52 protein-coding genes and 1 tRNA gene (1 of these 53 running past the window's edge) are annotated in these 57,671 nt (G+C 38.3%); 35 read left to right on the top strand and 18 right to left on the bottom strand.

Annotation, left to right across the window (positions count from 1 at the left end):
* Both R2S57_RS16975 and R2S57_RS16970 read left to right on the top strand, forming a co-directional pair.
* On the top strand, positions 1 to 163 hold the final stretch of the coding sequence (locus tag R2S57_RS16975; RefSeq protein WP_307525669.1) for a cupin-like domain-containing protein. Its footprint begins 716 nt before the window's first position; 163 of the gene's 879 nt are visible here — the last part of the coding sequence; its start codon lies off the left edge, out of view; it ends in the stop codon at positions 161 to 163.
* Between the two features lie 109 nt (positions 164 to 272).
* Complete coding sequence (locus tag R2S57_RS16970; protein ID WP_316846139.1) at positions 273 to 887, top strand: sugar O-acetyltransferase; 615 nt, start codon at positions 273 to 275, stop codon at positions 885 to 887.
* A gap of 184 nt (positions 888 to 1,071) precedes the next feature.
* Here the strand turns inward: R2S57_RS16970 and R2S57_RS16965 are convergent, their stop codons facing one another.
* Positions 1,072 to 1,497 (bottom strand): nuclear transport factor 2 family protein, encoded by a 426-nt coding sequence (locus R2S57_RS16965; protein ID WP_316846138.1) that lies wholly within the window; start codon positions 1,495 to 1,497, stop codon positions 1,072 to 1,074.
* A gap of 93 nt (positions 1,498 to 1,590) precedes the next feature.
* On the opposite strand from R2S57_RS16965, the gene R2S57_RS16960 reads away from it, so the two are divergent.
* The 5 genes from R2S57_RS16960 (at position 1,591) to R2S57_RS16940 (ending at position 6,917) form a co-directional block, all read left to right on the top strand.
* A complete protein-coding gene (locus R2S57_RS16960; RefSeq protein WP_316846137.1) occupies positions 1,591 to 2,472 on the top strand; it encodes a carbohydrate kinase in 882 nt (293 codons plus the stop codon).
* A 122-nt stretch (positions 2,473 to 2,594) separates the two neighbouring features.
* Positions 2,595 to 3,692 carry a vWA domain-containing protein gene (locus tag R2S57_RS16955; RefSeq protein ID WP_316846136.1) on the top strand — a complete coding sequence of 366 codons (1,098 nt, stop codon included), beginning with the start codon at positions 2,595 to 2,597 and terminating at the stop codon, positions 3,690 to 3,692.
* A gap of 67 nt (positions 3,693 to 3,759) precedes the next feature.
* Positions 3,760 to 4,053: a DUF3861 domain-containing protein gene (locus R2S57_RS16950; protein WP_316846135.1), complete on the top strand. Its 294-nt coding sequence runs from the start codon at positions 3,760 to 3,762 to the stop codon at positions 4,051 to 4,053.
* 21 nt (positions 4,054 to 4,074) lie between these two features.
* Positions 4,075 to 5,562 (top strand): sigma 54-interacting transcriptional regulator, encoded by a 1,488-nt coding sequence (locus R2S57_RS16945; RefSeq protein ID WP_316846134.1) that lies wholly within the window; start codon positions 4,075 to 4,077, stop codon positions 5,560 to 5,562.
* A gap of 92 nt (positions 5,563 to 5,654) precedes the next feature.
* Positions 5,655 to 6,917 (top strand): metallophosphoesterase, encoded by a 1,263-nt coding sequence (locus R2S57_RS16940; RefSeq protein WP_316846133.1) that lies wholly within the window; start codon positions 5,655 to 5,657, stop codon positions 6,915 to 6,917.
* Between the two features lie 206 nt (positions 6,918 to 7,123).
* On the opposite strand, the gene R2S57_RS16935 is transcribed toward R2S57_RS16940, so the two are convergent.
* The 3 genes from R2S57_RS16935 to R2S57_RS16925 all read right to left on the bottom strand — a co-directional run bounded on the left by R2S57_RS16935 (position 7,124) and on the right by R2S57_RS16925 (position 11,460).
* Positions 7,124 to 7,813 carry a response regulator transcription factor gene (locus tag R2S57_RS16935; RefSeq protein WP_316846132.1) on the bottom strand — a complete coding sequence of 230 codons (690 nt, stop codon included), beginning with the start codon at positions 7,811 to 7,813 and terminating at the stop codon, positions 7,124 to 7,126.
* Between the two features lie 87 nt (positions 7,814 to 7,900).
* Complete coding sequence (locus R2S57_RS16930; protein ID WP_316846131.1) at positions 7,901 to 9,574, bottom strand: HAMP domain-containing sensor histidine kinase; 1,674 nt, start codon at positions 9,572 to 9,574, stop codon at positions 7,901 to 7,903.
* Positions 9,575 to 9,576: 2 nt separating this feature from the next.
* Complete coding sequence (locus R2S57_RS16925; protein WP_316846130.1) at positions 9,577 to 11,460, bottom strand: S9 family peptidase; 1,884 nt, start codon at positions 11,458 to 11,460, stop codon at positions 9,577 to 9,579.
* A 228-nt stretch (positions 11,461 to 11,688) separates the two neighbouring features.
* On the opposite strand from R2S57_RS16925, the gene R2S57_RS16920 reads away from it, so the two are divergent.
* The gene (locus R2S57_RS16920; protein ID WP_316846129.1) at positions 11,689 to 13,512 is read left to right on the top strand and encodes a tetratricopeptide repeat protein; all 1,824 of its coding nucleotides are present in this window, start codon (positions 11,689 to 11,691) and stop codon (positions 13,510 to 13,512) included.
* Positions 13,513 to 13,588: 76 nt separating this feature from the next.
* Here R2S57_RS16920 and R2S57_RS16915 read toward each other — a convergent pair whose 3' ends face one another.
* Positions 13,589 to 14,146 (bottom strand): GNAT family N-acetyltransferase, encoded by a 558-nt coding sequence (locus tag R2S57_RS16915; protein WP_316846128.1) that lies wholly within the window; start codon positions 14,144 to 14,146, stop codon positions 13,589 to 13,591.
* Positions 14,147 to 14,163: 17 nt separating this feature from the next.
* Complete coding sequence (locus tag R2S57_RS16910) at positions 14,164 to 14,427, bottom strand: hypothetical protein (RefSeq protein WP_316846127.1); 264 nt, start codon at positions 14,425 to 14,427, stop codon at positions 14,164 to 14,166.
* A 106-nt stretch (positions 14,428 to 14,533) separates the two neighbouring features.
* Here R2S57_RS16910 and R2S57_RS16905 point away from each other — a divergent pair, with 106 nt between their 5' ends.
* Complete coding sequence (locus R2S57_RS16905; RefSeq protein ID WP_316846126.1) at positions 14,534 to 14,836, top strand: DUF4286 family protein; 303 nt, start codon at positions 14,534 to 14,536, stop codon at positions 14,834 to 14,836.
* 78 nt (positions 14,837 to 14,914) lie between these two features.
* On the opposite strand, the gene R2S57_RS16900 is transcribed toward R2S57_RS16905, so the two are convergent.
* Positions 14,915 to 15,241 (bottom strand): nucleotide pyrophosphohydrolase, encoded by a 327-nt coding sequence (locus tag R2S57_RS16900; protein ID WP_316846125.1) that lies wholly within the window; start codon positions 15,239 to 15,241, stop codon positions 14,915 to 14,917.
* A 105-nt stretch (positions 15,242 to 15,346) separates the two neighbouring features.
* Between R2S57_RS16900 and R2S57_RS16895 the strand changes: the two genes are divergently transcribed.
* Positions 15,347 to 16,756: a hypothetical protein gene (locus R2S57_RS16895; protein WP_316846124.1), complete on the top strand. Its 1,410-nt coding sequence runs from the start codon at positions 15,347 to 15,349 to the stop codon at positions 16,754 to 16,756.
* A 49-nt stretch (positions 16,757 to 16,805) separates the two neighbouring features.
* On the opposite strand, the gene R2S57_RS16890 is transcribed toward R2S57_RS16895, so the two are convergent.
* From R2S57_RS16890 to dtd, 4 genes are all read right to left on the bottom strand, one after another.
* Positions 16,806 to 17,291, bottom strand: a complete 486-nt coding sequence (locus R2S57_RS16890; RefSeq protein WP_316846123.1) for a hypothetical protein — start codon at positions 17,289 to 17,291, stop codon at positions 16,806 to 16,808.
* 21 nt (positions 17,292 to 17,312) lie between these two features.
* On the bottom strand, positions 17,313 to 18,527 hold the full coding sequence (locus R2S57_RS16885) for a hypothetical protein (protein WP_316846122.1): 1,215 nt from the start codon (positions 18,525 to 18,527) through the stop codon (positions 17,313 to 17,315).
* A gap of 102 nt (positions 18,528 to 18,629) precedes the next feature.
* Positions 18,630 to 20,171 (bottom strand): glycosyltransferase family 39 protein, encoded by a 1,542-nt coding sequence (locus R2S57_RS16880; RefSeq protein ID WP_316846121.1) that lies wholly within the window; start codon positions 20,169 to 20,171, stop codon positions 18,630 to 18,632.
* 92 nt (positions 20,172 to 20,263) lie between these two features.
* Positions 20,264 to 20,716: a D-aminoacyl-tRNA deacylase gene (dtd, locus tag R2S57_RS16875; protein ID WP_316846120.1), complete on the bottom strand. Its 453-nt coding sequence runs from the start codon at positions 20,714 to 20,716 to the stop codon at positions 20,264 to 20,266.
* A 31-nt stretch (positions 20,717 to 20,747) separates the two neighbouring features.
* Here dtd and R2S57_RS16870 point away from each other — a divergent pair, with 31 nt between their 5' ends.
* Positions 20,748 to 21,773: a hypothetical protein gene (locus tag R2S57_RS16870; protein WP_316846119.1), complete on the top strand. Its 1,026-nt coding sequence runs from the start codon at positions 20,748 to 20,750 to the stop codon at positions 21,771 to 21,773.
* A complete protein-coding gene (locus R2S57_RS16865; protein ID WP_316846118.1) occupies positions 21,739 to 24,192 on the top strand; it encodes a hypothetical protein in 2,454 nt (817 codons plus the stop codon). The genes R2S57_RS16870 and R2S57_RS16865 overlap by 35 nt, the downstream gene beginning before the upstream one ends.
* Positions 24,193 to 24,334: 142 nt before the next feature.
* On the opposite strand, the gene R2S57_RS16860 is transcribed toward R2S57_RS16865, so the two are convergent.
* Entirely contained in the window at positions 24,335 to 25,381 is a 1,047-nt protein-coding gene (locus R2S57_RS16860) for a beta-ketoacyl-ACP synthase III (protein ID WP_316846117.1), read from the bottom strand.
* Between the two features lie 215 nt (positions 25,382 to 25,596).
* On the opposite strand from R2S57_RS16860, the gene R2S57_RS16855 reads away from it, so the two are divergent.
* Positions 25,597 to 25,878: an ATP-dependent Clp protease adaptor ClpS gene (locus tag R2S57_RS16855; protein WP_029274160.1), complete on the top strand. Its 282-nt coding sequence runs from the start codon at positions 25,597 to 25,599 to the stop codon at positions 25,876 to 25,878.
* 168 nt (positions 25,879 to 26,046) lie between these two features.
* Here R2S57_RS16855 and R2S57_RS16850 read toward each other — a convergent pair whose 3' ends face one another.
* Positions 26,047 to 26,646 carry a thioredoxin family protein gene (locus tag R2S57_RS16850; protein WP_316846116.1) on the bottom strand — a complete coding sequence of 200 codons (600 nt, stop codon included), beginning with the start codon at positions 26,644 to 26,646 and terminating at the stop codon, positions 26,047 to 26,049.
* Positions 26,647 to 26,989: 343 nt separating this feature from the next.
* The gene (gene rsmA, locus R2S57_RS16845; protein WP_316846115.1) at positions 26,990 to 27,775 is read right to left on the bottom strand and encodes a 16S rRNA (adenine(1518)-N(6)/adenine(1519)-N(6))-dimethyltransferase RsmA; all 786 of its coding nucleotides are present in this window, start codon (positions 27,773 to 27,775) and stop codon (positions 26,990 to 26,992) included.
* A gap of 155 nt (positions 27,776 to 27,930) precedes the next feature.
* Here rsmA and pdxA point away from each other — a divergent pair, with 155 nt between their 5' ends.
* The 16 genes from pdxA (at position 27,931) to ade (ending at position 45,323) form a co-directional block, all read left to right on the top strand.
* A complete protein-coding gene (pdxA, locus tag R2S57_RS16840; RefSeq protein WP_316846114.1) occupies positions 27,931 to 29,010 on the top strand; it encodes a 4-hydroxythreonine-4-phosphate dehydrogenase PdxA in 1,080 nt (359 codons plus the stop codon).
* A 329-nt stretch (positions 29,011 to 29,339) separates the two neighbouring features.
* Positions 29,340 to 30,515, top strand: a complete 1,176-nt coding sequence (locus R2S57_RS16835; protein WP_316846113.1) for an MFS transporter — start codon at positions 29,340 to 29,342, stop codon at positions 30,513 to 30,515.
* 12 nt (positions 30,516 to 30,527) lie between these two features.
* Entirely contained in the window at positions 30,528 to 31,046 is a 519-nt protein-coding gene (locus R2S57_RS16830) for a hypothetical protein (RefSeq protein WP_316846112.1), read from the top strand.
* Positions 31,043 to 31,882, top strand: coding sequence for a sulfurtransferase (locus R2S57_RS16825; protein WP_316846111.1), 840 nt, complete (start codon positions 31,043 to 31,045; stop codon positions 31,880 to 31,882). The genes R2S57_RS16830 and R2S57_RS16825 overlap by 4 nt, the downstream gene beginning before the upstream one ends.
* 134 nt (positions 31,883 to 32,016) lie before the next feature.
* A complete protein-coding gene (locus R2S57_RS16820; RefSeq protein ID WP_316846110.1) occupies positions 32,017 to 32,547 on the top strand; it encodes a DUF177 domain-containing protein in 531 nt (176 codons plus the stop codon).
* A gap of 15 nt (positions 32,548 to 32,562) precedes the next feature.
* Positions 32,563 to 32,754, top strand: a complete 192-nt coding sequence (gene rpmF, locus R2S57_RS16815; RefSeq protein ID WP_025143959.1) for a 50S ribosomal protein L32 — start codon at positions 32,563 to 32,565, stop codon at positions 32,752 to 32,754.
* 101 nt (positions 32,755 to 32,855) lie between these two features.
* Complete coding sequence (plsX, locus tag R2S57_RS16810) at positions 32,856 to 33,794, top strand: phosphate acyltransferase PlsX (protein ID WP_316846109.1); 939 nt, start codon at positions 32,856 to 32,858, stop codon at positions 33,792 to 33,794.
* Between the two features lie 18 nt (positions 33,795 to 33,812).
* The gene (locus tag R2S57_RS16805) at positions 33,813 to 34,811 is read left to right on the top strand and encodes a beta-ketoacyl-ACP synthase III (protein WP_316846108.1); all 999 of its coding nucleotides are present in this window, start codon (positions 33,813 to 33,815) and stop codon (positions 34,809 to 34,811) included.
* 97 nt (positions 34,812 to 34,908) lie between these two features.
* On the top strand, positions 34,909 to 35,385 hold the full coding sequence (gene accB, locus R2S57_RS16800) for an acetyl-CoA carboxylase biotin carboxyl carrier protein (RefSeq protein WP_316846107.1): 477 nt from the start codon (positions 34,909 to 34,911) through the stop codon (positions 35,383 to 35,385).
* 218 nt (positions 35,386 to 35,603) lie between these two features.
* Positions 35,604 to 36,944, top strand: coding sequence for an acetyl-CoA carboxylase biotin carboxylase subunit (gene accC, locus R2S57_RS16795; RefSeq protein ID WP_316846106.1), 1,341 nt, complete (start codon positions 35,604 to 35,606; stop codon positions 36,942 to 36,944).
* 70 nt (positions 36,945 to 37,014) lie between these two features.
* Positions 37,015 to 37,899 carry a twin-arginine translocase subunit TatC gene (gene tatC, locus R2S57_RS16790; protein ID WP_316846105.1) on the top strand — a complete coding sequence of 295 codons (885 nt, stop codon included), beginning with the start codon at positions 37,015 to 37,017 and terminating at the stop codon, positions 37,897 to 37,899.
* A gap of 45 nt (positions 37,900 to 37,944) precedes the next feature.
* Positions 37,945 to 38,382: a ribose 5-phosphate isomerase B gene (gene rpiB / locus R2S57_RS16785; protein ID WP_316846104.1), complete on the top strand. Its 438-nt coding sequence runs from the start codon at positions 37,945 to 37,947 to the stop codon at positions 38,380 to 38,382.
* Between the two features lie 27 nt (positions 38,383 to 38,409).
* Positions 38,410 to 40,044 (top strand): M28 family peptidase, encoded by a 1,635-nt coding sequence (locus R2S57_RS16780; RefSeq protein WP_316846103.1) that lies wholly within the window; start codon positions 38,410 to 38,412, stop codon positions 40,042 to 40,044.
* Between the two features lie 150 nt (positions 40,045 to 40,194).
* Entirely contained in the window at positions 40,195 to 41,583 is a 1,389-nt protein-coding gene (locus R2S57_RS16775; protein ID WP_316846102.1) for a LutB/LldF family L-lactate oxidation iron-sulfur protein, read from the top strand.
* A 31-nt stretch (positions 41,584 to 41,614) separates the two neighbouring features.
* Entirely contained in the window at positions 41,615 to 43,591 is a 1,977-nt protein-coding gene (locus R2S57_RS16770) for a thiamine pyrophosphate-dependent enzyme (protein ID WP_316846101.1), read from the top strand.
* A 94-nt stretch (positions 43,592 to 43,685) separates the two neighbouring features.
* Positions 43,686 to 45,323: an adenine deaminase gene (ade, locus tag R2S57_RS16765; RefSeq protein WP_316846100.1), complete on the top strand. Its 1,638-nt coding sequence runs from the start codon at positions 43,686 to 43,688 to the stop codon at positions 45,321 to 45,323.
* A 141-nt stretch (positions 45,324 to 45,464) separates the two neighbouring features.
* Here ade and R2S57_RS16760 read toward each other — a convergent pair whose 3' ends face one another.
* The 3 genes from R2S57_RS16760 to R2S57_RS16750 form a co-directional block, all read right to left on the bottom strand.
* Entirely contained in the window at positions 45,465 to 46,073 is a 609-nt protein-coding gene (locus R2S57_RS16760; RefSeq protein ID WP_316846099.1) for a SprT-like domain-containing protein, read from the bottom strand.
* A 321-nt stretch (positions 46,074 to 46,394) separates the two neighbouring features.
* Positions 46,395 to 46,772 carry a GxxExxY protein gene (locus tag R2S57_RS16755; protein WP_316846098.1) on the bottom strand — a complete coding sequence of 126 codons (378 nt, stop codon included), beginning with the start codon at positions 46,770 to 46,772 and terminating at the stop codon, positions 46,395 to 46,397.
* An 80-nt stretch (positions 46,773 to 46,852) separates the two neighbouring features.
* Positions 46,853 to 49,120, bottom strand: coding sequence for a helix-turn-helix domain-containing protein (locus R2S57_RS16750; RefSeq protein WP_316846097.1), 2,268 nt, complete (start codon positions 49,118 to 49,120; stop codon positions 46,853 to 46,855).
* A 381-nt stretch (positions 49,121 to 49,501) separates the two neighbouring features.
* On the opposite strand from R2S57_RS16750, the gene R2S57_RS16745 reads away from it, so the two are divergent.
* Positions 49,502 to 51,085 carry a peptide chain release factor 3 gene (locus R2S57_RS16745; RefSeq protein ID WP_316846096.1) on the top strand — a complete coding sequence of 528 codons (1,584 nt, stop codon included), beginning with the start codon at positions 49,502 to 49,504 and terminating at the stop codon, positions 51,083 to 51,085.
* A 79-nt stretch (positions 51,086 to 51,164) separates the two neighbouring features.
* Here the strand turns inward: R2S57_RS16745 and R2S57_RS16740 are convergent, their stop codons facing one another.
* Entirely contained in the window at positions 51,165 to 52,196 is a 1,032-nt protein-coding gene (locus R2S57_RS16740) for a WYL domain-containing protein (protein WP_316846095.1), read from the bottom strand.
* Between the two features lie 584 nt (positions 52,197 to 52,780).
* On the opposite strand from R2S57_RS16740, the gene R2S57_RS16735 reads away from it, so the two are divergent.
* From R2S57_RS16735 to R2S57_RS16715, 5 genes are all read left to right on the top strand, one after another.
* A tRNA-OTHER gene (locus tag R2S57_RS16735) sits at positions 52,781 to 52,841 on the top strand.
* Positions 52,842 to 53,205: 364 nt separating this feature from the next.
* Entirely contained in the window at positions 53,206 to 54,303 is a 1,098-nt protein-coding gene (locus R2S57_RS16730; protein ID WP_316846094.1) for a slipin family protein, read from the top strand.
* A gap of 60 nt (positions 54,304 to 54,363) precedes the next feature.
* Positions 54,364 to 55,125: a nucleotidyltransferase domain-containing protein gene (locus tag R2S57_RS16725; protein ID WP_316846093.1), complete on the top strand. Its 762-nt coding sequence runs from the start codon at positions 54,364 to 54,366 to the stop codon at positions 55,123 to 55,125.
* A complete protein-coding gene (locus tag R2S57_RS16720; protein ID WP_316846092.1) occupies positions 55,115 to 56,176 on the top strand; it encodes a DNA polymerase beta superfamily protein in 1,062 nt (353 codons plus the stop codon). Before R2S57_RS16725 ends, R2S57_RS16720 begins: the two co-directional genes overlap by 11 nt.
* A gap of 11 nt (positions 56,177 to 56,187) precedes the next feature.
* Positions 56,188 to 57,612: an RtcB family protein gene (locus R2S57_RS16715; protein ID WP_316846091.1), complete on the top strand. Its 1,425-nt coding sequence runs from the start codon at positions 56,188 to 56,190 to the stop codon at positions 57,610 to 57,612.
* The last annotated feature ends 59 nt before the right edge of the window (positions 57,613 to 57,671 follow it).

The raw sequence follows: 57,671 nt of genomic DNA, 5'->3' as shown, positions 1-57,671 counted from the left end.
GGACCAATCGATTACCCGCAAAGTAGCCAGCGTATGGAGTTTATTTACGCACGGTGCAATTGACAGTTTGATTAAAATGACCTTTAAAGAAAAATATGCGCATTGGAGAGAGAAAAAAGCAGTCAAAATTGCTGAAAGAGCTTTAGCCAAAGGCAGGCCATAAAAATGATAGAAATTTAAAATACAACGGGGCATCGGTAACGATAGCCCCGTTTTTTGTTATTATTGTGCAAACTTTTAGTTTTAGCATCAGTTTAAAAAATCAGATACCAATGGAAAATAACATACTTAGCGAAAAAGAAAAAATGCTGGCAGGCAAGGCCTATCAAGCCGGAGGCGAAGAACTTTCTAAGGAAAGGTTAAAAGCACGCGAACTCGTTTTCGAGTTTAATAACCTCGCACCAAAATTTATCAAACAGCGTAAAGAATTACTAAAAAAGCTATTCGGAAAAACAGAAAGGATGTTTTATGTTGAACCTCCATTTAGATGTGATTATGGCTATAATATCGAAATCGGCGATAATTTTTATGCAAATTTTAACCTTGTTATTTTAGACTGTGCTAAAGTACGGATTGGCAGTAGTGTTTTTATTGCCCCTAACGTTGCCATTTATACCGCAGGACATCCTATTCATGCGCATTTGAGAGATCAGGAATATGAATGGGCACAGGAAGTTATCATTGGCAACAGTGTTTGGATCGGTGGCAATGTAGTAATTAATCCAGGTGTTACCATCGGGTCAAATGTAGTGATCGGATCGGGCAGTATCGTTACCAGGAATATCCCGGATAATGTTTTTGCCGCAGGAAACCCGTGCAGGGTAATCCGACAGTTGACAGATGCAGACAAGGATTATTATTATAAGGATTTTAAGTTGGGGGAATAAACTGAATCATGCATCCCCGTTTGCAACGGGGATGCATGAGAGAGGCGGTTTTATCGCCATTATACTTATACACACAGCATTAAAAATGCTGTTCCCGCGAATCCTCGTTACAAACGAGGAGTATATAGTTGTGTTTCATCATGACGATTCACCTCATCCATTTTCCATCTCACATTTTCCATCCTTAACTGCTATGATCGGCAACTACTTTCCACTCTCCATTAATTTTTCTGATCAAGAGTGTAAAATATCCTTTAAGTTCGTCTTTTTCGCGTTTAACATTCCAACTGCCCAATACAAAAGCAAGATCAGGGTTTAAAAAATCGACCTTTTTTATCCCGAATACCAAAAACCCCATTGCCGATTTATCGGGATAGCCCTTCTTATAATTATCCAGTGTTTTTTGCCAACCGTAGGTTGGTCCGCTTTTACCTACAAAAAGTAAACTGTCTGATTTTACATAACCTTGCATAAAAGCTTCAACATCGCCTTTGTTCCAGTCGTTACGTTGCTTTTCGAGCAGATTGAGTATGGCTTGTTTATCTTTTGCATTCTGGGCGTAGGTGCCAAATGAGACTAATAGCAAGGCGATAAGAAGTGTTTTTTTCATAGTTATTGAAATTGAGGTAAAAATTAAAGATATGAAACAAATTATTTTGTTCCATGGGTAAAAATTCTTTATTTACATATCTATAAATCTGCTATGCAAAATAAAGTAATTACAATTGGCGAAATACTTTGGGATGTTTTCCCGGAGGGGAAAAAGGCTGGCGGCTCGAGCATGAACGTTGCGCTTAATTTACACAAACAAAGTATAGAAAGCAGTTTCATCAGCGCTGTTGGTGATGATGATAATGGCAAAGAGTTATTGAACTTTTTAGCATACAACCATTTTGCAAGTGATCTGATTCAGGTAAACAGCAAATTGCCTACCAGCACTGTTGTGGTACAGCTTGATGAAAACCATCAGGCTACCTATACCATAAAACAGCCCGTGGCATGGGACGACATTAAAATAACTGATGAAAACATAGCCGCCGTAAAAGCGGCCGATGCTTTGGTATATTGTAGTTTAACCTGCAGGGAGGAGCAATCTAAAAAAACTATTCTTGCGCTTTTGGAAAATGCTAAAACCAAAATCTTCGACATCAACTTACGCGCTCCATTCTTCGAGAAAGAATTAATCGCTGAACTATTGGCAAAAGCTGATATCCTTAAAATAAACGAGGATGAAATTGTATGGGTTAAACAATCGTTTAGTTTAACTGGCAATACAGACGAACAACTTTTAAAACAACTTTCCAGTCAGTTTAATATCGAAATCATCTGCTTAACACTTGGCGATAAAGGCGCATGTGTACTAAAAGATGGCAAATTGTTTAAACACGCGGGTTACAAAGTACAGGTAGCCGATACCGTTGGTGCCGGCGATGCTTTTTTAGCTACGTTTATTGCCTGCTACCTGCAAGGTTATCCTATGGAAACCACTTTGGATAATGCCTGCAAAGTTGGTGCTTTTGTGGCTTCACAAACTGGCGCTAATCCTGATTATAATAAAAAGATTTACCATATGGCATTGGGGTAAGCTTTTAAAGACCTCGCAGGTTTTTGAAACCTGCGGGTCTGCACTCCGCTCCAAATATGACACCCCGCTTAAATTAATGCAAATCGAAACTTTTATCTTCGATAAATCGTTAATACAAGCACATGAGAGGTTTTCGTTTTTCTGATTACAAGCCTGGCGATACGCCAAAGGGTGGGTTCGATGAGTTGCTGAAATTATTTAGCGAATTGCTAAACTATACAGCAGGAGATGCAGCAGAGGCTTTAAGCTGGCTGAACGAGCTCGATAAACAATATAAATTAACCAACAACGATTATGGTATCGGTAATTTTATCGACGACCTGAAAGACAAAGGTTATCTGACCGAAGACAATCAATCGGGAGAGTTTAAAATTACAGCCAAAACGGAACAGACAATCCGCAAATCTGCCTTAGACGAAATTTTTGGGAAACTGAAAAAATCTGGCCGGGGAAACCACAATAGTGACCAATCGGGTATTGGCGAAGAGAAAAATGCCGATAGGCGTGAATACAGTTTTGGCGACAGTTTAGACCAGATCGACATGACCGCCTCCATCCAAAATGCACAGATTAACCACGGCATTGGCGATTTCACTTTAACCGACCGGGATTTGGAAGTGGAGGAAAAGGATTTTAAAACCTTAACATCAACGGTATTGATGATCGATATTTCGCACTCGATGATTTTATATGGTGAAGATCGGATTACGCCTGCCAAAAAGGTTGCAATGGCCTTAGCAGAACTCATCAAGACGAAATATCCTAAAGATACTTTAGATATTGTTGTTTTTGGAAATGATGCCTGGCCAATCAGCGTGAAGGACCTGCCTTACTTACAGGTTGGCCCTTACCACACCAATACCTATGCAGGTTTAGAGTTGGCTGCAGATTTACTCCGCCGAAGGAAAACGCACAACAAGCAGATTTTCATGATCACGGATGGAAAACCAACCTGCCTGAAAGAAAATGGCAAATACTATAAAAACAGTATGGGCTTGGATAGAAAGGTGATTAATAAAACCTTAAATATGGCGGCTCAATGCAAGCGGTTAAAAATCCCGATCACCACCTTCATGATTGCCAAAGACCCGTATTTACAACAATTTGTCCGCCAGTTTACCGAGATTAATGGCGGAAGGGCCTTTTATAGCTCATTAACAGGCTTAGGCGAGTACATTTTTGAAGATTATATTAAAAACAGAAGAAAAACAGTTAAATAAGTCATGAGTCGGAAGATATGTTGCTTAACGGCAATTTACAATCATGGTGAACCTCATATCAATTAATATGGCTAAACGCACAAACAGATATAAGTTAACATTAGAAGAAATATCTTTAGCAAGAGAAGAAGACATCAGAAATGCACCTTTAACACTTGAGTTTGATAACCACGACAATATATTTAGCATTATAAATGCCATTAAAAGCAAAAACATTTTTGATGACGAAAATCAAAGTACTGAGTTTGCTATTGGTTTGAAAATGTTTACAGAAGTAGTTTTAAAAAACAGAGACCTTGAACTTTTCAAAGAACTTCAGCCGGCAATTGGTGAGTTTATGAAAAAATTGAAGCGTAAATAACGAATAGTATAGATCCCATATATGCAAAATACAACATTAGGCCAGTTAAAGGCTACAAATTATACATCAAGAAGCGTTAAAGAAGAACTCAGAGAAAATCTGATTAAAGTGCTCCGCGATAAAAAAACCGAGTTTGAAGGCATTATCGGTTACGATGAAACGGTTATTCCTGAATTGCAGACTGCCATTTTATCACGTCATAATATTTTACTTTTAGGTTTACGTGGACAGGCGAAAACACGGATTGCCCGTTTAATGGTAAACTTACTGGATGAGTATGTACCTTACGTTGCCGGAAGCGAGATTTTCGATGATCCCTTGAATCCGATCTCGTGGTATGCCAAAAACGAAATTGCCATAAAAGGTGATGATACCGAAATTGCCTGGCTGCACCGCAGCGAAAGATATACCGAAAAACTGGCTACACCAGATGTTACCGTTGCCGATTTAATTGGAGATGTTGACCCTATAAAAGCCGCAACATTGAAATTAACCTACAATGATGAACGTGTAATTCACTTTGGTTTAATTCCACGCGCACACCGCGGTATATTCGTGATTAATGAGCTTCCAGATTTACAGGCGCGTATCCAGGTAGCATTATTTAATATGCTGCAGGAAAAAGACATTCAGATCCGTGGTTTCAAATTGCGTTTACCACTGGATATCCAGTTTGTATTTACAGCAAATCCTGAAGATTATACCAACCGTGGAAGCATTGTAACCCCTTTGAAAGATAGAATTGAAAGTCAGATTTTAACCCACTATCCTAAGAGTATTGAGATTTCGCGCAAAATTACTTTTCAGGAAGCTAAATTAACGGCCGATCAAAAAGCCAATATTGAAGCCGACGGTTTGGTGAAAGATTTAATAGAGCAGATTGCTTTTGAGGCGCGTAAAAGCGAATATATTGATCAAAAATCAGGTGTTTCGGCAAGGTTAACCATTTCAGCTTACGAAAACTTAATCAGCACTGCCGAAAGAAGAATGTTGATTGCAGGTGAGAAAAATACTTTTGTGCGTTTATCCGACTTAGCTGGAATTATTCCTGCTATAACAGGTAAAATAGAGCTGGTTTATGAAGGTGAGCTGGAAGGGCCTGCGCACGTGGCTACCACCTTAATCGGTAAAGCCGTTAAAACCTTATTTGCACGTTACTTCCCTGACCCGGAAAAAGCGAAAAAGAGCAAAACAGCCAACCCTTATACCGAAGTAACCGAATGGTTTACTGAAGGCAACAACGTTGATGTTACCGATGCTTTAACCAATGCACAGTATAAAAAAGCATTAATGCTGGTACCAAACCTATACGATCTGGTTAAAAAATTCCATCCAAAATTAAGCGAAAATCAAACTTTATTGTTAATGGAGTTCGTATTACATGGCCTGGCAGAATACTCGCAGCTAAGCAAAAATTATTTAAACGGCGGCTTCGGCTTTTCGGATATGTTTGGCAGTTTATTTAACGCCGAATTCGACGAAGAAGAGGATGAAGACGATTTCAGATAATATTGAATTTATCTAATTTGATTAGCTTTGACAAATTCTTCCTTTAGGAGAATATCTGTCAAAGCTTTTTTATTTATAAACCCGAATACATAATGGGAAGATTACCTTTTATCATTGTCGACTGCATTTTTATTATTGCATTTGATATTTACTGCTTTAAAGCCATTATTGCCGTTTTTAAAAAATGGAAACCAAACACAAAAAAAGTATTTGCTATTGCTTACTGGACATATAGCATACTATTAATTATTGGTGTGTTTTGTGGTATTTACCTTAATCTTTTTCTTACCCTAAGAGCCATCATTCTAGTAGCATTCTTTTTAACTGTAGCCTGCAAACTGGCCATGTTGCCCTTTTTGGTACTGGATGATTTACGCAGGTTATTTATCAAGATTTTTAAAAGAAATAAAAAGAATGAAGTTTCGACTACACAACCTATAGCAACATCTGCCGCGGCAGAACCTATTTCCCGTTCTGAGTTTTTAGTTAAAGCGGGTTTGGTGGCCGCAGCTGTTCCTCTAACATCATTGAGCTGGGGCATTATTTCAGGAGCTTACGATTATCAGGTGAGGAGAGTGAATTTAATCCTGCCCAACCTGCCAAAGGCATTCGACGGCATCACCATGGGACAGATTTCTGATATCCACTCCGGAAGTTTTTATAACAAAACTGCCGTAAAAGGCGGCGTAGAAATGCTCTTAAAGGAAAAACCAGATTTCATTTTTTTTACAGGCGATTTAGTGAACAACCTCACCAACGAAGTAAAAGATTATCAGGATATATTTTCGAAAGTAAAAGCGCCGTTAGGTGTATATTCATCATTGGGAAATCATGATTATGGTGATTATTATTTCGGCAAGGAATCTTCTCCAGCCAAAGTAAAAAACCTGAAAGATATGGTTGATGTACATAAAGTAATGGGTTACGATTTATTGATGAATGAAAACCGCAGGTTGAAGGTAGATGGCGAAGAAATAGGTATTCTGGGCATTGAGAACTGGGGAATGGGCCGTTTTCCTAGATATGGAAAAATGGAACTGGCTGTTCAAAATACAGATGATTTACCAGTTAAACTTTTGCTAAGTCACGATCCTTCGCACTGGCGAGGAGAAGTTTTACAAAAATATCCGCAAATAGATGCCATGTTTAGCGGTCACACGCACGGGATGCAGTTTGGTGTTCGTTTAAAAGAATTTCAATGGAGCCCGGTACAATACATCTACAAAGAATGGGCAGGTTTATACCAGGAGCAAAAACAACAGCTTTACGTTAATGTAGGTTATGGTTTTTTAGGTTATCCGGGCAGGGTTGGTATTTTACCAGAGATCACGATTTTTACCTTGAAGAGAGCATAGTGATGTCAGATGTTACCATCTGACAAGCATATATAACCGGTCAGAGAGCTTAAATTAATAATGATTGATTTTGAATGATTAAATGAGGGAATATCGCGCTAGGTCTAAAATGATTGAATTTCGAATGATTGAGTTTTGAATGATTGAATATTCTGGCATGGTGCCTAAACATTCAATCATTCAAAACTCAATCATTCAATAATTATTTATCCCGCGTTAAAACGGTATCCTACGCCCCTAACAGTTTGTAAAAGCTGAGGATTATCAGGATTCAGTTCGATCTTCTTACGCAAGCGTACAATGTGCATATCAAGTGTTCTGGTATTTACATCAGAATTATAACCCCACACCACCAACATTAATTCGTCGCGGTTGATTACCTTACCCGGATTACGCAAGAAATAAAGCAGGATACGGTTTTCCAATATGGTTAATTCTATTTTCTTTCCATCCCTAAACAAAGTATGAATGTTTGGATGGTGTTCCATATTGCCAAAACGGTGGATTTCGGCTGTATCTTTATTGACAATGAATTTCACCTTACTTTCTAACATGGCCACTAAAACATCCATATTAAATGGTTTGGTGATATAATCAGATGCACCAAAGTTATAGGCGTCGATTTTATCCACATCCTGTGCCTTAGCTGTCATCATGATGATCAGGTTCTCAAAACCCTGCTTGCGCACATTCTCGCAAACTTCAGCACCTTGTTTACCTGGCATCATCCAGTCCAATAAAACAATATCAGGCTGGTCGGCCAAAATCATTCTTTCACCAGCTTCGCCATCATTTGCTTCGAGTACGGTGTACCCTTCTCCTTTTAAACGGTGAGCTACAAGAAAGCGAAGATTTTCATCATCTTCTACGATTAATATTTTTACTTCTTTAGACATGTATGTGTGTTTTAATGCTGTTGCAAAGTTGAAAAGTTTCAAGGTTAAATTCAACCTTGCAAGATTTAACATTTCAACTATTAAAATTTAACTATTATATGGCAGCACGATCTTAAATTCAGTGCCGCTCCCTACTTTACTTTTTACAGAGATTTCTCCATCCATAAAGTTAACCAGTTCTTTGCAGAATGCCAAACCCAAGCCTACACTTCCCATTTGGTTATATTCATTCTGAATTCTGAAAAACTTCTTAAATATATTGTTTAATTCTGACGATGCGATACCTATCCCTTTATCCGTAAAACGGAAAACCAGCACCCCTTTAATCAGTTTTGCGCTGATATGTAATTTTTTCTGATCAGGTTTCGAATATTTATAGGCATTTTCAGCCAAATTATCGAACAAACTCCCCAATAACACAGGATCGGTAATAAAGGTTTTAAAGCCCAGCACCTCATAAGTCATTTTAAAATCGGGATGTTTTAAGGTATGCGATTCGATAGTGCTTTCTATAAAATCAACAATATTAACTTCCTCGTGGTTGAGTTTGATCGCCTTATTCTCGATCTGGGTAAAAGCCAGTAGTTTGTTCATTAAACCATTCAGTTTATCGGCTTCTTCATCTAGTATTTTACCATAAAGCTGCTGCTCGCGCTGCGTTAAAGCTGTAGCGCTTTTAATGTTGTTGCCTGCAATTTTAATGACGCTAACAGGCGTTTTAAATTCATGTGTAAGATTATTTACAAAGTCGTATTGCAGCTTAAACATTTTACTGTTGATGTTCAGGTTACGGTAAATTAAAAAGGCAACCAATAAAAGCACACCATAAACCAACAAAAGTACCAGGGCAATTGGCATGAAGTAAATAAAAATCTCTTTTTTGATGTACGATTTGGAGGAAAGAAAGTAAAACTTAAAATCCGAAAATGCACCGGGCAAGGCTATTTCTGTGGTAATATTTTCATCAGAAGTATCGATCGGATCATAGGTAAGCGGTTCAATCCTGATACTTTGGTACAATAAAGGCCTTGTATTCACCACCTTGATTTTATGCGCATCTAACTTAAAAACCATTACATCCTGCTGATAAACCGGTGCAGGGCTAAGCTTGCGCCTAATCATATCCTTATAATTCCTTAAATCTTCTCTACGGGGTATATTAAGGTAGGTGATTTTATTTTCGTTGGAATTAACAATAGAAAAATTGGTGAACAGTTCTTCTTGTGTGGGTACCGATGCGGTATCCAGATCTTCAACAAAAGTAGCCAGTTTGATTGCGATTGCGTTAAAATCGCTACCTACTGCAAAAGAGCGGGTATCATCTTCCGAGTATAGCTTTACCGAATCGGGTTGTATCCCTTTACCAAACTGATAGATAGATTTGGGACCAATACCCAGGTGGTTTGCATTGATACCATCTTTAACCGGAACATTCTTTACTTCTGTATCGTAAAAGGTAACCTTCGAAATAAAGGGATATTTTAACATCACCGTATCCACAAACTTGGATGCGGTAGAGGAATCCAAAAAGCCATTATAATAGGAAATTTCAGGCATTTTGTTCTGAAAAAAGTCGTTATAGGGCTTAATACTTTGCTCCAGCACATTTACCTTTTCCGATACAAAATCATTCTCTATCGATTTTTTACTGTAGTTAAATGCCAGGAAAAGCGAAAGGATAAAAAGAATGGAAATGAGTACAATGAAAGTTACACCAAGGGAGAAATTTTTACGGTAACTGCTTTTCTTATCTAAGGCCATATCTATTTTTTACCTAGATTTTCCTTTAAAAACTCTTCTAAGGCTTTGTACAAGGCTGTTCTGCTCTGCTGGCGTACCACTGGATCTGGGCCCTCCTCCTTTTCGATATAGGTAACCTGAACATTTCGTTTTTTAAGCTCTTTGATAAACTGTACCCCTTCCGCAACATTCACACTAGGGTCTTTGGGGTTTTGAGCAATAAAAATAGGTGCCTTAAACCGGTCTGCATGAAACACTGGTGATGCAAAACGCATATAATCAGTTTCGGTTATCGGATTACCTACAATTTCGTAATACATCTGTAATTTCGCCTTTAAATATGGAGGAAAGGTTTTTAGGTAACTAAACAGGTTAATCACGCCAGAATTTGATCCACCACATTTATAAATATCGGGATTTTTATACAAACAATTTAGCGCAATATAACCTCCAAAACCATTACCATAAATGGCAATTTTTTTAGGATTGGCAATTTTTTCGCCAATTAACCATTTAACACCATCGTTAACATCTTCCTGTATTTTATCACTCCATTGTTTAAAACCCGCAGCATAAAACGATTTCCCATAACCTGTAGAGCCACGGTAATTTACCTGCAGAACAGCATAACCGCGGTTGGCTAAAAACTGCACTTCGGCATTATATCCCCAACTGTTTCTCGATTTGGGGCCATTATGTGGCAACACCACCACAGGTAAATTAACCGGCTTTTTATTTTTAGGCAGGGTTAAATAACCATTAATGGTTAAACCATCACGGCTTTTGAAACTGATCGGTTTCATGGCATTCATGTCTTCCGGTTTAATGGAAGGGCTCACATCCGTAAGTTTTTTAAGCTTATTTTCACTGGCTGTGTACAGATAATAAGAACCAGGGTTTTTATCGGTAAAAGTCCGTATTACAAATACTTTATCCGTTTTATCCTTATCCAGAATTACCCATTCGGTGCCAGGTAAAAGTTTATCTATTCTAGAGTAAGCCACTTTAGTACTGTCATCAAGATAATATTTTTCTCTTTTCCAGGTTTCGCAGGTTGCAAAAAGCATTTTTTTTCGAAAACGCGAATAGGTTGCGTCTACCACGTTTAAGGTATCGTTTGCAAAAAGAGCCTGTTTTTCTTTTCCGCTTTTTAAATCAATGGCCACCAATGCATTTTTATCGCGGTTAACACTAGAGATCGCATACAATACATTGGGCTGGTCTTCCGAAAATGCGATTGGCTGGAAAGTGGTCTCAAAATTATTGGTCATCACTGGTGCAAAAGCCTGATCTTCCTTTTCGCGGTACATTAAGGTTTCATTCACCCCATCACTGGCCACGGCAATTTTAAGCACGCCTTTACTATCAGTCATCCATCTGGTAATATTACCAGGATTTTTTGCCACAACCTCCATTTTTCCATCGCGTATATTTAGGCGATATACATCAAAAACCGTCGAATCGCGTTTGTTTGAGGCCACAATAATATATTTATCATCAATTAGTTGGTCTTCTATTACCTTTAACCGGTTTTTTTCATTGGCGCTCAACTGTACCTGTTTGCTTCCATCTTTATTGATCACGAAAATATCAGATCTGCGTTCTTTAGATCCATCTTCGGTGGAATAAATCAATTCATTATTACTCGTCCAGAATTGAAAGCCAATATTTTTTCCATTTAAATGGGTAAGTTGAATGCTGTTGCCCGTAGCGAGCTCTTCTACAAAAAGATCGAGTTTTTTATCCTGAAGTTTTAAATAAGACAGGCTCTTCCCGTCAGGAGAAATCCGGTAATAGGCTTTATCCTGTGTTTTAAAAAAATCGTCTACAGGAATAGTGTCATCGTTCGAGCCTTTACAAGCCCAAATCAATGCAACCATAAACAATAGAAAAATCCTTTTTAGCATAAATAAATCCTTTACGGGATGACAAAAATAAGTATCATAACAACTTTACCGCGATTTACACCAACAATGTTACTTATGCAAACAATAATAAGTCGTGGTTCAATTTAGTATTTATAAAATAGCTACAAAATAAAATACAGGTAACATTTAAAATACGTTTAATATCAATTGGCGCTTTAGCTAAAGATGTATTAAAATGTTACATTTAAAACTTATAATTTAGGGTTTATGAACCGCTTACTATTCATCATATTCTTACTGTTGACATTTGGGGCCGACGCACAGATTTTCCGTCCCAACCAACAGGTTGCACCCGATGAAAGTACTTTAGCCATTCAATATTACCAGGATGGTGACTATGAAAAGGCAGTTGTTCTGCTCGAAAAACTCTATTCCATTCCCGATAACGAGGCCTATTTCGATATCTATTTCAATACACTTGTAAAATTGAAGCGCTATGATGTTGCCGAAAAATTAGTAAAAAAGGAAATCAGGAAAAGTCCACAGAGTGATCTTTATCCCATAGCACTGGGCAAACTTTATCAGGAAAAGGGGGATGTGCAAGCGGCAAACAAGATGTTTACTGAGGTGATTGGCAAACTTCCGAAAGACGAATTTAAGATTAGGAATTTAGCCAATAGCTTTTACCGTTTTGAAAATTATGACTTTGCTGTTCAAACTTTTAAACAGGGAAGAAAACTGTTGGGCAATGATCAGTTATTTGCTTTTGAACTATTGAACATCTATCGTTTTAAAAAGGACAAGCCCATGCTGATGCAAGAGTATCTGGATGCTATGGGTACCATGCCACAGCTTTTACCACAGGCCGAAGCTGTACTGGCCTCTATTTTTGAAGATAAAAATGATTATCAGACCTTTCAGGCAGCCATTTTAAAAAAGATCCAGAAAGAACCAGACGCTGAAATTTATATACAATTGCTTACCTGGAATTACATCCAGCAACAGGAATTTGATATGGCCCTGCGCCAATTAATTGCTTTTGATAAACGCACCAAGGCGGATGGAGGCACTTTATTTAATGCCATTTATACTTTTGTCGATAATGGTGCTTACGAAACGGCCATTAAAGCTTACGATTATCTGTTAACCAAAGGAAAGGATAACCAGTATTATCTGCCTTCCAAAATCGAAATGCTGAACACCAAGTATAACCTGCGTACCAACGGGAAATACACTATAGCCGATCTTGATCTGCTGGCAAAAGATTATCAGGCATTATTGGAAGAAAACGGCAAAAACAGAAATACACTTTTCGCGATTAAAAAACTGGCCAATCTACAGGCTTACTATTTAAATCAGCCTAGCAATGCAGAAAAAGAGTTAGAAGAGGCGATAAAAATGCCAGGTATTAATGATCAGGAGCTTGGTCAACTGAAACTGGATTTAGGCGATATTTACATTTTAACCAACCAGCCATGGGAAGCTTTTCTGGTATACGAGCAGGTAAGCAAGCAGTTTGAAGGTCAGCCTGTGGGCAACGAAGCGCGTTTTAGAAGCGCTAAACTTTCTTTTTATCAGGGCAATTTCGAATACAGCAATGGCCAGTGTTTGGTTCTAAAGGCTGCTACTTCCCAGCTTATTGCGAATGATGCCCTTAACCTGAGTTTATTGATCAACGATAACATTCAAACACCAGCAGATAGCAATGCGTTAAAAATGTATGCTGATGCAGAAATGTTATTGTTTAGAAACCTGCCCGAACGTGCGGTAAAAAAAATGGACAGTATTGCCATTGCTTTTCCACAGAACAGTTTAACTGATGCCATTATGATGAGCAAAGCCAGGATTTTTATTAAAGCAAACGATATCCAAAAAGCTGCAGATATCCTTAAAAAAGTAACTGAAGATTTTAAAGATGGAATCTGGACAGACGATGCACTCTTTACCCTGGGCGATCTATACGAAAAGAAACTTAATGACATTGCCCAGGCAAAAATTTATTTCCAAAAACTGATTACCGATTATCCGGGAAGTATGTTTAGCGCCGAAGCCAGGAAAAGGTTTAGGAATTTACGGGGCGACGGGGTTTAGTTTAGTGATGGTTATTGCTTAATTGTTGAAATCGGTTAATCGGTGCCAAACGCCTACCTCCAAACGCCAGGCGAACCTACCTTTTCCAGTCCCAAACTACAACATTCCATTCTACCCCGCTAGTATCAGTGTAGGTATAAATTACTTGAAAGCCAATCCGTTTATGTGCATTCATCGATCGTAAGTTGATACTTGCAATCTCGGTGATCGCAAAATCGTATCTAGGCATAAAATATTCTTTGTATGCCTGATAACATTGATCGAATAAACCTTTACCGCGATAATCCTGCCCTACGCAAACCTGTCCAACTACAATATAATGATACGCTGAAACAGGCTTTTCCTGATAGGAAATATGATCAAAGCTTTCGTACATTTCGATAAGCCTGGGGATATCATTTTTCGATTGTTCAGTCATACCAAGTACATAAGCGGCAACTCGTTCGCCATCTTTTGCGATGATATTAGGCTCATATTGTTGCATTTTCTGCAGATCATCAAGCGCGTGCGAAACGGTAACAAAGCCCTGCTCTTTTATCTGTTGGGGCGTTAAATCCTTCTTTAGATTTTGTTGTTGAAGTTCGAGAATGCCTTCCAGTTCTCCGGTAGTAGATGAAGTGCTAATGGTAATCATTTAGGATATGGATAGGATTAGATATCCAATGCAATTATAGTTAAGGTTAGCAAAAAAATGGAACAGATACCCGCCAAAATTAAAATTCTGGCGCCATGTTGCCTATCGCTTAGCGAATAGGAAAACCGTATTTCACCAGAGCGAATTGTTCTTTTCTCTTTCATTAAATCCCAGCCCATTACCAGGCCCAAAATCCCCCCGGAAATTGCGGTGAGATAGCCTGTGTAAATGTAATTGCGCGTAGAGTTATCAATTTTTTGAGAGGCGTTGCTTCGTATCATGCTTTAAACAATGGGATTGACAAATTTAAAAGATTGGTACCACTTTAAAGAATAAAATCCGTTATCATCAATTTTTTAACGATTATATATTATTTACCTTTGTCCTATGTTTTTATATAATGTTACCCTTATACTTGATGATGCAGCTGCCGAAGAGTGGTTACAATGGATGCAAGATGTTCATATTCCAAAAGTTATGGCATCTGGAATGTTTGTTTCTAATCGCCTGTTAAAGGTTGTAGATTCTCCAAACGAAGGCGTAACCTATTGCGCCCAGTATGTTGCCGAAACATTGGATAACTACAATAATTATCAGGAAATATTTGCTCCGGCCCTACAGGAAGAGCTAAATGAAAGATATAAGAACCGTTTTGTAGCGTATAGAACCTTGATGGAGTTTATTGGCTAAGCCAAAAAATGATTGAATTTTGAATGATTGAATATTATAGATATTATTCACTCATCCAAAATTCAATCACTCAATAATTTATATAAGCTTCTCATTATTCTTATGCCGGTCTGCATCGCGGATACTCTTTTTCTCCAGATTTTTTTCTAAGGCATCCGTTAGATTTATACCGGTTTGGTTGGCCAAACAGATTAATACGAACATCACATCGGCCATTTCGTCGGCCAGGTTTACCTCTTCATCGCTCTTTTTAAAAGATTGTTCGCCGTATTTACGGGCCATAATCCGGGCAACTTCTCCAACTTCTTCCATCAAAATGGCAGTATTGGTTAATTCATTAAAATACCGGATGCCCGTCGTTTTAATCCAACGGTCTACTGTTTCCTGTGCTTCGTTAATGGTCATTTTTCTTTAAAAGTTATTTTTGCTATCTAAGTTTTGATATATTAGCCACAACGTAATTCTTATTATTAAATAACGCTAATCACAATACTAAATAAAATTCTCTAAATGACCGCTATCTTCAGTAATCAGCAACAAAGAGCTATTCATTCTATCTGGGTGCTGGGCCTCATTATCGCCTTTCTTCAAGTCAGCAATTATTTCATCAATAATTATGGCCCTGAAACTTCATTTTACACCTATTTGTGGGACACGCAAAACTGGTTTTTGGAAAGCCTGGTTTTTTCATGGTACTTCTACAGGAACAAAATGGTTACTAAAGGAGTAATTATCCAGTTATTGTTTATGCCATATTATATTTTCAAGTCAGAATGGGCAGGTTTTTTAGATTACCATATGGAAATCGACAATAGTGAACAAATTTATACCATACTCAATTTCGTTACATTTTTAATTCCCCTTATTTTATTTACCGTTTTTTATTACTGTGCCGAAACCAAACCTGATGGTATATCGAAAGCAAAGTCGCTTATTTCACAGTTTGTTTTTACCATCATTTTCAGCTTTATATTGTCTTCCGATCCAGATTCGCTATATAAATTTATCGGCAGTTTTGTTGGCACTTCCCTATATCAAAAGGATATTGCAGTATGCATCATTTTCTTGTTGATTTCTTTTAAAACCGTTTCTGTTTTAATTGCATTTTTATATTTATCAAACCGTATTTATAACTTAAAACAACTGGTAAATCCAATAGATGTGCAGCCGGTTTCTGTTAACTTCTTTAAGTGGGGCTTTTTAATCAGCTATCCGATATTTCTTTTATTGATTGTAGAAATGGGCGCCTCGGTTTTCACGATGTCGTTCTCATTTTCGGGATTGGAAATTTCAACTGCGATCAATGTGGTTTCTGGCTTAATTTTTCTTTTTATAACAGCGCGGTTTTTTGCCAATCTGATCCAGTTCCGCAATTACACGTTAAAAAAATATTATGGTGTGATAAACGCCTTGTCGGTTTTGCCTGTTTTAAACCTGGCGCCATTTTTCCTGCTTATTTACACTAAAATAAACGGAACATCCATTAGTAATTATATCCAAAGCCTAAAACAGAAACGGAATATACACCTGGCAATTTATTGTGCGTTATTGGTGATGTATTATGTTTATCAATATTTTTCAAAGGAAAAGCAGATGAGGGATTTTTCGGTATTTTACAAGCTGATTGTTTTTGTGGTCTCAATTATCTTATTATCAAGATTTAAGATCAGCACTAAAATTGTTCCTTTTTTGGCTGTGGGTATTTTATACTATTCTGATATTAAAGACCTATTCGATTTCACTGATGGCTTTTTATCATTTCTGAAGCATAAAATAATATCTTTTGTGTGGCTGGGCACCCTTGCTACATTTATATTCTACTATGTTATCGATTATATTCTGCACAAATGTTTTTATACCGAATATTTTGAGCAGCGGAACGAAGATGAATTTAAAGCTTATATCGAACGTTTTCAGTAAACAGAATTAAATGCTTTTTCATTTCCAAAGAAATGAAAAAGCATTATCACTATCTTGTTTTTCTCAATGTGATCAACATATCGTTGTTGAAGAAATCATAGTCACCATCTACAAGTTTGAAATCAAAATTGTACTTGCCATCGCGGGGAATGGTTATCTTTTTATTCTCGATTTCAAATTGTTTTAGGGTATAATGTTTTGTACTATCACCTGCCGAGCTGCTTTCTGTATAAGATTCGGTAGTTTTTTCGGCATTAATGATATGATTACCGTCTGTTACTTTCAAACTATCGAAAATAATGCGTTCACCATTACTTTCGATATTATACTTTACTTTGAAAGGCGCATCATCCTTATCGCTTCTTTCGGAAATTTTAGACCATATAGTGATTACATCACCCTTTTTTAAATCAATGGCATCTGCTGCGCCAATTTCGCCGGCCGATAAGGGTACTTCTGCAACTTTTTCTCCTATCGGATTACAGGATGCCATACCCAAAATAACCAAAGCGGCCAGTAAATTATTTTTAAACATGTGTTTAGTTTTAAGGCGTTATTAATTCAATTTGGTATCAAGCGTATAATTTTTGCTAAAATAACTGAACATCTTAACAAATATATCAGTATCAGCCTCCGGTATTTCATCTGCGGTTTGAATAAAAAAACTGATGTTCTTATACTCCATAGGGCAAATAACTGTTATATCACTTTTGTGAAGTTCGCCACTGAATTTTTTTGATGAAAAATTGATCAGATAACAACCTTCCTGCTCCCTTACACTGTAGTCATTTCCACTGTTGATGTCGTAAATTTCCCGGCCAAAATCGTAATCTTTTAACTGGCTGAGCTGATTGGTTTTCACCGCATCAATAAATTTATAAAAGGCCAGTTCTTTTGGCTTGGTAGCGCGATAAAGTGACACAAATTTATAGTTGCCAGGAGTTTTGGGCGAAACTTTTTCATCATTCGCTAAAAATATTTTTAATTCTTTCTCCAGCTTTTTAAACATGCCCTTTGCTATTTCAATTTCTATTACCGGGCTATTTTTCACATAGTCATCCCAGGATGTAAACTTTGTATTTATATAATTATGGTTTGTTAAATTTTTGGCCTGTTTAAGCAGATGCAAAAAGAGATCGACTTTTTGTTGCTTAGGATATTTTTTACTCCAGCTCATCTCTGCCTTATAAAAAATATAGGCTTTGTTCGCCTCGTCATAATCAAAGTGAATAGTAAAAAAACTATCACCCTGCTCAAAAACGATGCTGTTTTCGTCTTCCAGATAAACAAAATCCATCCTTTCAAAATTCTCTTTTATATCCTTGATGGTTAACCTTTTTGGGTCATTTTCTTTAAAAATCAGGATGTATTCGTCATACAATTCGTCGTGATGGGTAAAAGTATTGTATAACGCCACGGATAAATAGGCCTCGGGTAATTTCGTCAGATCAATTGAGCCAACTTTGCCTATCTTGGTATCTTCCTGGGGTTCAATTTTAGCAAAATCGACCGTAGCAGACTCCGGTATAGTTAAATTATAGCGCTTATCTATCGTAACTGTTTTTAACGGCAACTTTAAAGCCATAATTTCCTGCATCTTTGATGTAGAAACCTCCTCTTTGTCGTCGCTGCCGGCAACTTCTTCTTTATCAACCTTAACTATCCGTTTACAGCTCAGCACAAATAGGCATACTAATGCCAAATAAAATATATTAAGCTTTTTAAAAGTAAACAAGGTGTTTTTTAAATTGAGATTGTTAATTATGTTCATAAAATTTTATTATCTGGATCAAATATATCATTTAACTGATTAAACATGCTTATATCAAAAAGATTAACTAATCTATTCGTTCAGAAAGTAAACAGCAAAAGCTTAATGATCGCTTTTTTCTTCTTCTATTTCTGACTTTATGATGCCACTCACTTCTGTTTTGGCATCTTCGAGCAGAAATACACCCGCGCCTCTTTCTCTTGAATAAGGCGTTTTTATTTCTCCAATTTTGGTAATCTTGCCAAAATACGGCTGCTCCCGCTTACGTTGCGGATCTTCATCGTTCCATCCGGTTATCATAATTAAATCTTTGATCGGTTTATCCATTTTAAACCAATATAGATAATCAGCATTATAGGATACTGCACTTATATTTTTATAGTTCGAATAATAATTGATCGCACCAGCCTGTCCGTAATTATCGGCACGCACCAGCAGGGTTGATTTATCTTTAACCTTTTCGTAGGCAACATCAACAATTTTTGCCAATTCTTTCCAGCCTTGCATATCGGCATAATCCTGTGGCAATGCATGGTTTTGGCCATCTTCCCAGCGCAATGCACCTCCACGCTCGAACCTTTTATGGTGGGCAACGATTTCTTTAGGGCTATAAACCGGCATCAAAAGTGGCAACAGATAAATAAAGGAACCTATGTTAAATGCAAAAAGCAATCCGGTTATTATATATTTCGTTGCTAAAACCCGACTTAAATAAACAGCTCCAAAAACGAGCAATACAGGATATAAACCTAAAGCATAATAGTCTTTTGCTTTAAAATAACTAAATACAATAAGGGTAATGGTGTAGGTCAGGATAATCCAATTGTATTTCCGGAAATCTTTATAAAAAATCAAACTTCCAATCCCAGCAAAAAGGATAAAAATCGAACTGATAAAAAAGAGGAATTGACCAATAAAAAAATCAATCCGGTTGACATGAACCAATTGTGTGGCCTGCAAAATTTTCATGTGGTTGAGTACCGGAAAGTGATTATTAATCTGCCAGATGATATTGGGTGAAATGATTAAAAGTGCGAGTAAAATGGCCAGGTAGAGATGTTTATCGGCAAATATTTTTCGCTTTGATGTGATGAGTATGGCTGGTAATAAACCAATAATCAGAAAAAGGATGTTGTATTTGTTTAAAAAACCTAAGGCAACAAAAATGGAAAAGTAGTACAGATATTTAGCCTCATTTTTATCGAAATATTTTATCAGGTAATAAAATATGGCGGTCCAGGCCAAAACATCAAAAGAGTTAGGCTGGTAAAGCGTATTTAACCGCAACAGAGAAGAACACAGACAAGCAACGGCAACCAAACATTTGGCCAATAAATTGCCCTTTAAAAAATCGACAATTTTCCAGCAGTATAATATGGTAATGGCTCCCATTAATGCGGGAACCAGCTTTACCATAAAAACACCACTACCGAAGGCTTTAATCAACCAGGAAAACAGCGAAGTTAAAGGTGGCACAGAGGTAAAACCTGCCGCCAAATGGTTGGCCTGATCTAAATGGAGGAATTCATCACGGTGCAGTTCGTAAACTGAATTAACCAATACAAAAGATAAAACTAATTTTAAGATCAGAAAAAACACCAGACAACTATATTCCGTTAAACGGTTCGGATTTTTATCGTTCATATCACCTTTGAGTTCAATTTTTCGAAATAGATTGATTATGATTTTTGACAGCTAGTTGCTCAATTAGTTACGCCCTGCAGTTTAAATTTCAACTATTCTTTATTTTTGGTATCTATCATAATCGTAACAGGACCATCATTCAATAGGGATATTTTCATATCTGCACCAAAAATTCCGGTTTTAACTTGTTTACCCAATAAACCTGATAGCTTTTCGATCATCTTTTCATACAGCGGAATGGCCACTTCCGGTCTGGCTGCCCTGGTAAATCCTGGTCGGTTTCCCTTTTTTGTAGAAGCGAATAAGGTAAACTGACTGATCAGGAGGATATCGCCATCAACATCTGCAAGTGCCTTATTCATCATTCCATTTTCGTCGCCAAAAACACGCATGCCGATAATTTTTTGCGCCAACCATTCTAAATCTTCTACAGTATCGGCATCTTCAATCCCCAATAACACCAAAAATCCTGTTTCAATAACACCTGTTATCTGGTCATCAACTGTGCAACTTGCCTGTGTAACTCTTTGTAAAACTGCCCGCATTTTATACTACTTTTGCTTCAATAAAATTGATATGCGCAAGATAAGTATTTTAGTGATTTCTGTATTTCTCTTCTTTGGATGTAAGCAAAAATCAATTGTGCACCCTACTTTTTATTATTGGAAAACAGATTACCAGAACAAAAAAGCAGAAACCACCTATCTCGATCAGTTTAAATCAAAATCTTTGTATGTACGGATTATGGATGTAGATTTTAATCCCGATCTGCAATTACCAGTCCCGATTTCGCCCATTAAATTTTCAGATCCCATTCCCAAAACGGTCGATATTATACCTGTTGTATTTATTGTGAACAACGTTTTTAATCAGATTGACACGATACAAACAAAAGTGATGGCCGATCGGATTGTCAAATTTGTAGATGCAAAGGTTAAACAGGCCGGAAAGCAAAACTATCACGAGCTTCAGATTGACTGCGACTGGACCAAAGGCACAAGAAACAGATATTTCAAATTTTTAGAGCAATTGAGTGCCAACCCACTTTTAAAGGGTAAAAGCATTTCGGTAACCCTTCGCCTGCATCAGGTTAAAAACCTGGTATCGAGCGGGGTCCCTCCGGTAGAAAAGGCGATTTTGATGTGTTACAACATGGGCAATCTACGTAAATACGGCGAACAAAATTCCATATTGGATCAGCGTGAAATGGATCTTTACCTCAAAGATTTTCTCGAACACTACCCCTTGTCGCTTGATGTGGCCCTACCTATTTTTGAATGGGCGGTGGTTTTCAGGAATGAGCAGTATGCCGGCATTTCCAAACGGATCGGTCAAATGCAAATTGCGGATAAAAAACTTTTTAAACAAAGGGGGAATTCTATCCTGTATGATCTCCTGACCGATTATCCCACAGCGGGATTGAAACGCGGAGATGTAATCAGATGGGAACAAATTTCTCCTGAAGATTTACTTGCTACCTCTAAATTTTTATCCCGATATTTAAGCCCCAGAGACCGGAACCTCGTTTTTTACCATTTAGACACCTACCTATTAAAACATTTTACCAATGAACATCTTCAAAAAATTATCGCTAATTTTTAGTGTATTCCTCATTACTTTTTTCGGCGAAATCGCTGTAAACCTGGCCTGTGGCGGGGAAATAGATCCCTATGATTATTACATTTCTTATTTCCACAACAATATTGAGGGTGATGAATATTCGCCATTTGCCTATAATCAGATGGTTTATCTGAACAGTGAAACCGACATAGAAAGTGAGCCAGATATCAATAGCAGGGAGTGGGCAAAATACCTCAATGTGAAAAAAGAAGATGTGCTAAAAGTAATGTATAAAACCGACAGCGCTACCGATGTAAAATTGGTCAGCTTCAACGGCAATATTTCGCAGTTACCCGATAGTTTACAACAGAACAGTTTTATCCAAACACTAAGCAAACGTAAAGAATCATTAAGGTATTATCAATTTGCGAAAAGTTGCGAACCCCTGGCGAACGTCGAATTCAGCCTCTGGGATGCCAAACCACGCGATACTGCAGCAATGGCGCTCAAAGCTAAAGAAGGCTTAAAATTAACAGAAACTGAAAAAGACGATTTTCTTAAATTGCGTTATGCTTATCAGGCGGAGCGGATGTTCCATTTTGCAGGTGACCATGCCGAAAGCAAATCAACTTACGAGAAATACATTAAAACCAGCAAAGTAAACAGTGCTGCCAAGGGCTGGGCATTGGCACTGTACGCGGGCTCTACCCGCAGGTTGGGAAATCCTGAAGAATCGGCCTTTTTGTTTTCGAAGGTTTTTGCAAGCAACCCTGAGCGCAGAGTGCAAGCCTATAAAAACTATTATTACACCAGTTCGCCAGTTAACGGGGCATTAAAATATGCCAAAAGTAATAACGAAAAAGCCAACATCTGGGCTATAAACGGGTTTGGTGATGCCGATTCGGGTTTAGAAAGTCTGAACAAAGTTTATCAATACGAACCAAAAAGCCAATTGAACGGCACATTACTGGTGCGCGAGGTAAATAAATTAGAACAGGATCTTATCGAAGCGAACGACATTGCCAAAATTGGTTACAATTATTACTTTTCGGATAACGAAAAACCTAAATATAAAGACAGCTTAAAAACGGTTAACTTAAAACGTCTCAATGAAATCAGAAATTTTGCGGTAAAACTGGCCACCGAAAAGAAATATCCACAGCCTGAACTGGGTACTTTAACGGCAGCTTATTTATCGTGGATGGAGAATAAAGATTTTCTGGCATCGAATTACCTGGCGATCTTAAAACCCGATAAATTACCTGAAAGGTTACGCGATCAATACCGCATTACCGATTTATTGATCAAAGCCAAAAACATTAAAAAGGGCAATGCTTTTAATGAGAACGATTTGTTACCGACTTTAAAATGGCTGGATGAAAAACGTTTTGCAGAAAACAGCAGCCAACCGAAAGGACAATACGATTATGATACCGATCGTGCTGGTAAACGCTTCAGCAGAACCACCAGAAACTTTTACCAACAGATATTGGCCCCAGCCTATTTAAACATGGGCGATACCGCTAAAGCCGCACTCGCGATGGTGAAAGGCGATATGGAATATAAAACTTTAAAAGAAAATTCGCTTTTTCAGAATATGAGTTACCAGAGTATAAATTTCTGGCAGAAAAACTTAAGTCCGAAGAGTATGCAAGGTTTGGCCGTTTATAAAACCAAATCTACCGGCAATGATGTTACCGCATTATTGGCAACGGCATTAAACCAACTCAAAAACGACGATTTTTATGAATTGTATGGCACTACCTATTTACGTACACATCAGTATGATAAAGCTGTTCAGATGTTTGCAAAAGTTTCGCCAGCCTACAAATATTTCAGCCCTGAGAACTGGTATGGTGATGAAGCCACCTCAAAATTGTATGCCAATCCTTTTATCGAAACGATAAATGATTATCCTAAAAAATATGTTACAGCTAAAGCTTCCATTAGCAAAAAGGCCTTTGCTACAGAAATGCTGCGTTTGCAAAAATTAACAGTTAGCGACAAAAAAAATGCGGCGCTTTACTATTATAAAATGGCCAATGCGGTTTATCAAACCGGTTATTTTGGCAACAGTTGGTTCCTGATCAGTTATGATTGGTCATCATACGACAATAGTAATCCGGCAAAATATGTGTACGATGGCGATTATAAAAAAGCCCAAACGGCAAAAGCCTGGTATTTAAAAGCGAGGGCTTTAAGTACAAATGCCGATTTTAAGGCAAAATGTACCTTTATGCTGGCTAAATGTTTGCAAAAACAGATCATCATGAATGCAAACCCGCTATCATTTTATTATTATGATAAAAAGGATGTGAAGTGGAGAAACTTTATTAAGGCAAATTATAATAATCCTTATCTCAAAGAATTAAGATTTAGCTATGGCAAAACACCTTTTTATGCTGTTGCAGCGGGTGAATGCAGTTATTTGGGAGATTTCATCAGACCGAAAACGCAATAGACCGCCCTTCGACTACGCTCAGGATGACACCAAAAAAAAGCCTTTGAATACACTTCAAAGGCTTTTCTTTTATCTTAACTTGTCTGGCAATTTTCCCTAAACCCTAAACCCTAAACCCTAAACCCTAAACCCTAAACTAAGGCTACCACCTAATCAACGCACTGGCCCAGGTAAAACCCGATCCGAATGCGGCAAGGCAAACCAGATCGCCATCTTTAATTTTTCCTGCTTCCCAGGCTTCGCACAAAGCAATTGGAACAGACGCAGCTGTAGTATTACCGTATTTTTGAATGTTATTAAAAACCTGATCATCCCTTAAGCCTAACAACTGTTGCACGTATTGACTGATCCGTAAATTTGCCTGATGTGGCACCAGCATATCAATATCTTTTTCGGTTAAATTATTAGCAGCCAAAGCTTCTTTAATTACTTCCGGAAATTTAACCACAGCTTTTTTGAAAACCGATGGTCCATCCATATAAGGCAGGGCCGCCCCACTTTCCAAAATCTCCTGCGTCATAAATAATCCGCCTAACTCCTGCTCTGGATAAGCTGGTTTATCTTTTAACCATTTATTGGCATGAGAACCCGGATAATACATGGCCAGAATTTCGGCATCAGCCCCATCGCTATGTAAATGCGTACTCAAAATTCCTTTTCCGGGCGCATCTGTTGGCTGTAGCACTACAGCACCAGCTCCATCACCAAAAATCACCGAAACATTACGGCTACGGGTTTCAAAATCCATCGCAAAGGAATGTTTCTCGCTTCCTACCACCAAAACATTCTTATACATACCGGTTTTTACAAACTGATCGGCCACAGAAAGGGCATATACAAAACCAGAACATTGGTTACGGATATCTAAGGCACCAATTTCACCCATGCCCATTTCGCGTTGCAACAGTACACCGCAACCCGGAAAATAATAATCGGGGCTCAGGGTAGCAAATACGATAAAATCGACATCCTTAACCGTAATTCCTGCTCTTTCGATCGCAATTTTAGCTGCCTCAATCCCCATCGTGGTGGTTGTTTCTTCATTGCGATCTGCAAAACGGCGCTCTTTAATACCGGTTCGCTCCTGGATCCACGCATCGTTGGTATCCATAAAACGGCTTAAATCATCGTTGGTATATATATTTTTCGGAACGTAATAACCTATTCCTGCAATTTTAGACTGGTGCATGCTCGTATTTATATTATCTGGTTAGCAAATGTATTAAAAGAGATGGAAGAATATATATAATGTACGATGTAAGATGTCGAATGGACTTCACCAACCATTAGCACTAATCCATTGAAGATGGTGCATAATAACATAGCAGATAATATTTAGGTGTAAGTCACACCATCATCCATTTTACATATTACATCTTCCATAAAAATAGTTATTTTTGCACCATGTCTACAGAAACCAAAGAAGAGACCTTTACGCTCGAAGAAATTTTAACTTCCTTAAAAACCGTACATCGCCTTATTTTGTGGAATGATGATATCAATACTTTTGATCATGTGATTTACTGCATGATGAAGTATCTGGATTATAACGAATCGCAGGCCGAAAAAATTGCATGGAAAGTACATAATGATGGAAAATGCCCGGTTTTAGAGGGGTCCTTTACCGAAATGGAAGTGTACCGTAAAATTTTACAGCAAGAAGGATTAACCGTTTCTGTTGATTAAACTTACGAGTCGAGATTATTTTCCTCATGAATCGTCATGCTGAACTTGGTTCAGCATCTTTCCAGCAAAACAGACCCTGACCTGTAGCGAAGCGAAAAGCTACGAAGTAAAATAAATCCAATAGCTATCGGATCAGGGTAATGATTATCGGAAATACTCAGAAAGAGATTATCCTTCCAGCCCTTTCAAAAGCTCATTTAATCCAGCCTGAGTAGTTTGCGTTTTATCTTTAGCATACCAGCCATGAAGTTTTTCTGCCAGAACTGGCATTTCAGTACTCTCTTTTCGCCATTCTTTTAATAGTTCCTGCAAAATTTGTGGTCGTGGGCCCCAGGTGCCTAAAACCTGGTCTGCCGATTCATTTAACACAATTAAAACCGGAATAGCTCTTCCACCGTTGGTTAAGTGCGCATCAATTAACGGAAGATTTTTATCGCGTAAAACAAATTTCAAATCTATTTTACCCAATGATGCAGCTGCAATTTTATTAAATATTGGAATAATCTGTGCAGCATCACCACACCAGCCTTCAGTAATGACTAAAAATTTATAATTTTCTTTAAGATGATCAATGGTTGAAGTCAACTCATCATTTAAGCTAATTGTCTTATCCACGCGACTCATCCTTTGCACATTCATCTTTGTGTAGTGCAAATCGTAACTTACATCACCAGTTGCCTTTCCCTCTAAAAGAAGTTGATCAACCAATGCGCGATAGGTTTGATAATCCATTCCTTGTTCGCTGAAAATTTCGCTGTAATTAACCATGATGTTTAAAATTATGGTGCAAAGGAAAGGAGAAATAAGCTGAAAATGATCATCGCTTTGCAAGAATACGCGAGCGGATGATGACACAGATTTTGAGGTTACAGTGATGTTTTCTAAGAACCGTCATGCTGAATTTATTTCAGCATCTTTCTTACTCAACAGAAGATTCATCCATCATGTCCGACTGTAAAACTTTCTAAATTTTACGCTCATGTAACTCTTAAGAAATTAATATTTGGAAATGATCTTTTGCCAAATAGCGCAAATGGAACCCCTATCTATTGATTACAAATTTTGCGCTTCAAAAAAGATCCTGAAATAAATTCAGGATGACGACCGAATCTTAAGCTTCCATTAACTTACTCACATGTTGCGTTAAAGCCACAAAATCAGCCACAGTTAACTGCTCGGCACGTTTCTCGAAATAAATATGATCATCCATTTTATCTTTTGGCATCACTGCCGAAACCGCATTACGCAAAGTTTTTCTCCGCTGATTGAAACCAGCCTTTACCACACGCCAGAATAATTTTTCATCGCAGTCTAAAGTCTCCACTTCATTTCTGGTTAAACGGATTACTGCCGAATGAACCTTTGGTGGTGGATTAAATGTTCCTGGTTTAACGGTAAACAGGTATTCAATTTTATAATAAGCCTGAAGAAATACACTTAAAATACCATATTCTTTACTTCCGGCAGGTGAAGCACATCGTTGGGCAACCTCTTTCTGAAACATGCCAACCATTTCTACAACTTTATTTCGATTATCTAAAATCTTAAATAAAATCTGAGAAGAGATATTGTATGGAAAATTACCAATAATGGCAAACTGATCAGGGAAAATGGCATCAAAATCAAGTTTCAAAAAATCACCGTTAATCAGGCGCTCGCCCAATTGAGGATATTTTTCATTTAAAAAATGGAAAGATTCAGTATCGATATCAATCAGATAAGTTTCTAAATCTTTACGCTGCAGCAAAAAATCAGAAAGGATTCCCATCCCCGGTCCTACTTCTAAAACCTGACTGTATTTGTCGGTACTCACCAAAGCCTCAACAATACGGTTGGCTATGCCTTTATCGGTTAAAAAATGTTGACCTAAATGTTTTTTCGCTTTTACTAAACTCATACCCCAAACCCCTAAAGGGGCTTTTAAAAATTAAAATTGTTAGCAAAGATAGGCTTATTATTTCTTTGCAAATCACTTCGTTCGCTTTGCGGTTTCATTTTTTTTAAAGGGTTTAAACGAAAATCAGTAATTTGCGCTAAAATTTTCCAGTAATTATGAGCGATAAACTTAAAATTGGCATCAGTATAGGCGACGTAAACGGCATAGGTTTAGAGGTAATCATTAAAACATTATCCAATCCTGCTATTTTAAATTATTGCACGCCGGTTGTTTATGGCCATACCAAGGTATCCTCTTTTCATAGAAAAGCAAACAACCTGGGCGATTTTAGTTTTAACGTGGTCAATCATGCCAATCAAGCGCAGCCAAAAAAGGCAAACATGATCAATTGCTGGGAAGAAGATGTAAAAATCGAACTTGGGCAGGTTACTGCAACAGGCGGAAAATATGCACTTTTATCATTGGAGCGTGCAACTGCCGATCTGGTAAATGGTGATATTGATGCTTTAGTTACCGCTCCAATTAACAAACACAACATTCAATCAGAAATCTTTGCTTTTCCTGGCCATACCGAATACCTGCAGGAAAAAAGTGGCAGTAAAGATGTACTGATGTTCCTCATCAGTGAAAATTTAAGAGTTGGTGTCGTTACCGGACATATCCCTGTAAAAGATGTTCCAGCCTCCATTACAAAAGATAAAATCATCAGTAAATTAAGGCTGATCAATGAAAGCCTGAAAAAAGATTTCTGGATCGAAAAACCAAAAATTGCTGTGCTGGGTTTAAATCCACACGCCAGCGATAATGGCTTATTGGGTACTGAAGAAGCTGAAATTATTACACCAGCCATTCAGGAAGCTTATGATAAAGGTATTGTTTGTTTTGGGCCATACCCTGCCGATGGTTTTTTCGGCAATGGCAGCTATAAACAGTTTGATGCAGTTTTGGCCATGTACCACGATCAGGGTTTAATTCCTTTTAAAACTTTGGCTTTCCACAATGGTGTAAACTATACAGCAGGTTTAAACTTCGTACGTACCTCTCCCGATCATGGAACAGGTTATGATATTGCAGGTAAAGATTTAGCCGATTCTACTTCATTTACCGAAGCTTTATTTTCGGCCATCCACATTGTTAAAAACCGCAGGGAGCAGGAAGAAATGCTTGCGAACCAATTACGTTCGGGAGGTAAGGTTGTGGAGACGCAATTTGACATTAAAGATGATGCTTCTTAAGGTAGAAGGTTGAGGGTAGAAAGGTGGAAGGTACAAAGAGCAGAAAGACCAAAGCGGAAAGACTAAAGCAGGAATAAGAAAGGTTATGTACCTCTGACTTTCGGACATCCAACCGTTGACTTTCTAAAAACTAACGTGTACTAAGGTAACTAAGGTGGTTAACCTTTTTTTTGTAAAGCAAGGCTTTGTTTTTCATCGGCTGCGAAAGTCCTGCTATGCGTTTCAATCTTTTCTGCGATGGCGTGCGGAGCTTGTCGAGATATTGCAACAAAAAAGTATTTCCACTACTATCAGGTTTATTTTAGGTAAAATTGTGCATCAAATTCAAAATGAGCGGCACTAAAAAACCCAATTACATCCTTCCTATTATCGTTATCGCACAATTCCTATGCACCTCTTTATGGTTTGCCGGGAATGCAGTACTGCCCGATATCGTTAAAAACTTCCCTACCGAAACCAATCTCCTGGCCAACCTCATCAGCATGGTGCAGTTCGGCTTTATTAGCGGAACATTGGTATTCGCCTTTTTTGCCATTTCGGATATTTTTTCACCCTCAAAAGTGTTCTTTATCTGTGGAATTGCGGCAGCGTTGTTTAATCTGGGCGTATGCCTCGAATTACCCGATGTTCGTCTATTATTGCTGTTCCGCTTTTTAACAGGTTTTATGCTGGCCGGCATTTATCCCGTTGGAATGAAGATCGCATCAGATTACTTTAAGGATGGGTTGGGAAAATCATTAGGCTTTTTAGTTGGGGCTTTGGTGTTCGGCACCGCATTCCCGCATTTATTAAAAACATTTACAGCAAGTTTCCCCTGGCAATATGTAATTTTTGCTACATCGGCTTTATCACTAACAGGTGCAATTGCGATTTTATTGCTTGTACCTAACGGACCATTTAGAACCGTTGGCCAAAAATTCGACTTCCGGTCCTGCCTTAGTGGTTTTAAAAACCCTGGTTTCAGATCGGCCGCCTTTGGTTATTTCGGGCACATGTGGGAACTGTATACCTTTTGGGCTTTTCTGCCTGGTATGTTGCTACTTTATAATAGCAAACATCCTGGTCAAACTTTAAATATCCCATTGCTTTCTTTTTTGGTTATTGCTTCAGGGGGATTATCCTGCATGATAGGCGGTGTATTATCACAAAAGTTTGGCGCAAAACGGATTGCCACTCTTACATTGGCCATTTCGGGGCTATGCTGCCTGCTCTCTCCTGTTTTCTTGTTTAGTGGTTCGGTTTATCCTTTTCTTATCTTTTTATTTTGCTGGGGTTTAGCAGGCACGGCCGATTCGCCATTGTTTTCTTCCTTGATTGCCAAACATGCACCCGAAAGCCTGCGTGGAACTTCGTTAACACTGGTAAATTGTATCGGCTTTGCCATTACGATTATTAGCATTCAGGTGATTAATCTTTTGGCTAAAGAGATAAATTCCCATTATATTTATATGCTACTGGCCATTGGCCCTATTTTGGGAATCTGGGCATTGCTTAAAAAAGCCTAATTACCATATAAAATGAAGAAATTTCAATTGATAATTGCCTTATTAGGCCTAATAAATATACAGGCATTTGCTTGTACATGCTATGAAATAACAACAAAGGAGGCTATTAACGGTGCGCAGATTGTAATGAAGGGTAAAGTTATTTCAAAAATTTTAACACATAACCTTTCTGATATAAGCACAATAAAAACCAGCGATACCACAAACATTCATTATGTAATGGCTCGCAGGGTTTTAATGGCAGTGGTAAAAATCAAAGTAAACATGCTTTACAAAGGAAAAATTTCATCCGATACTATAACAGTGATCACACCGAAAATGAGCGCCAGTTGTGGCTTTAACTTTCAAATCGGCGACGAATATATTGTATATGCAACCAACCACGACACCACATTTATGTCAAGCAAATTTGAAAGAAAATCAAAAGACATCAATACCTATTGGACGGATCAATGTAGCAGAACCATGCTGTCTAACCAATCAGAAGATGATCAGATAAAAAAGACATTAAAAGAACAAAAATCAAAATGAATTCACAATCCCCAATCATAAAACCAGCGGAATTAACCTGGCTAAACCAGGACGAAGAAATCGTAATTATCGATGCCAGTGCCGGATCAAAGGCCCGGTACGATGAGCAACATTTAGCAGGGGCAATTTTTGCGGATGTAAATAACGATTTGGCCAATATCGAAGATTTTGCTGTAGGTGGTCGTCATCCATTGCCCACTTTTGAGCAGTTTTCTACCGTTTTACAAAAATTGGGGATCACCAAGCACAGTCATGTAATTGTTTACGATGACAAAAATGGTGGCAACGCAGCTGCAAGGCTCTGGTGGATGCTAAAAGCCATTGGCCACGAAAAGATACAGGTGATTGATGGTGGCTTTCAGGCGGCTGTTAAAGCAGGTTTCCCAACTACCGATAAAGTGGAGATTCCCAAATCTGTTGAAAATTATGAAATCAGCTCATGGAACTTACCACTTTCGGATATTAACGAAGTAGAAAAAGTGGCCAAAACCGACAATTACATTGTAATTGATGTACGTGATGCCAACCGTTTCGCAGGTTTAACTGAGCCCATTGATTTGATTGCCGGGCATATCCCTGGTGCTGCCAATATTCCATACACCGAAAATTTAGATGTCACAGGCGCTTTCCTTGCCCCCGACATCCTGAAAGAAAAATATTCGGAAGCCTTCGCCCACGTTAGACCTGAAAATGTAATTGTGCACTGTGGCTCGGGCATTACGGCCTGCCATACACTCCTGGCAATGGATTATGCAGGTTTACCTATCCCTAAACTCTATGTAGGCTCATGGAGCGAATGGAGCAGAAATAATAAAGAAATGGTGTTGGCTGAATAGACCTGTTCATACCTTATAGGTTTGAGAAACCTATAAGGTCTAAAAATCAAGAGTTAACATCAACAATTTTTAAAAAAACATTTTTAATCTAATTTTTTTATCCCTACATTTGCAGGCTAAAATTTTACAGTACTTTGAACCCACTAAAACAATTTTCATTACCGTTTACCGGATTAAAATTGGGAACTCATCAGTTTGATTATGAGCTTGATGACGCCTTTTTTAATGCATTTGAGTATTCGTTAATTAAAAGTGGGAATTTAAAAGTAGACCTGGAACTTGAGAAACAAGAGACCATGTTGCTTCTAAAATTCAAAATTATTGGTACCGTAAATTTAGATTGCGATAAATGTTTATCTGAGTTTTCGTTACCGGTAAATCTTTACGAACGTCAGATCGTGAAGTTTGCAGAGGCCGAAATGGAAAGTGATGATGAAGAAATTATTTCGCTTAGCCGTAAAGATACCGAGATTGATATATCGGGCCCTTTATACGAAATGATTAACGTAGCGGTACCTTATATCAAAAACTGCGAACAGGCAGGTAAAGATTGTGATCAGGAGATGATTGATCGCTTAAATCAGTTATCTATCCAAAAGCAGGCTGAAGAAAATGAACAAACAAGCGACCCACGTTGGGAAGCCCTTAATAAGTTAAAAAAATAATTAGATTATACAGCAATGGCACATCCAAAACGGAAGATCTCGAAACAGAGAAAAAATAAAAGAAGAACGCACTATAAAGCTGTTACTCCTTCTTTAGCAACATGCTCGGCAACAGGTGCTATCCACGTACCTCACCGTGCTTACAACGTTGATGGTAACTTATACTACAACGGTAAACTGGTTATCGAAAATACTCAGATAGGGTAATTTTCTTAAAAAATTGTTTGTGTTTTCAGCGGCTTTAGTCATACCTTAGTCAACTGAAAAATTCAGGATTACACCTGACTTAACACAAACAGATTTTTTCTATGAAAATAGGCCTCGACATAATGGGCGGAGACTATGCTCCCAAAGCAATTGTTTTGGGAGCAATAGCTGCTCATCAATCGCTTAACGCCGGAGAGCATTTAGTTCTTATTGGCGATACCGAACAGATTAAACCGGTTCTTGCAGAAGAAGGTTTTAATCCAGATCATTTTGAATACGTTCATACTGATGAAGTAATTGGTATGGGCGAACATCCCACCAAAGCAATCGTTCAGAAACCAAATTCGAGCATAGCAGTTGGTTTCAACCTTTTAAAAGAAGGCAAACTCGACTCTTTTGCAAGTGCCGGTAATTCTGGAGCCATGTTGGTTGGCGCAGTTTTTAGCGTTAAAACCATTCCGGGCATTATCCGCCCTTGTTTATGTACAATTCTTCCAAAAATTAAAGGTGGTACTGGCTTACTGTTAGATGTAGGTGCAAATGCCGACTGTAAACCGGATATTTTATTACAATTTGGCGTTTTAGGCAGTTTATATGCAGAAAATCTTTTGCAGATAGAAAACCCTAAGGTAGCTTTGATGAATATTGGTGAAGAAGATGAGAAAGGAAATATGCTCAGCATGGCTACTTTCCCATTGATGAAAGACACCAACCTCTTCAACTTTGTTGGCAATGTTGAAGGAAGAGATTTGTTTAATGACAAGGCCGACGTAATTGTTTGCGATGGATTTACCGGGAATGTGATGCTTAAACTGGCAGAATCATTTTACGTGCTTACCATCAAAAAAGGGCTAAAAGATGAATTCTTTGATCGTTTTAATTATGAACAATATGGTGGAAGCCCAGTTTTAGGTGTTAACGCTCCCGTTGTTATTGGACATGGGATTTCTAGTCCGCTGGCTGTTAAAAATATGGTTCTCCAATCAAGAGAAATGATTACTACTGGTTTGGTAGAAAAAATTAGAATTGCATTTAAATAATTTATTAAAATTCTTAAAATGAGTAAAATTCACGCTGCTATTACAGCAGTAAATGGTTACGTTCCCGACTATGTGCTTACAAACGCAGAGTTAGAAACCATGGTTGATACTTCGGATGAATGGATTACCAGCAGAACGGGAATTAAAGAACGTAGAATTTTAAAGGGAGAAGGTTTAGGTACATCCGATCTGGCTGTTCATGCCGTAAACGGTTTACTTAAAAAGAGAGGAATTGATGCAAAAGAAATTGAACTGATTATCTTTTGCACCACTACTCCAGATTTTACTTTCCCTGCAACTGCAAACGTTTTAGCGGATAAAATTGGCGCTACAAATGCATGGGGTTACGATTTACAGGCAGCATGCTCTGGCTTTATTTTCGGACTTGCAACAGGTGCATCATTTATTGAATCGGGAAGGCATAAAAAGGTTTTAGTAGTTGGTGGCGATAAAATGTCGTCCATCATTAATTACGAAGACCGTACAACCTGTATCATTTTTGGTGATGGTTGTGGCTGTGCTTTATTAGAACCGAACGAAGAAGGTTTCGGCATACAAGATTCGATTTTAAGAACAGATGGTTCCGGAAGAAATTTCTTAGGCATGAAAGCTGGTGGATCGGTTCTGCCGGCAACCCACGAAACCATTGATGCAAGATTACATTATGCGCATCAGGAAGGCCCTACAGTATTTAAATTCGCGGTAACCAATATGGCCGATGTTGCTGCAGAGATCATGGAACGCAACAGTTTAACCGCTGATGATGTGGCATGGTTGGTGCCTCATCAAGCCAACAAACGTATTATCGATGCCACTGCAAACCGCATGGGCGTTACTACAGATAAGGTAATGATCAATATCGAGCGTTACGGAAATACAACCAACGGAACTATTCCTTTATGTTTATGGGAGTGGGAAAGCAGATTAAAAAAAGGCGATAACATCGTTTTAGCTGCATTTGGTGGTGGTTTTACCTGGGGTTCGATTTACCTTAAATGGGCTTACGATACCAATTAGTCCGAAGTCCTATACTTCGCAGATAAAAAATTAAAACAAAAAAAGTATAACTTAGTTAATTCAATAAACACTATTTTTTACATAACTAGCCTAAAAAATGGATATCAAACAAATACAGGAACTGATTAAATTTGTTTCTCGTTCTGGAGTAAATGAAGTTGCTATTGAGCAAGAAAACTTCAAAATCACGATCAAAACAAACCAAGCACCAACAGTTGTGCATGCTACCGTACCACAAGCTCCGCTTGTACAGGCTGCTGCCCCTGTTGCCACAGCTCCTACTGCTCCAATTGCAGCAACACCTGCTGTACCAGCTGCAGAAGACACTTCAAAATACATTACCGTTAAATCGCCAATGATCGGTACTTTCTACCGTTCAGCAAGCCCAGACAAACCTATGTTTGTTAATGTTGGTGATGAAATTAGCACAGGTAAAGTGGTTTGTATTATTGAGGCAATGAAACTTTTCAACGAGATTGAAAGTGAAGTTTCGGGCCGTATCGTTAAAATCCTGGTTGATAATGCATCACCGGTAGAATACGATCAACCGTTATTTTTAGTAGAACCTATTTAGTAAACTACGCAACATTTACTACTCGGTTCTGTGTCATCACGAACCGAAAACAGTAAATTATTATCTTCAGTATTGTATTTTAACAAACTGAATAAAAATATAAATGGTTCGTGGCGACACGAACCATGGCATTTAATTTAAAATTTGAATATATCGGCTTGTCATTCGCAGATCATCTGTGTAGTCACATCATCCGTGTAATCATCAATTAAAAAATTATGTTTAAAAAAATACTAATTGCCAACAGGGGGGAAATCGCTTTGCGTATTATCCGTACCTGTAAGGAAATGGGCATCAAAACGGTTGCTGTTTATTCTACCGCAGATCGCGAGAGTTTACACGTACGTTTTGCTGATGAGGCTGTTTGTATTGGCCCCCCACCTAGTAAAGATTCTTATTTAAATATCCCAAATATTATCTCGGCTGCAGAATTGACTAATGCCGATGCCATACACCCAGGTTATGGTTTCTTATCAGAAAATGCTAAGTTTTCTAACATCTGCCGCGAGTACAACATCAAATTTATTGGTGCTACCCCAGAGCAGATTAATGGCATGGGCGATAAAGCTTCTGCAAAAGAGACCATGAAAATTGCAGGTGTACCAACCATCCCAGGATCTGAAGGTTTGCTTACCAGCGTTAAAGAAGGTATTGGAATCGCTAACGAAATGGGTTACCCTGTTATCCTAAAAGCAACTGCCGGTGGTGGTGGCCGTGGTATGCGTGTGGTTTGGAAAGATGAAGATTTCGAAAATGCATGGGACAGTGCCCGTCAGGAGTCTGGCGCAGCATTTGGTAACGATGGTTTATATTTAGAAAAATACATTGAAGATCCACGCCACATTGAAATCCAGATTATCGGAGATCAGTTTGGTAAAGCCTGCCACTTATCAGAACGCGATTGTTCTATTCAACGCCGTCACCAGAAATTGGTTGAGGAATCTCCTTCTCCATTTATGACTGATGAGCTTCGTGTAAGAATGGGTGAAGCAGCAATTAAAGGTGCGACAGCTGTAAACTACGAAGGTGCTGGTACAATCGAATTTTTGGTTGATAAACACCGAAATTTCTATTTTATGGAAATGAATACCCGTATCCAGGTAGAGCATCCGGTTACGGAGGAGGTAATTAACTTCGATTTAATTAAAGAACAGATTAAAGTTGCTGCCGGAATTCCGATTTCGGGCAAAAACTACTTCCCTAATATGCATGCGATCGAGTGTCGTATCAATGCAGAAGATCCGGCAAACAATTTCCGTCCTTCACCAGGAAGAATCACCAATTTCCATTCTCCGGGTGGCCATGGTGTCCGTGTGGATACACACGTTTATGCAGGATATTCTATTCCTTCTAACTATGATTCAATGATTGCTAAACTGATCTGTGTGGCACAAACGCGCGAAGAAGCAATATGCACCATGGAGCGCGCGCTAGGCGAATTTGTAATTGAAGGCGTGAAAACAACCATACCTTTCCATCTGCAATTGATGAAAGATCCGAACTTTAGGGCAGGGAATTTCACTACAAAATTTATGGAAACGTTTGAATTTTCAGAATAATATAAACTATTTCTATATTTAACACGTAAATACCATTCTATTCAAATAGAATGGTATTTTTGTTTTCAACATGAGCGACACTAAAGAAAAAACATCACTGACAAAAGCAATCGGGAAAAAAGGTACAACACTAGAGGCAGAAATGTCTTTTTTCGACCATCTCGATGTTCTTCGTAAACATTTAATCAGAGCCGTAATTGCCGTTGCCGTATTTACGGGTATCGCTTTTTACTTCAATGAAGAGATCCTGGATAAAGTAATCTTCGGACCGAAAAAGCCAGATTTCTGGACCTATCGCATGATGTGTAAACTGGTTGAGCATTTCCCATCCCTGGGTAAAGATATGTGCATCACCAAAATTAATGGTGAAATTATCAATACCGAAATGGCCGGGCAGTTTAACCTGCAATTAAATGTTTGTGTGATGTGCGGCATCGTGGTTGGTTTTCCTTATTTGTTGTGGGAAATCTGGCGTTTTATTAAACCTGCATTACATGAGGCGGAACGCAAATCGGCAAGCGGTTTTGTATTTTTCGCATCGATACTTTTTATTATCGGTATCTTTTTTGGATACTTTGTGGTATGCCCTTTATCGGTTAACTTTTTAACAGGTTATACCGTAAGTGCGGAAATCAAAAATACTTTTACTGTTGATTCGTACTTATCATCTGTTGCCACTTTAACTTTGGGCACCGGAATTATCTTTGAGCTTCCTGTTATTATTTTCATCCTTTCAAAATTAGGATTAATGACACCGAAACTGATGAGATCGAGCAGAAGATATGCAGCTGTAATTATCCTGATTATTGCCGCTATTGTTACGCCAACACCAGATATCATGACGATGTTAATTGTGGCTACACCTTTATTCTTGCTTTACGAACTAAGTATTTTTGTTTCAGCTTACATCGAGAAAAAGAAGAAAAAAGCAGAGGCCGCTTTCTATGCTAACTAACAAAAACATTACGAACAGATTTCATAATTCTCTATAAATTTGACAATGTCTGATACAAAGATCAAAATTGCTATTGGAGCAGATCACGCCGGTTTTGAATATAAAGAAATATTAAAAGATTTTTTACAGGATTACGAGGTAAAAGATTTTGGCACCTATTCTGAAAGTTCTGTAGATTATCCGGATTTTGCTCATCCTGTTGCTGCTGCCGTAGAAAGTGGAGAATTCATCTACGGAATTTTACTTTGCGGATCGGCAAATGGAGTGGCCATAACTGCCAACAAACATCAGCACATCAGGGCTGGTTTATGTTGGGAAAATGAAGTGGCATCATTAGTCCGCAAACACAATAACGCTAACGTTTTGTGTATACCAGCAAGATTTGTTTCAGAAGAACTGGCAAAAGAAATTACCACAACTTTTTTAACAACTGAATTTGAGGGCGGTCGCCACCAGAACAGGGTTGAAAAAATTTCGTGTTAACAAGAAACTCAACTAACTATTATCATAATGAACAAAAAGTTTTTAACCCTTGGTTTGGCATCGCTTGTTTCGGCAAGTTGCTTTAGCCAAATCAAGCCCCTTAAGCCTAATCAGGATGCGATAAAATTCAGTAAGGCGATTAATCCTGAGAATGCATATAAACACCTTTCTGTTTTGGCATCAGATGCATACGAAGGCCGCGAAACGGGCACAAAAGGTGCCTGGATGGCTGCCGACTATATCCGCGATTATTTTAAATCATTAGGATTAAAAGCGCCTGTTAATGGAAGTTATTTCCAAAAAATTGATTTAGTTAACGTTACCTTAAAAGAAAGCCAGGTAACTGTAAACGGCCAGCCAAAAGAATATCAAAAAGATTATCTGGTATCGCCTAGCTTAATCAGCGATAAAGGTTTTACCTTCTCAGCAAACGAACTGGTATTTATCGGTTATGGGATAAAAAAAGACACTTATAACGACTTTACAGGCACCGATATTAAAGGGAAAGTAGTTGTTATGTTTAATGGCGGCGACCCAACATTAAAACCGGGTACACGAATCGACAGAGCTGCTTACCGTGCTACACTTGAAGCAAGGACAAAATATTTCGCAGAAAACAATGTGAAAGCCATTATCCTGATCGACCCAGCTGTTGACAGAATAACAGAGAACACCAAACAGACCCTGAAAAATGGCAGAGTAATGGTTAAAACCAATGCCGCTATCGAGGCCCAGAAACAGAATGATATTCCGCGCATCTCTATTTCTGTTGCTTTGGCAAATGAACTGTTAAAAGCGGCGAATACTACTGTTGCTGATCTGCAAAAGAAAATTGTTGATAGCCAGGCCCCAGCTTCTCAGGTATTAAATGTGCCTTTTTCGGCAAGTGCTTCAAAAACAGAAACACCTGTTAGATGCGAAAATGTATTGGGTTATTTAGAAGGTTCTGATCCGGTACTTAAAAAAGAAGTTTTGATCCTTACCGGTCACTACGACCATATTGGTTTGGAAACTGATCCAAATGCAAAAGACAAAGTAAATAATGGCGCTGATGATGATGGATCGGGAACTACCGGTGTTTTATTAATGGCAAAAGCATTTACAGATGCTAAAAAAGCTGGAAAAGGTTCTAAACGCAGTATTCTTTTCATGACTGTTGTTGGTGAAGAAAAAGGACTTTGGGGTTCTGAATGGTATTCGGAGCATCCGGTTTTCCCTGTAGAAAATACCATTGCTGATTTAAATACCGATATGATTGGCCGTACTGGTGAAGAATATCTGGGCAAACCAGATTCAGCAAATTACATTTACTCAGTAGGTTCAAGAATGTTAAGTAGCGATTTAGCGAATTTGAGCGAGCAGGTTAATGCAACCTACACCAAAATGAAACTGGATTACAAATACGATGATCCAAAAGATCCTGAGCAGATTTATTACCGTTCGGATCACTATAACTTTGCCAAATTGGGTATTCCCATTATTTTCTATTACGATGGAATGTTACAACAAGACTACCATAAACCAGGTGATGAAGTAAGTAAAATCAACTTCCCCCTTTTGGCTAAAAGGGCAAAACTAACCTACTTTACCGCATGGGAACTGGCCAATAGTGCTAAACGCCCCGCAGTAGATATGGACGGAAAAGGTAATCCAAAGAAATAATCACTCAAAATATTAAGCCTCGACAGCAATGTCGGGGCTTTTTTATGCTTAATACTTCATGCACCTGTATAAATTCCTATCTTTGAATTTATAACGAAGTGCTTAAAAACTAAAATCAGTTTATATTCGTTACCCTATTACAAAATAAAATTGATGAATATTGCCGAGGAATTTTTAGAGAAATCTGACGAGAAAGCTTTCGATTTACCCCATCGTAAAACCATAAATTATAATATTGGCAAATACAATGTTGCTGTTGAACGCGGCTTATCAAAATTCGAAAATTTAGAGGCATCCAAGAAAAAAGCACACGTCATCAAGTGGCGTGTAATGGAAAACCTCGATAAATTCTTACCAGAGTTTGAATCGAATTTCCAGCGCCGTGGCGGTAAGGTAATCTGGGCCAATAATGCCGAAGAAGCGCAGCAGGAAATCCTCAATATCATCAAAAGAAATAACGGTAAAACGGTTATCAAATCAAAATCGATGACCACCGAGGAAATCCACCTGAACAATTTTCTCGAAAAGAACAATATCGAATCTTTAGAAAGTGATCTGGGTGAATATATTGTTCAGTTACTTGGTCAGGCTCCTTATCATATTGTTACCCCGGCCATGCACTTAAGTGCCACAGATATTGCGCAGTTATTTCACGATAAATTTGGCACCCCTATCGATGCCACTCCCCCACAGCTCGTACAAAAAGCAAGAGAATTGCTTCGCGATAAATATTTAACAGCCGATATTGGCATCAGTGGCGGGAATTTTCTAATTGCCGACACCGGAAGTATTGCCCTCACCGAAAATGAAGGCAATGCACGTTTGAGTACCACCTTTCCTAAAATCCATATTGCTATTGTTGGGATTGAGAAAGTGATCCCTTCTATGGCCGACCTGGACTTGTTTTGGCCTTTACTGGCATCGCATGGAACAGGGCAGAACTTAACGGTTTACAACACCATTTTAAGTGGTCCACGTCAGCCCAATGAAACAGATGGGCCAGAGGAAATGTATGTCATACTGCTAGACAATGGCCGTACCAATTTACTGGCGCAAAAAGACCAAAGACAGGGTTTGTACTGCATCCGTTGCGGTGCATGTTTAAATGCTTGCCCTGTGTATAAAAATATTGGCGGCCATACTTACAACACAACTTACAGTGGACCCATCGGATCGGTAATTACGCCCCATTTAAAGGGCATGGAAGAGTTTAAACACTTAAGTTATGCTTCGAGCCTCTGCGGCAAATGCTCTGAAGTGTGCCCGGTTAAAATCGATATTCACAAAATGTTATTACTTAACCGTAGAGATGCTGCCGCAGGTCATGAAAATGGCAAAAAAGAGGAAATGGGCTGGAGCATGTTCAGCAGAATGATGCTAAAACGCAAATGGATGGATTTCTTCGGCGGAAAGTTTAAAAACTTTATGCTCAAAAGATTTTTCAAAAAGAGCTGGGGCAAATACCGAGAAATGCCAAAAGTTGCTGATAAATCTTTTGCAAAGCAGTGGGAAGAGCTGAAGAAAAGTAAGGAATCTTAAATTGTGAGTCATTAGTTATAACCAACCAAATATGCAATTTCACAGAGGAGATAAAGACGACAAATTCTTATTGAATTTATACAAAAGATTGCTTTATCCTCGGATGGTTGAAGACAAAATGCTCAAACTTTTACGCCAGGGTAGAATTGGCAAATGGTTTTCGGGTATTGGTCAGGAAGCCATTGCGGTTGGTAGTACCTTAGCCATGCAAAGCAATGAATACATTTTGCCCATGCACCGTAATTTGGGCGTGTTTACTTCACGCGATATCCCTTTAAAAAAATTAATGGCCCAATGGCAGGGCAAAATCAGCGGCTTTACCAAAGGCCGCGACCGCTCCTTCCATTTCGGCACACAAGATTATAAAATAATTGGCATGATCTCTCACCTTGGCCCACAGATGGCCCTGGCTGATGGCATTGCACTGGCAGATGTTTTAGCCAATAAACAACATGCTACCCTAGTTTATACCGGTGAAGGTGCAACCAGTGAGGGTGATTTTCACGAGGCCGTAAATGTTGCGGCTGTATGGAGCCTTCCTGTTATTTTCTTGATTGAGAATAACGGATACGGTCTCTCTACTCCAAAATCAGAACAGTTTAGATGTAAAAACCTGGTTGACAAAGCCATTGGCTATGGAATGGAGGGGGTTCAGATCGACGGAAATAATATTTTAGAAGTTTATGATACCATCAATCAGCTGGCCAATGAAATCAGAAAAGATCCACGACCGGTTCTGGTAGAATGTCTTACTTTCAGGATGCGGGGCCATGAAGAAGCTTCGGGCACTAAATATGTTCCACAGGAGTTATTCGATGAATGGGAAAAGAAAGATCCCTTGAGTAATTATGAAGCTTATTTAATAGAACAGGGTATTTTAACTTCAGATATCGTTATCGACATTAAAATTCAGGTTAAAAGAGATATTGAGTTAGACGTTGAAGAAGCTTTTGACGAGACTGAACCAATGGCGAATGCCGCTCAGGAAGAGGAGGACATGTATTTTCCTTATCAGCAAGAAGTTATTCAACCAGATCAATCTGCTACAGAAAAAAGATATCTTGATGCCATAACCGATGGACTGGAACTGGCGATGCAAAAATATCCAAATCTGGTATTAATGGGTCAGGATATTGCCGATTATGGTGGTGCCTTTAAAATTACAGATGGTTTTACCGCCAAATATGGTAAAGGCAGGGTGCGCAATACCCCTATCTGCGAATCGGCCATTGTGGGTGCGGGTTTAGGTCTATCCATCAATGGTTACAAGGCCGTTGTAGAAATGCAGTTTGCAGATTTTGTAACTGTTGGATTTAATCAGATTGTGAATAATCTGGCCAAAACACATTACCGCTGGGGCGAAAAGGCCGATGTGGTGGTACGCATGCCTACTGGCGCCGGAACAGGAGCAGGACCATTTCACTCACAAAGTAACGAAGCCTGGTTTACCAAAACACCTGGACTTAAAATCGTTTATCCGGCCTTTCCAGAAGATGCAAAAGGACTGTTGTTAGCCGCTATAGAGGATCCAAACCCTGTGCTGTATTTTGAGCATAAATTCCTTTACAGAAGTTTAACGTCTTCTGTTCCGGATGGTTATTATACTACAGAGATCGGAAAAGCAGTTAAGTTAACCAATGGTGATCAATTTTCGATCATTACTTACGGTTTAGGTGTTCATTGGGCATTGGATTATGTGAAACAACATCCAGACAGTAACGCTACAATAATTGATCTGCGTACGCTTCAGCCATGGGACAAAGAAACCGTTAGCGAAGCCGTTAAAGCAACCGGAAGGGTATTAATTCTTCATGAAGATACTTTAACCAATGGTTTTGGTGCCGAAATATCAGCCTGGATCGGGGAACATTGTTTCGCTTACCTGGATGCTCCGGTAATGCGCTGTGCGAGTTTAGATACCGCGATTCCGATGAGCAAAGTATTGGAAGAAGATTTCCTGGCCAAGGCAAGATTAGCAGAAACAATTGATAAATTATTGAAATATTGAGGAGGTTAATTGTATAAACTGTTTAAATTGGTTAATCGAGGCATTACGCAACAGTTAACCGATTTGCACAATTAACTGGTTAAACAAAAATAGTATGAGCACTTTTAAAGTCGAAGGAAATATCATTAACATCACAAAGCGGAATATTTTCTTTGGTGAAGTGGAGGTTGAGGGAGGTAAAATAAAATCGGTTACCAAAATCTCCGAACAGCAGGAAGGTACTCATTTTATCTCTCCAGGCTTTATTGATAGCCATGTGCATATCGAAAGCAGCATGTTGATTCCGAGTGAATTTGCAAGGTTAGCCGTTGTACATGGAACAGTTTCCACGATTAGTGATCCCCACGAAATTGCCAATGTATGCGGCATGGAAGGTGTAGAATTCATGATCGACAACGGAAATACCGTACCCTTCAAATTTAACTTTGGCGCCCCAAGCTGTGTTCCGGCTACTATTTTTGAAACTGCGGGAGCTGAATTGAATCATGATGATGTAAAAGCGCTTTTAGAACGGCCAGAGATAAAATACCTCAGCGAAATGATGAATTTCCCGGGCGTACTTTATAAAGACGTGGAAGTATTAAAAAAGATTGCCGCTGCACATCAATTGGGCAAACCAGTTGATGGACATGCGCCGGGTTTACGCGGCGATGCTATTCAACAATATATCGATGCCGGAATTTCTACCGATCACGAATGTTTTACGGCCGAAGAGGCACTCGATAAATTACAGCGCGGTATGAAAATCCTCATTCGCGAAGGAAGTGCAGCCAAAAACTTCGAGGCCTTGATCGATCTGTTAAACGATTGGCCAGAAATGATGATGTTCTGTAGTGATGATAAACATCCCGATAGCCTTGTCGAAAACCACATCAATCAGCTTTGTGCAAGGGCGATAGAGAAAGGAATCGATATTTTCAATATTCTTCAGGCCGCCTGTATTAACCCTATCGTCCACTATAAACTCGATGTTGGTGCACTACAAGTTAATGATCCGGCAGATTTTATCATATTAGAAGATTTAAAACACTTCAAGGTTAAGCAAACCTATATTGATGGCTTATTGCTAGCCGAAAATGGTAAAACAGTAGGCGATTGGGTAAAACATGTTGAAGACAGGGAATCGGTGAATCACTTTGATTGCAGTTTAAAAAAGGAAGAAGATTTTATTTACCCATTCACCGAACAGGAAGAAATCCCGGTTATTGAAGCTTTAGATGGACAATTGATCACCAATAGACTTTCGGCCAAACCAAAAGTTTCTAACAACAACATCATCAGCGATCTGGAAAATGATGTTTTGAAAATGGTTGTAGTAAACCGTTATCATGATGCGCCTGTTGCGGTGTCTTTCGTCAAGAACTTTGGTTTAAAACAAGGTGCTATTGCATCAAGTGTTGCCCATGATAGTCATAACATCATTGCTGTTGGTGCCGATGATAAGAGCATTTGTGAAGCCGTAAATCTGGTGATTAAAGAAACCGGTGGTGTGGTGGCCTTGGGTAATGGAAAAGAAGAAGTTTTAGCACTTCCGGTAGCCGGATTAATGAGCAACCAGAATGGTTATCAGGTTGCAGAAAGTTATACCTCAATAGATCAGTTTGCAAAAGATTTAGGTTCTACTTTACTTGCTCCTTTCATGACGCTTTCATTTATGGCGTTATTGGTAATTCCACACTTAAAATTAAGTGACAAGGGTTTATTTGACGGGGATGAGTTTAAGTTTGTGTAGATAAACTATTGAAAATCGTCATCTCGATCCGATAGCTATCGGATGAAGCGCAGCGAAATGCCTGCCCGTACAGGCGGGGAGAGATCTATCTAGTTAGATTTCTCGGCTTCGTTACACTCCGCTCGAAATGACGACTTTTCGTTATTCCACCACAAAAACCTCTGCCAAAGGATTAAATAAATACAAACGTTTATCGTCCAAACAGATACAACGGTAGCGTTTTCTAATCCTTTCACCTTTGGTAAAACGCCTGCCATCTTTAATTTTAAAGTTAGTATGAATCGGCAACTGCTCTAAATGTAAAGTCTCCGTTTTATTACTGTCGTATTTTTTTAAGGCACGGGATAAATGCAGATCGGAACAGCTTGAGGCGGCCGGATTTGACATATAATTATCAATGGCTTTATGAATATCCTCAGGAAAGATGTTCAGCTCAAAAAAGGGAACCATCATGCGCTGGAAATTTTTTTTCCATTCTGAACCGTGTGGTTTTACCTTATTCTTAAAATCATTCCAGGTGAGTAAATGTGCAAACTCGTGCACTGTAGTTACCAAAAAGGCGTAATGGTTGAGATTGAAGTTTACCGAAATGCGATGGCCTTTGCCTTGATAAGGATGGCGGTAATCGCCCAGTTTTGTCGAACGGGTTTTAGCAATTTTAAATTCACACTGAAAATAATCTATCCACTTTGCAATTAGCGGTGCCGCTGGTTCGGGCATATATTGCGCTAAAACATTAACTTTCTCCACGATTGCTAAGATAAATAATTTTAAGGTTTAACCATAAAGGACATCAATATTTCCTAGAAACAGAATCTTTTGGTTTAACCACAGAGATCACATAGTTTACACAGAGTAAACAGAGGCAATTTTAATAACCATTTACAACTCGTTTAATTCCATCCTTTGACCTCAAGACATTAAAATTTATTAGTAATCCGACTATATCTGCCAATTTCATGTAATTTTAAGATTTAACTACAAAGGAAACAAATATTTACCTAGAAAATAAAATCTTGCGGCTTAACCACAGAATGTCACTGAGCTTACACAGAGAAGACAGCGGCCATTTTAATAACCTTTCACAACTCGTTTAATTCCATCTTTTAATCTCAAGACATTAAAATTTATTAGTAAGCCAAATCTATAGCCGCCCAATTTCATATAAGTTAGCGTTTGTGCTAAATGAATGTCAGTTAAGCATTCAATACTTTTCAATTCTAATACTAATCTACCTTCAACTAAAATATCAATCCGATAGCCACAATCCAATACTACATCTTCAAAAAACAAAGGCATTATCTTTTCCTTTTCAACCAGAAAACCTGCTTTATTAATTTTATAAAATAAACATTCTTTATACGCACTTTCTAATAAACCTGGCCCAAGAGCCGTATGAACATCTATAGCTAATCCGATAATAGTTCTTGTAAATAAATCTTCTTCCATAAAACTTTGTGCTCTCTGTGCCTTACCTCCATTTTCTCTGTGGTAAAAAACGGATTAGTCATCTTTTGGTTAAGCCTAGCCTATTCCTCAGAAGGAAATAAAGATGCCAGCACCAGTTTAATCTCACCAAAAGAATAATCTTTCCCTAAAAACTCCCGTATGGTTGCCATCGATTTTGTTTTCTGACTTTCTATCGCATCACTGATGTTTTTGATTTTATTGGCTTTTACCAATTTGGTAACATCCAGTTGCTGTGTTGAAACATAATATGCCAGATGCCCCTCAATGGTACCCGCAGAAAAACCACGTTCTATTGCAATTTCTTCTATCGTTTTTCCTTGCTCATAAAGTTCAAAGCTGACCAGCTTGGTATCGATTTTGGGTTCTTTTTTCTTTTTCTCTGCTGCTGATTTTACTTTAAGTGTTTCTCCTTTTAGCTGGATGGCTTTTTGAAGTTGATTATTTCTTTCAACCGTGTTTAACAATGCATCGGTATCGGCTTTACTAAACTCTTTACCGGCAATGAGCGCCTGCAATAATGCTTTACTTTTATGTATTTTTTTTAATTGTTCGTAAACCAAAATTTCGAGTTCGAGCAGTTCGGTAACATAGGTTTTAATCTGTTTTTCTTCTTTTATTACTTCAATCTGAGCCAGAAACCGGTCTGAAATCTCTTTAACCAGCGGATTAAAATATTTTAACGCAGCTTCTACCCTCTTCGATACATTAAATAAAGTATGCTCTGTTTGTTGTGCAAACAGGTTTTTTAGTTGATTGACAAAGGTATCGGCTGTTGCGGTTATCTTTTGAAAATCGACATAAATGGTATTGGTCCACTCTTCGTGTCTTTGTTTGGCCGATTTTTCGCTTTTATCAAAAGTTTGTCGGTGTTCTTTTAAATAATACCGGATCAGGTTCAGGTCAAATGCAGCGAGTAGATAACTGCGGATAAAAGTATAACTTTCTATACTGATCTGCTCATTAAGCACCTCTGAGGGCTGTTTCGTTTTAGAAAAATAATGCACATTCTGATCCTGCTGCAAACCGCTGTCGCGAAGATGAGAAGTTAAAACCAGTCCTTTTAGCGAACGTAAACGTGATAAGGCCACATAAGCCTGACCTGGGGCAAAAGCATCGCCAACATCAATAATGGCCTTATCAAAAGTTAAACCCTGGCTTTTATGTACGGTTATCGCCCAGGCCAGTTTAATGGGGTATTGAATAAATGAACCCGCTACATTCTCTTTAATCTCATTCGTTACCTCATCCAGTTTGTATTTCACATTCTCCCAGGTGTACCGGGAAATCTCAATTACTGTTCTATCTTCTGGAAGTTCAATTTCGATTACATCTTTTTCGATGTGGTGCACCACACCGATCTTACCATTATAATAGCGTTTTTCGGCGGTCATATCGTTTTTAATAAACATAACCTGTGCTCCAACTTTTAATTCCAGGCTTTTATCGTTTGGATACGCATATTCATTGAACTCACCCTGAACCTTTGCTTCAAAAAAGTAAGATTTCGTTTTGAGTTGCGTCAACCTTTCGCGGTTTATGCTATCTGCTTTGTTATTATGGGTGGTTAGTGTGATATAATTTTCATCTGCCGAAGGCTTAAAATCCTGCTTAAAATGTTGTTTTAGCAATGCCGTATCTTCCGGGGTGATTTTATTATTCCGCAGGTTGTTCAACAGATCGATAAAAACAGCATCATCCTGACGGTAAATTTTATCCAGTTCGATATAAACAGGTGGATTATCCTGTAAAGCCAGTGCATCGAAAAAATAAATGCTTTTATAAAACTTGGCCATAATGCGCCACTCATCATTTTTTACCACTGGTGGTAGCTGGTGCAAATCGCCGATAAATAATAGCTGTACCCCGCCGAATGGAAGATTTCTATTCCTCCGCACATAACGTAAGGCAAAATCAATTGCATCGAGCATATCGGCGCGTAACATACTCACTTCATCAATTACCAAGAGTTCTAACTCTTGCAACATACGGCGTTTATTGCCCTGCATGTTTAGGTGTTTCACCAGCGTTTTGGGTGTATTGAAGTTGAAATTGATATTCTCGTTAATTAATGCGCCGGCAGCATCAGGAAAAAAAGCGCCAAAAGGCATCTGGAAAAGTGAATGGATGGTTACCCCAGATGCATTAATTGCGGCAATACCCGTTGGTGCTACAATTAAGGCTTTTTTGTGCGTAAGCTGGATGAGTTTTCTTAAAAAAGTTGTTTTACCAGTACCTGCTTTTCCCGTCAAGAAAACGTGTTTTGAGGTATAATTAACAAATTTAGCCGCAATTTCTGCAGGCATAGAAGTTTCTTCTAAAGTTGGCATCGGCATTAAAATTTTAGTTAGCAATAAACGGCGGGATGAATAAAGCTAAACATTTTAGCACAAAATTAAACAATGATTGATGAGAAATTTTAAATTTCTACTGATAATTTTAGTTTAAGCCACAGCTTCACCAAAGAAATCGAGTTAAAAACTCAACCTCTTGAGATTTTCTGCAATGACATCACTACCTTAACAAAAGAACCAAGCCATTGCTTTTCAAAATAATAAACACGCAACCTATTTTCAATTAAACAATTAACCTATTCAAACTTTAAGCAAATTCCTTATCTTTGCGGCCTGATGAAACAACAATATTCAAATCTTATCGCTGTTAAATTCCTTTAACAAGGTTTCATCTCTTTTTACACCCAAAATTTTATTATGCTTAACCCTGAAATAGAAAAACGTAAAACCTTTGCCATTATTAGTCACCCCGATGCGGGCAAAACCACATTGACAGAAAAATTTCTGCTTTTTGGTGGTGCCATCAATACTGCCGGGGCGGTAAAAAGGAACAAAGCGAACCAAAGTAATACTTCCGATTTTATGGAGATTGAAAAGCAGCGTGGTATCTCGGTTGCTACTTCGGTGATGGGTTTCGAATATAGCGGCAAACGTATCAACATTCTGGATACACCTGGTCACAAGGATTTTGCGGAAGATACCTACAGAACCTTATCGGCAGTTGACAGTGTGATTCTTGTGGTCGACTGTGTGAAGGGTGTGGAGGAACAAACTGAAAAACTCATGTCGGTTTGCCGTATGCGTAATACACCAGTGATTATCTTCATCAATAAAATGGACCGTGAAGGTAAAGAGGCTTACGATTTACTGGATGAAATTGAAGAGAAACTAAGTATCAGCCTTTGTCCGCTTTCCTGGCCTATCGGTCAGGGGCACACTTTTAAAGGAGTTTATAGCATATATAACAAACATTTAAATTTATTCAACTCTGATAAAACCAAAGTGACCGATTCGGTTGTAGCGGCCAATGATTTAAATGATCCATCTTTATTAAACTACCTTAAAGAAAACGAGATCAACGCGCTGAAAGATGATGTGGAACTGGTTAATGGCATCTACGGCAACATTGATAAAGATTTATACACTGACGGTTTGGTTGCGCCTGTTTTTTTTGGCAGTGCGATCAATAACTTTGGGATTAAAGAACTATTAGATACATTCATTGATATTGCACCGAGTCCACGACATAGAGAAGCAGAAGAACGTGATGTACTGGTGGAAGAGAAAAATTTCAGTGGTTTCGTATTTAAAATCCATGCCAATCTGGATCCTAAACACCGTGATAGGATTGCCTTTTTAAGGATCTGTTCGGGTAAATTTGAGCGTAATAAATTCTATTACCATACCCGTCAGGATAAGAAACTAAAGTTCTCCAATCCAATGGATTTTATGGCGAACGAAAAAAGTATTGTTGAAGAAGCCTGGCCAGGCGATGTTGTGGGTTTATATGATAGTGGCAACTTTAAAATTGGTGATACCTTGACAGAAGGCGAAAAATTGCAGTTTAAAGGCATCCCGAGCTTCTCTCCGTCGATTTTTAAAGAGGTGGAAAATATGGATCCCATGCGTACCAAACAATTGGAAAAAGGCATTGAGCAATTAACCGATGAGGGAGTTGCGCAGTTATTCGTTATGCAACCTGGAAACAGGAAAGTAATCGGCGCAGTTGGTGAACTTCAGTTTGAGGTGATCAATTTCAGGTTAGAGCACGAATATGGTGCAAAATGTCGTTTCCGTACCTTGAGTTATACCCGCTCGAGCTGGGTAACTTCTACCGACAGAAAAAAACTGGAAGAATTTGTGAAACGTAAACAACAACATATTGGTTTTGATAAAGAAGCTAATCCGGTTTATCTGGCCGATAGTGAGTATATGATCAATTTAACCAAACAGGATTACCCTGATATCGAATTCCATAAAACAAGCGAGTTTAAGAGCTAGTTTTGAATGAGAAAGTGATTGAATGAGTGAATTTATTAGCACAGTTGCCGATTCTCTCGTTCAATCATTAAAAATTCAATCATTTAATATCCTCTTCCTTACTTTCATACTGGTTAAAAGTCCATTCAAGTCTTTTTTTGATCTTAGACACTAACATTCGTGGAGCTAATACCTTAACACATTCTCCAAAGCCCAAGATCTCGCGTTCCAGTTCATAGTTTAATACCACATCGATCCTAAAAATGGTTGTTTTATCGTTTTTAGTCAACACCACTTGTGAGGCGTGCAGGGGTTTGGTAAGCACGTAGGGAGCATGATAGTTGGTAAATTCCAATATTACTTTTTGTGCACGGTCGCGTTCACTTTTGGTTACACCGATTAAATCTTCGTAATAGCGATCAAAATCTACACCCTGGTAGGCTACAAATTCTTCATTGGGCAATTCCTGAAATTCTATAATTCGATCTAAAGCAAGGTTCAATATCCCAGGCCGCTTTTTAGCTTTACAGATTAGAAACCATCTATTGCGGTATTCCTTTAGTAAATATGGATAATAAATGCCTTGCAGTGATTGTTGCGCTTTGAAGGATTTATATTCGATTAGTAAGGAGCACTTATTTAAAACAGCCTGATACAAGGGTGGAATACATTCCAAACCTTTCACCAGTTTATTGCTTTCCAGTTGAATATTATTGCCACTCTGTTTGGTCGATTTGTAGAGGTTATTTTCCAAGCGGGCAATCATATCGCTCATTTCGTCGAAATAATTAAATGCATTAAACTGTTTTAATACGCCAACAATTTCTTTCATTTTATCTACGTCGGCATTATTGATGGGCGCTTTTGTAATACTGAAACCAGGATCATCATAAGCATAAAACCGCTTATCTTTTACCACAATCGGTGCATTATAACCCAATTTATCACTCCGCATGAGTTGAATATCTGCCTGAATGGTACGTTTGCTTACACCTGTGGTAATTCCTTCCAGCTCATATAGCGTTGCCGATACTTTTTCGATAAGATCATCTAAAGTCCATTTTCGATAGCGGTTTCTCAAACAATCGTCGATGGTTTTGTAACGGATGAGCGCTAATTTATTTACGGCCATTTTAAAGCGTATTTAAGTTCCTGCTAAAAATCTGGTGATTTCGCTGATCTAAATATAAGAATTGTTTTATATCTACGCAGTCTATTTGCGCACTTGACCAGAAAAAGAAATAATAAGCAGACAAAATAAATTTTTTTAAACTAATTATCAAATAGTTAAGCGATAATCTTTAAAATATTTCTCACTACGCAAATCTGTCGCGCAGTGGTGGTGGCATCTTTGTAATGTCGCCAGTCGATAAAGTTCTTTGAAAAATATTAACACGAACAATCTGATTTACAAAGACAGTTTATTGTCTTAAATAATACGCGCGCTCAGTGATGTTGCTCCGGATTATCTGGCTCAGCAAGAAACCCCTGTTCCCGGTAGGTGGAACAGGGTAACGTGAGTATAAATCAGATGAAATAAAGAAATTCCGATGAATAATCGGGATGGCAATACTAAATAAAACTTATCCATTGTTGTGGGTTTCGGAATCGCCCCAAAGTATTCGGGCAAATTGCGTAGAATATACTGATAACGATTATGATAGATTGTCTAAACACGTTGTGTGCGTGGGTTCGAATCCCACTTCCGATAGATTCGGAATAACTCAGTTAGGTTAGAGTAACAACCACCAAAGTGCAGGTTCGAATCCTGCTTCCAGCTCAAAATTGGAATCGCATAAGGGTAGTGCAATGGACTTAGGATCCATCTAAAAAGAAGGGCAACTTTTAAAAACGCTCAAAAGAACAGCATTGTAAAACCGCATTCCGCCTTAAGATTTTGACAAATCTGAAATGCAATTTGCCTTTTGCTTTGAAAGTAAAAACGATGAAAGAGAGTATTTAAAAATCAAATCTCGCTGAAAAATTTATTTAAATCTTATGATTTAAGTATTTGCTAAAGCTTGATTTCATTCTTAAGACATCAAGATTCAATTTGCTTCCGCAAGAAAAAAATGAATGTGCTTTTGCAATGCTTTATAAAACTGGAATTAAATAATTATAAATCTTAACATTAAAAAAACATGAAAAGAGTAACTATTAACACCAATTATGTTGGATTGGTGTTTAAAAAAGGAAAACTAAAAAACGTTTTAACAGCAGGATCTTACTGGTTAGGTTTCGGCGAAAGCGTTATGATCTACGACATGGCCAAAGAGTATTATTACTCCGTTGCTGAATTAGATATCTTATTGGAAAATTCAGATTTTGTAAGCTTGATTCACTTGGTAAACGTTGCTGATAATGAGTTGGTTTTGGTTTATCAAAACAAAAATTTCAAGAACGTTTTAACGGCTGGCAGACATGCCATCTGGAAAGGTTTATCTGAATACAATTTTGTTAAGGTAAATATCAGCGATATCAACATTGATGAAACCATTGATAAAAACCTGTTAGAGAAAGCACCGTTATTGAACTACATCAGGGCTTATAAGGTAGAATCTTTCGAAAAAGCCTTGTTATTTATCGATGGGAAATTTGAAAAAGTAATGGAAGCGGGAAACTATGTTTACTGGAAAAACAGTACTACTATTCAAATTTTAAAAACCGATATGAGACAATTGAACATGGAGATCATCGGACAAGAAATCTTAACAAAAGATAAAGCACAATTGAGGGTAAACTTCAGCATCCAATACAAAGTGGATGACATCATCAAAGCCTTATTGGAGAATAAAGAATTTGAAAAACAATTGTATATCACCATGCAATTGGCATTAAGAGAATGTATCGGTTTAATGACCTTTGACGAGCTGATGGAAAGCAAGGAAAAAATTGCTGAAATGGTAATGGCCATCACCTTGGATAAGGTTGAAAACCTGGGGGTAAAATTAATAAACTGTGGTGTGAAAGACATCGTTTTACCAGGTGATATTAAGGATATTATGAACCAGGTTCTGGTTGCCGAAAAAAGGGCACAAGCCAATATCATTACCCGAAGAGAAGAAACAGCCTCGACTAGAAGTTTGTTAAACACCGCCAAATTGATGGAAGACAACAACATGTTATATAAGTTGAAAGAGATGGAATACGTAGAGAAAATCGCGGAAAAAATCAATAACATCAGCCTATCTGGCAGTGGACAAATTGTGGATCAATTGAAACAGATCTTTGTAAAATAACTAAATTTAGAAACCCCTCGGTCAGGTGAGCATTGCCTGCCGGGGAATAACAAAAATAAAATGAAAACAACCATCATAAACAGACTTGCAGAAATAGAAAATGCAAACGATATCAAAATATTGTTTGCTTGTGAATCAGGAAGCCGGGGTTGGGAATTTCCATCACCAGACAGCGATTTTGATGTACGTTTTATTTATGTGCGTCCACTAAATTTCTATCTATCTATTCAGGATAGAGATGATCAATTGGGTTTCCCCATTAACGACGAACTCGATATTTATGGTTGGGATATAAAAAAGGTGCTTAAATTAATTCGAAAATCGAATACCACTCCTTTCGAATGGTTGCAATCGCCTATCATTTACGGAGAATTGGGTGATTTCAGAAATGAATTATGGACATTGTGCCAGTCTTATTTTCACAGGAAAACAAATATCAATCATTATTTGGGGATAGCCTATGGAGCGTTGGAGACCGTAATGAATGGTAATGAAATTAAGATCAAAAAGCTTTTTTATATACTCCGGCCCTTACTTTCGGCAAAATGGTGTTTAGAGAAAAATACGATAGCTCCAATGACTATTGGGCCACTTTTGAATTTAATGCCAGAACATCTTCAAACGCTGGTAAAAGACTTGATTAAGCTAAAGTCTACCTCTGCAGAAGGATATATTATCAAAATACATCCAGAGCTGAGCAGGTATATTGATGATGAATTTAAAGCGTGTAGTGAAGGAGCTAAAGATTTACCAAAAGAAAGTTTTGACACCGAAATGCTCGATACTTTTTTTAGAAATATAGTAAGCCATTATGACGATTAAAGATTTAAAGGATAAAAATCTGCTCTTATTTGAGTGTTTAAGTGGTAGCAAGGCGTATGGATTAGATACGCCACAATCAGACACCGATATTAAAGGGATATATTATATGCCAAAAAAAATGTTTTTTGGACTGAAGTATATCCCGCAGATCAGTAATGACAGTAACGACGAGGTATATTATGAAATTGGCCGTTTTATCGAACTATTGATCAAGAACAATCCGAATATTGTAGAGATTTTAGCTTCACCAGAGGAATGCATCTTGTATAAGCATCCAATAATGAATAAGCTAAATATCGACATGATTTTATCTAAACTCTGCAAAGATACTTTTGGTGGCTATGCTTTAACCCAGATCAGAAAAGCAACAGGATTAAACAAGAAAATTTTAAATCCAATGCCAAAGAGGAGAAAAACAGTGCTGGATTTCTGTTTCGTTACCGTTAATTATTCATCGGTAAAGGTTAAAAGCTGGCTGACAAAAAATGATGTTTCGCAGTTAAATTGCGGACTGGCAAAAATACCAAATACGAAAAATCTTTATGCGCTGTTTCATGATGCAGAAAAGAAGTTTAACTATAAAGGAATAGCAAATAAGGAAATCGCGAACGAAGTTTCTATATCTTCTATACCTGCCGGAGAAAAAGAAATTGCCTATCTCTTTTTTAATCAGGATAGTTATTCGTCTTACTGTAAAGAGCATAACGAATATTGGGAATGGGTAGAAAAACGGAATGAAGTACGATATACGGTAAACAAAAGTCATGGTAAAGATTACGATGCCAAAAACATGATGCATACCATTAGGTTACTTCGGGTAGCGCTCGAAATTGTACGCGATGGAAAACTTACCGTAAAACGGAAAAACAGAGATGAACTGTTATCGATAAAAAGAGGCGAATTTGAATACCATGAGGTATTAAAAATGGCAGAAGACCTGATGTTACAAATAGAAAAAGAGACAACAAAAAGTAAGCTTCAGGAAAAACCGGATGCAAAGCGGATTGAATCTTTACTTGTAGAAATGAGAGCAGAACTTTATGCCAATTAAAAAACAAAACAATGAACAACAACATCACAGGAAAATACCTCATAGAAATAGGTTATTCCGAAGGAAAAGTAGTAGGCCTGGCTTTAGATATCCTGAAAGCAAATTTTGCGGATATTGAAGTAAAAGAATTATTGGCCTTATTTAACAAAGTAAAGGATTACCCGGAAAGTTTTTTGCATGACGAGATATTGAACACACTGGCAACTGCTGTGATTGAAGAAGCGAATCCAAAATCAGACGGAACCATCGAACTGATCAACAATGCGAAAGAGTATTCAATTTTTGGTGCCGGTTATATAGAAGAAGGGGCCAGAAACCAAATGGATATCGCTATGAAACTACCGGTTTCTGTAGCTGGTGCATTAATGCCCGATGCACATCAAGGTTATGGTTTACCAATTGGCGGTGTTTTAGCGACCAGAAATGCAATTATTCCTTACGGTGTGGGCGTAGATATCGGCTGCCGAATGGCTTTGAGTATTTTCGATATTCCAGAGAAATATTATTTTGGAAAGGATGCGATGTACAAAAGAGAACTAATTGCTTTTACCAAATTTGGTGCGGGCCAAAATTTTAAAGGCAATGAAAGAGCTGATCATGATGTTTTAGAAAACGAAGCATTTAATGCGACACCCTTTCTTAAAAACTTACATGGCAAAGCCTGGGCACAATTAGGCACTTCGGGTGGCGGTAACCATTTTGTGGAATGGGGGATTATTGATTTTGAAGAGCGAGACGAAATTTTGAATATTGATAAAGGCCGTTACGTAGCATTATTAACCCACTCTGGTTCCCGTGGCTTTGGCGCAACCATTGCAGGTCATTATACCAAACTGGCAAAGGATATCTGTAAACTCCCTAAAGAGGCCGCAAATCTGGCTTATCTGGATCTAAATTCAGCCGAAGGACAAGAGTATTGGATTGCCATGAACTTAGCCGGCGATTATGCCTCTGCCTGTCATGAGGTGATACACAAAAGATTAACCAAAGCGATTGGCGCAAAGGTTTTAGCCAAGGTAGAAAACCACCATAATTTTGCCTGGAAAGAAATCCTTGATGGTGAAGAAGTAATTGTTCATCGAAAAGGGGCTACACCAGCAGGAAAAGGTGTAATGGGCATTATTCCAGGTAGCATGACTGCACCAGGATTTTTAGTTAGGGGAAAAGGTGAAACCAATGCGATTAATTCCGCCTCTCATGGCGCCGGACGTCAAATGAGCCGAACAAAAGCTATTCAATCGATTACCAAATCGGATATGAAAGCCATTTTGAAAGACCACAATGTTACCTTAATCGGTGCAGGTTTAGATGAAGCACCAATGGCTTATAAAGATATTAACAAAGTGATGGCTGCACAAACCGACCTCGTAGATATAGTGGCCAAATTTGAACCTAAAATGGTGCGAATGGCTGATGATGGAAGCAGGGAGGATTAGTTGGGAGTCTTGAGTCCAGAGTACTTAGTCTGGAGTCTACCCTACAGTCGTCCTCTCGA

This window comes from Pedobacter psychrodurus (assembly GCF_032678585.1).
GTDB lineage: Bacteria > Bacteroidota > Bacteroidia > Sphingobacteriales > Sphingobacteriaceae > Pedobacter > Pedobacter psychrodurus_A.
Note: the sequence above shows the minus strand (reverse complement) of the source record. Positions and strands in the feature narration are given on the sequence as shown.

Bases quoted from the DNA above. Each gene is read 5' to 3' on its own strand.
- R2S57_RS16970 (WP_316846139.1), top strand. From the start codon at position 273: ATGGAAAATAACATACTTAGCGAAAAAGAAAAAATGCTGGCAGGCAAG.
- R2S57_RS16965 (WP_316846138.1), bottom strand. From the start codon at position 1,497: ATGAAAAAAACACTTCTTATCGCCTTGCTATTAGTCTCATTTGGCACC.
- R2S57_RS16960 (WP_316846137.1), top strand. From the start codon at position 1,591: ATGCAAAATAAAGTAATTACAATTGGCGAAATACTTTGGGATGTTTTC.
- R2S57_RS16955 (WP_316846136.1), top strand. From the start codon at position 2,595: ATGAGAGGTTTTCGTTTTTCTGATTACAAGCCTGGCGATACGCCAAAG.
- R2S57_RS16950 (WP_316846135.1), top strand. From the start codon at position 3,760: ATGGCTAAACGCACAAACAGATATAAGTTAACATTAGAAGAAATATCT.
- R2S57_RS16945 (WP_316846134.1), top strand. From the start codon at position 4,075: ATGCAAAATACAACATTAGGCCAGTTAAAGGCTACAAATTATACATCA.
- R2S57_RS16940 (WP_316846133.1), top strand. From the start codon at position 5,655: ATGGGAAGATTACCTTTTATCATTGTCGACTGCATTTTTATTATTGCA.
- R2S57_RS16935 (WP_316846132.1), bottom strand. From the start codon at position 7,813: ATGTCTAAAGAAGTAAAAATATTAATCGTAGAAGATGATGAAAATCTT.
- R2S57_RS16930 (WP_316846131.1), bottom strand. From the start codon at position 9,574: ATGGCCTTAGATAAGAAAAGCAGTTACCGTAAAAATTTCTCCCTTGGT.
- R2S57_RS16925 (WP_316846130.1), bottom strand. From the start codon at position 11,460: ATGCTAAAAAGGATTTTTCTATTGTTTATGGTTGCATTGATTTGGGCT.
- R2S57_RS16920 (WP_316846129.1), top strand. From the start codon at position 11,689: ATGAACCGCTTACTATTCATCATATTCTTACTGTTGACATTTGGGGCC.
- R2S57_RS16915 (WP_316846128.1), bottom strand. From the start codon at position 14,146: ATGATTACCATTAGCACTTCATCTACTACCGGAGAACTGGAAGGCATT.
- R2S57_RS16910 (WP_316846127.1), bottom strand. From the start codon at position 14,427: ATGATACGAAGCAACGCCTCTCAAAAAATTGATAACTCTACGCGCAAT.
- R2S57_RS16905 (WP_316846126.1), top strand. From the start codon at position 14,534: ATGTTTTTATATAATGTTACCCTTATACTTGATGATGCAGCTGCCGAA.
- R2S57_RS16900 (WP_316846125.1), bottom strand. From the start codon at position 15,241: ATGACCATTAACGAAGCACAGGAAACAGTAGACCGTTGGATTAAAACG.
- R2S57_RS16895 (WP_316846124.1), top strand. From the start codon at position 15,347: ATGACCGCTATCTTCAGTAATCAGCAACAAAGAGCTATTCATTCTATC.
- R2S57_RS16890 (WP_316846123.1), bottom strand. From the start codon at position 17,291: ATGTTTAAAAATAATTTACTGGCCGCTTTGGTTATTTTGGGTATGGCA.
- R2S57_RS16885 (WP_316846122.1), bottom strand. From the start codon at position 18,527: ATGAACATAATTAACAATCTCAATTTAAAAAACACCTTGTTTACTTTT.
- R2S57_RS16880 (WP_316846121.1), bottom strand. From the start codon at position 20,171: ATGAACGATAAAAATCCGAACCGTTTAACGGAATATAGTTGTCTGGTG.
- dtd (WP_316846120.1), bottom strand. From the start codon at position 20,716: ATGCGGGCAGTTTTACAAAGAGTTACACAGGCAAGTTGCACAGTTGAT.
- R2S57_RS16870 (WP_316846119.1), top strand. From the start codon at position 20,748: ATGCGCAAGATAAGTATTTTAGTGATTTCTGTATTTCTCTTCTTTGGA.
- R2S57_RS16865 (WP_316846118.1), top strand. From the start codon at position 21,739: ATGAACATCTTCAAAAAATTATCGCTAATTTTTAGTGTATTCCTCATT.
- R2S57_RS16860 (WP_316846117.1), bottom strand. From the start codon at position 25,381: ATGCACCAGTCTAAAATTGCAGGAATAGGTTATTACGTTCCGAAAAAT.
- R2S57_RS16855 (WP_029274160.1), top strand. From the start codon at position 25,597: ATGTCTACAGAAACCAAAGAAGAGACCTTTACGCTCGAAGAAATTTTA.
- R2S57_RS16850 (WP_316846116.1), bottom strand. From the start codon at position 26,646: ATGGTTAATTACAGCGAAATTTTCAGCGAACAAGGAATGGATTATCAA.
- rsmA (WP_316846115.1), bottom strand. From the start codon at position 27,775: ATGAGTTTAGTAAAAGCGAAAAAACATTTAGGTCAACATTTTTTAACC.
- pdxA (WP_316846114.1), top strand. From the start codon at position 27,931: ATGAGCGATAAACTTAAAATTGGCATCAGTATAGGCGACGTAAACGGC.
- R2S57_RS16835 (WP_316846113.1), top strand. From the start codon at position 29,340: ATGAGCGGCACTAAAAAACCCAATTACATCCTTCCTATTATCGTTATC.
- R2S57_RS16830 (WP_316846112.1), top strand. From the start codon at position 30,528: ATGAAGAAATTTCAATTGATAATTGCCTTATTAGGCCTAATAAATATA.
- R2S57_RS16825 (WP_316846111.1), top strand. From the start codon at position 31,043: ATGAATTCACAATCCCCAATCATAAAACCAGCGGAATTAACCTGGCTA.
- rpmF (WP_025143959.1), top strand. From the start codon at position 32,563: ATGGCACATCCAAAACGGAAGATCTCGAAACAGAGAAAAAATAAAAGA.
- plsX (WP_316846109.1), top strand. From the start codon at position 32,856: ATGAAAATAGGCCTCGACATAATGGGCGGAGACTATGCTCCCAAAGCA.
- R2S57_RS16805 (WP_316846108.1), top strand. From the start codon at position 33,813: ATGAGTAAAATTCACGCTGCTATTACAGCAGTAAATGGTTACGTTCCC.
- accB (WP_316846107.1), top strand. From the start codon at position 34,909: ATGGATATCAAACAAATACAGGAACTGATTAAATTTGTTTCTCGTTCT.
- accC (WP_316846106.1), top strand. From the start codon at position 35,604: ATGTTTAAAAAAATACTAATTGCCAACAGGGGGGAAATCGCTTTGCGT.
- tatC (WP_316846105.1), top strand. From the start codon at position 37,015: ATGAGCGACACTAAAGAAAAAACATCACTGACAAAAGCAATCGGGAAA.
- rpiB (WP_316846104.1), top strand. From the start codon at position 37,945: ATGTCTGATACAAAGATCAAAATTGCTATTGGAGCAGATCACGCCGGT.
- R2S57_RS16780 (WP_316846103.1), top strand. From the start codon at position 38,410: ATGAACAAAAAGTTTTTAACCCTTGGTTTGGCATCGCTTGTTTCGGCA.
- R2S57_RS16770 (WP_316846101.1), top strand. From the start codon at position 41,615: ATGCAATTTCACAGAGGAGATAAAGACGACAAATTCTTATTGAATTTA.
- ade (WP_316846100.1), top strand. From the start codon at position 43,686: ATGAGCACTTTTAAAGTCGAAGGAAATATCATTAACATCACAAAGCGG.
- R2S57_RS16755 (WP_316846098.1), bottom strand. From the start codon at position 46,772: ATGGAAGAAGATTTATTTACAAGAACTATTATCGGATTAGCTATAGAT.
- R2S57_RS16750 (WP_316846097.1), bottom strand. From the start codon at position 49,120: ATGCCAACTTTAGAAGAAACTTCTATGCCTGCAGAAATTGCGGCTAAA.
- R2S57_RS16745 (WP_316846096.1), top strand. From the start codon at position 49,502: ATGCTTAACCCTGAAATAGAAAAACGTAAAACCTTTGCCATTATTAGT.
- R2S57_RS16740 (WP_316846095.1), bottom strand. From the start codon at position 52,196: ATGGCCGTAAATAAATTAGCGCTCATCCGTTACAAAACCATCGACGAT.
- R2S57_RS16730 (WP_316846094.1), top strand. From the start codon at position 53,206: ATGAAAAGAGTAACTATTAACACCAATTATGTTGGATTGGTGTTTAAA.
- R2S57_RS16725 (WP_316846093.1), top strand. From the start codon at position 54,364: ATGAAAACAACCATCATAAACAGACTTGCAGAAATAGAAAATGCAAAC.
- R2S57_RS16720 (WP_316846092.1), top strand. From the start codon at position 55,115: ATGACGATTAAAGATTTAAAGGATAAAAATCTGCTCTTATTTGAGTGT.
- R2S57_RS16715 (WP_316846091.1), top strand. From the start codon at position 56,188: ATGAACAACAACATCACAGGAAAATACCTCATAGAAATAGGTTATTCC.